Annotated in this window: 49 protein-coding genes (1 of these 49 running past the window's edge); 31 read left to right on the top strand and 18 right to left on the bottom strand. The window is 45.8% G+C overall.

The genetic code is table 11. The features are described from left to right. Positions 1-2,784: the 5' portion of a chromosome segregation protein SMC gene (smc, locus tag S2091_RS20005; protein ID WP_105533738.1), read on the bottom strand. The gene continues 750 nt to the left of window position 1, outside the view; only the first 2,784 of its 3,534 coding nucleotides appear in the window; its start codon is at positions 2,782-2,784; the stop codon falls past the left edge of the window. A 295-nt stretch (positions 2,785-3,079) separates the two neighbouring features. Between smc and S2091_RS20000 the strand changes: the two genes are divergently transcribed. From S2091_RS20000 to S2091_RS19965, 8 genes are all read left to right on the top strand, one after another. Next, positions 3,080-4,183: a hypothetical protein gene (locus tag S2091_RS20000; protein WP_105533737.1), complete on the top strand. Its 1,104-nt coding sequence runs from the start codon at positions 3,080-3,082 to the stop codon at positions 4,181-4,183. A 181-nt stretch (positions 4,184-4,364) separates the two neighbouring features. Continuing rightward, complete coding sequence (gene dapC / locus S2091_RS19995; protein ID WP_105533736.1) at positions 4,365-5,579, top strand: succinyldiaminopimelate transaminase; 1,215 nt, start codon at positions 4,365-4,367, stop codon at positions 5,577-5,579. Between the two features lie 62 nt (positions 5,580-5,641). Then, positions 5,642-6,478: a 2,3,4,5-tetrahydropyridine-2,6-dicarboxylate N-succinyltransferase gene (gene dapD / locus S2091_RS19990; RefSeq protein WP_105533735.1), complete on the top strand. Its 837-nt coding sequence runs from the start codon at positions 5,642-5,644 to the stop codon at positions 6,476-6,478. Between the two features lie 92 nt (positions 6,479-6,570). Further along, complete coding sequence (locus S2091_RS19985; protein WP_105533734.1) at positions 6,571-7,701, top strand: PilT/PilU family type 4a pilus ATPase; 1,131 nt, start codon at positions 6,571-6,573, stop codon at positions 7,699-7,701. Between the two features lie 3 nt (positions 7,702-7,704). After that, positions 7,705-8,076 carry an ArsC family reductase gene (locus S2091_RS19980; RefSeq protein ID WP_105533733.1) on the top strand — a complete coding sequence of 124 codons (372 nt, stop codon included), beginning with the start codon at positions 7,705-7,707 and terminating at the stop codon, positions 8,074-8,076. A gap of 67 nt (positions 8,077-8,143) precedes the next feature. Beyond that, positions 8,144-9,274 (top strand): succinyl-diaminopimelate desuccinylase, encoded by a 1,131-nt coding sequence (gene dapE / locus S2091_RS19975; protein ID WP_105533732.1) that lies wholly within the window; start codon positions 8,144-8,146, stop codon positions 9,272-9,274. Positions 9,275-9,442: 168 nt separating this feature from the next. After that, on the top strand, positions 9,443-10,342 hold the full coding sequence (prmB, locus tag S2091_RS19970) for a 50S ribosomal protein L3 N(5)-glutamine methyltransferase (RefSeq protein WP_105533731.1): 900 nt from the start codon (positions 9,443-9,445) through the stop codon (positions 10,340-10,342). A 64-nt stretch (positions 10,343-10,406) separates the two neighbouring features. Continuing rightward, the gene (locus S2091_RS19965; RefSeq protein WP_105533730.1) at positions 10,407-12,347 is read left to right on the top strand and encodes an ATP-binding cassette domain-containing protein; all 1,941 of its coding nucleotides are present in this window, start codon (positions 10,407-10,409) and stop codon (positions 12,345-12,347) included. Between the two features lie 56 nt (positions 12,348-12,403). Here S2091_RS19965 and S2091_RS19960 read toward each other — a convergent pair whose 3' ends face one another. Then, on the bottom strand, positions 12,404-12,613 hold the full coding sequence (locus S2091_RS19960; protein ID WP_133166944.1) for a hypothetical protein: 210 nt from the start codon (positions 12,611-12,613) through the stop codon (positions 12,404-12,406). 311 nt (positions 12,614-12,924) lie between these two features. On the opposite strand from S2091_RS19960, the gene ompR reads away from it, so the two are divergent. Together ompR and S2091_RS19950 are read left to right on the top strand one after the other, a co-directional pair. Beyond that, entirely contained in the window at positions 12,925-13,686 is a 762-nt protein-coding gene (gene ompR / locus S2091_RS19955; RefSeq protein ID WP_105533728.1) for an osmolarity response regulator transcription factor OmpR, read from the top strand. Beyond that, positions 13,686-15,023 (top strand): ATP-binding protein, encoded by a 1,338-nt coding sequence (locus S2091_RS19950; protein WP_105533727.1) that lies wholly within the window; start codon positions 13,686-13,688, stop codon positions 15,021-15,023. The genes ompR and S2091_RS19950 overlap by 1 nt, the downstream gene beginning before the upstream one ends. Positions 15,024-15,031: 8 nt before the next feature. Here S2091_RS19950 and S2091_RS19945 read toward each other — a convergent pair whose 3' ends face one another. The 8 genes from S2091_RS19945 to yaaA all read right to left on the bottom strand — a co-directional run bounded on the left by S2091_RS19945 (position 15,032) and on the right by yaaA (position 22,727). After that, a complete protein-coding gene (locus S2091_RS19945) occupies positions 15,032-16,960 on the bottom strand; it encodes a methyl-accepting chemotaxis protein (protein WP_105533726.1) in 1,929 nt (642 codons plus the stop codon). Positions 16,961-16,997: 37 nt separating this feature from the next. Continuing rightward, the gene (locus tag S2091_RS19940; protein WP_105533725.1) at positions 16,998-18,068 is read right to left on the bottom strand and encodes a porin; all 1,071 of its coding nucleotides are present in this window, start codon (positions 18,066-18,068) and stop codon (positions 16,998-17,000) included. Positions 18,069-18,382: 314 nt separating this feature from the next. Then, entirely contained in the window at positions 18,383-18,673 is a 291-nt protein-coding gene (locus S2091_RS19935) for a ferritin family protein (RefSeq protein ID WP_105533724.1), read from the bottom strand. Between the two features lie 43 nt (positions 18,674-18,716). Then, on the bottom strand, positions 18,717-19,640 hold the full coding sequence (locus S2091_RS19930; RefSeq protein WP_105533723.1) for a 23S rRNA (adenine(2030)-N(6))-methyltransferase RlmJ: 924 nt from the start codon (positions 19,638-19,640) through the stop codon (positions 18,717-18,719). 274 nt (positions 19,641-19,914) lie between these two features. Further along, positions 19,915-20,421: a GNAT family N-acetyltransferase gene (locus S2091_RS19925; RefSeq protein WP_105533722.1), complete on the bottom strand. Its 507-nt coding sequence runs from the start codon at positions 20,419-20,421 to the stop codon at positions 19,915-19,917. A 19-nt stretch (positions 20,422-20,440) separates the two neighbouring features. Beyond that, positions 20,441-20,821 (bottom strand): PilZ domain-containing protein, encoded by a 381-nt coding sequence (locus S2091_RS19920; protein ID WP_243405506.1) that lies wholly within the window; start codon positions 20,819-20,821, stop codon positions 20,441-20,443. A 64-nt stretch (positions 20,822-20,885) separates the two neighbouring features. Further along, on the bottom strand, positions 20,886-21,917 hold the full coding sequence (gene holB / locus S2091_RS19915) for a DNA polymerase III subunit delta' (protein WP_105533721.1): 1,032 nt from the start codon (positions 21,915-21,917) through the stop codon (positions 20,886-20,888). A 21-nt stretch (positions 21,918-21,938) separates the two neighbouring features. After that, a complete protein-coding gene (gene yaaA, locus S2091_RS19910; protein ID WP_105533720.1) occupies positions 21,939-22,727 on the bottom strand; it encodes a peroxide stress protein YaaA in 789 nt (262 codons plus the stop codon). A 58-nt stretch (positions 22,728-22,785) separates the two neighbouring features. Here yaaA and S2091_RS19905 point away from each other — a divergent pair, with 58 nt between their 5' ends. The 9 genes from S2091_RS19905 (at position 22,786) to S2091_RS19865 (ending at position 30,789) form a co-directional block, all read left to right on the top strand. Then, complete coding sequence (locus S2091_RS19905) at positions 22,786-23,241, top strand: PIN domain-containing protein (protein ID WP_105533719.1); 456 nt, start codon at positions 22,786-22,788, stop codon at positions 23,239-23,241. A gap of 188 nt (positions 23,242-23,429) precedes the next feature. Further along, positions 23,430-24,179 (top strand): protein phosphatase CheZ, encoded by a 750-nt coding sequence (locus tag S2091_RS19900; RefSeq protein WP_105533718.1) that lies wholly within the window; start codon positions 23,430-23,432, stop codon positions 24,177-24,179. 11 nt (positions 24,180-24,190) lie between these two features. Further along, a complete protein-coding gene (locus S2091_RS19895) occupies positions 24,191-26,026 on the top strand; it encodes a chemotaxis protein CheA (protein ID WP_243405505.1) in 1,836 nt (611 codons plus the stop codon). Positions 26,027-26,139: 113 nt separating this feature from the next. Further along, positions 26,140-27,597: a protein adenylyltransferase SelO gene (locus S2091_RS19890; RefSeq protein WP_105533716.1), complete on the top strand. Its 1,458-nt coding sequence runs from the start codon at positions 26,140-26,142 to the stop codon at positions 27,595-27,597. A 21-nt stretch (positions 27,598-27,618) separates the two neighbouring features. After that, positions 27,619-28,014 carry a peptide-methionine (R)-S-oxide reductase MsrB gene (msrB, locus tag S2091_RS19885; RefSeq protein ID WP_105533715.1) on the top strand — a complete coding sequence of 132 codons (396 nt, stop codon included), beginning with the start codon at positions 27,619-27,621 and terminating at the stop codon, positions 28,012-28,014. A gap of 23 nt (positions 28,015-28,037) precedes the next feature. Further along, the gene (locus S2091_RS19880; protein WP_105533714.1) at positions 28,038-28,676 is read left to right on the top strand and encodes a septation protein A; all 639 of its coding nucleotides are present in this window, start codon (positions 28,038-28,040) and stop codon (positions 28,674-28,676) included. Continuing rightward, on the top strand, positions 28,673-28,954 hold the full coding sequence (locus tag S2091_RS19875; RefSeq protein ID WP_105533713.1) for a BolA family protein: 282 nt from the start codon (positions 28,673-28,675) through the stop codon (positions 28,952-28,954). Before S2091_RS19880 ends, S2091_RS19875 begins: the two co-directional genes overlap by 4 nt. A gap of 49 nt (positions 28,955-29,003) precedes the next feature. Then, positions 29,004-29,786 (top strand): peptidylprolyl isomerase, encoded by a 783-nt coding sequence (locus tag S2091_RS19870; RefSeq protein WP_105533712.1) that lies wholly within the window; start codon positions 29,004-29,006, stop codon positions 29,784-29,786. Positions 29,787-30,096: 310 nt separating this feature from the next. Further along, the gene (locus tag S2091_RS19865) at positions 30,097-30,789 is read left to right on the top strand and encodes a hypothetical protein (protein WP_105533711.1); all 693 of its coding nucleotides are present in this window, start codon (positions 30,097-30,099) and stop codon (positions 30,787-30,789) included. Between the two features lie 73 nt (positions 30,790-30,862). On the opposite strand, the gene purL is transcribed toward S2091_RS19865, so the two are convergent. After that, positions 30,863-34,888: a phosphoribosylformylglycinamidine synthase gene (gene purL, locus S2091_RS19860; RefSeq protein ID WP_105533710.1), complete on the bottom strand. Its 4,026-nt coding sequence runs from the start codon at positions 34,886-34,888 to the stop codon at positions 30,863-30,865. Positions 34,889-35,274: 386 nt separating this feature from the next. On the opposite strand from purL, the gene S2091_RS19855 reads away from it, so the two are divergent. The 5 genes from S2091_RS19855 (at position 35,275) to S2091_RS19835 (ending at position 42,275) form a co-directional block, all read left to right on the top strand. Next, positions 35,275-38,595: an EAL domain-containing protein gene (locus S2091_RS19855; RefSeq protein WP_165795050.1), complete on the top strand. Its 3,321-nt coding sequence runs from the start codon at positions 35,275-35,277 to the stop codon at positions 38,593-38,595. A gap of 186 nt (positions 38,596-38,781) precedes the next feature. Beyond that, positions 38,782-40,089 carry a hypothetical protein gene (locus S2091_RS19850; protein WP_105533708.1) on the top strand — a complete coding sequence of 436 codons (1,308 nt, stop codon included), beginning with the start codon at positions 38,782-38,784 and terminating at the stop codon, positions 40,087-40,089. 14 nt (positions 40,090-40,103) lie between these two features. After that, positions 40,104-40,529: a type 2 periplasmic-binding domain-containing protein gene (locus tag S2091_RS19845; protein WP_105533707.1), complete on the top strand. Its 426-nt coding sequence runs from the start codon at positions 40,104-40,106 to the stop codon at positions 40,527-40,529. Positions 40,530-40,671: 142 nt separating this feature from the next. Further along, a complete protein-coding gene (locus S2091_RS19840; protein WP_105533706.1) occupies positions 40,672-41,757 on the top strand; it encodes a DUF3667 domain-containing protein in 1,086 nt (361 codons plus the stop codon). A gap of 263 nt (positions 41,758-42,020) precedes the next feature. After that, complete coding sequence (locus tag S2091_RS19835; protein WP_105533705.1) at positions 42,021-42,275, top strand: hypothetical protein; 255 nt, start codon at positions 42,021-42,023, stop codon at positions 42,273-42,275. A 66-nt stretch (positions 42,276-42,341) separates the two neighbouring features. Here S2091_RS19835 and fahA read toward each other — a convergent pair whose 3' ends face one another. Both fahA and hmgA read right to left on the bottom strand, forming a co-directional pair. Beyond that, positions 42,342-43,637: a fumarylacetoacetase gene (gene fahA, locus S2091_RS19830; protein WP_105533704.1), complete on the bottom strand. Its 1,296-nt coding sequence runs from the start codon at positions 43,635-43,637 to the stop codon at positions 42,342-42,344. Then, complete coding sequence (hmgA, locus tag S2091_RS19825; protein ID WP_105533703.1) at positions 43,637-44,932, bottom strand: homogentisate 1,2-dioxygenase; 1,296 nt, start codon at positions 44,930-44,932, stop codon at positions 43,637-43,639. The genes fahA and hmgA overlap by 1 nt, the downstream gene beginning before the upstream one ends. 126 nt (positions 44,933-45,058) lie before the next feature. Here hmgA and S2091_RS19820 point away from each other — a divergent pair, with 126 nt between their 5' ends. Beyond that, positions 45,059-45,964: a LysR family transcriptional regulator gene (locus S2091_RS19820; RefSeq protein ID WP_105533702.1), complete on the top strand. Its 906-nt coding sequence runs from the start codon at positions 45,059-45,061 to the stop codon at positions 45,962-45,964. A gap of 16 nt (positions 45,965-45,980) precedes the next feature. On the opposite strand, the gene S2091_RS19815 is transcribed toward S2091_RS19820, so the two are convergent. Both S2091_RS19815 and greB read right to left on the bottom strand, forming a co-directional pair. Next, on the bottom strand, positions 45,981-47,228 hold the full coding sequence (locus S2091_RS19815; RefSeq protein ID WP_105533701.1) for a DUF5009 domain-containing protein: 1,248 nt from the start codon (positions 47,226-47,228) through the stop codon (positions 45,981-45,983). Between the two features lie 164 nt (positions 47,229-47,392). Further along, positions 47,393-47,938 (bottom strand): transcription elongation factor GreB, encoded by a 546-nt coding sequence (gene greB / locus S2091_RS19810; protein ID WP_105533700.1) that lies wholly within the window; start codon positions 47,936-47,938, stop codon positions 47,393-47,395. Positions 47,939-48,071: 133 nt separating this feature from the next. Between greB and S2091_RS19805 the strand changes: the two genes are divergently transcribed. Both S2091_RS19805 and S2091_RS19800 read left to right on the top strand, forming a co-directional pair. Further along, positions 48,072-49,568 carry a PAS domain-containing sensor histidine kinase gene (locus tag S2091_RS19805; protein ID WP_243405504.1) on the top strand — a complete coding sequence of 499 codons (1,497 nt, stop codon included), beginning with the start codon at positions 48,072-48,074 and terminating at the stop codon, positions 49,566-49,568. A gap of 41 nt (positions 49,569-49,609) precedes the next feature. Continuing rightward, positions 49,610-50,260 (top strand): response regulator, encoded by a 651-nt coding sequence (locus tag S2091_RS19800; RefSeq protein WP_105533699.1) that lies wholly within the window; start codon positions 49,610-49,612, stop codon positions 50,258-50,260. A 24-nt stretch (positions 50,261-50,284) separates the two neighbouring features. Here the strand turns inward: S2091_RS19800 and S2091_RS19795 are convergent, their stop codons facing one another. Genes S2091_RS19795 through S2091_RS19785 form a run of 3 tightly spaced genes read right to left on the bottom strand, consistent with a single transcriptional unit; the run spans position 50,285 to position 52,105 of the window. Beyond that, positions 50,285-50,710 (bottom strand): GNAT family N-acetyltransferase, encoded by a 426-nt coding sequence (locus S2091_RS19795; RefSeq protein ID WP_207769758.1) that lies wholly within the window; start codon positions 50,708-50,710, stop codon positions 50,285-50,287. Positions 50,711-50,738: 28 nt separating this feature from the next. After that, positions 50,739-51,803, bottom strand: coding sequence for an NADP-dependent oxidoreductase (locus tag S2091_RS19790; protein WP_105533698.1), 1,065 nt, complete (start codon positions 51,801-51,803; stop codon positions 50,739-50,741). After that, positions 51,803-52,105: a Dabb family protein gene (locus S2091_RS19785; RefSeq protein ID WP_105533697.1), complete on the bottom strand. Its 303-nt coding sequence runs from the start codon at positions 52,103-52,105 to the stop codon at positions 51,803-51,805. Before S2091_RS19785 ends, S2091_RS19790 begins: the two co-directional genes overlap by 1 nt. Positions 52,106-52,528: 423 nt before the next feature. Between S2091_RS19785 and S2091_RS19780 the strand changes: the two genes are divergently transcribed. The 4 genes from S2091_RS19780 to S2091_RS19765 all read left to right on the top strand — a co-directional run bounded on the left by S2091_RS19780 (position 52,529) and on the right by S2091_RS19765 (position 57,495). After that, positions 52,529-53,029 carry a MarR family winged helix-turn-helix transcriptional regulator gene (locus tag S2091_RS19780; protein ID WP_105533696.1) on the top strand — a complete coding sequence of 167 codons (501 nt, stop codon included), beginning with the start codon at positions 52,529-52,531 and terminating at the stop codon, positions 53,027-53,029. A gap of 169 nt (positions 53,030-53,198) precedes the next feature. Further along, positions 53,199-54,620, top strand: a complete 1,422-nt coding sequence (locus S2091_RS19775; protein ID WP_105533695.1) for an efflux transporter outer membrane subunit — start codon at positions 53,199-53,201, stop codon at positions 54,618-54,620. Positions 54,621-54,670: 50 nt separating this feature from the next. Beyond that, the gene (locus tag S2091_RS19770) at positions 54,671-55,894 is read left to right on the top strand and encodes an HlyD/EmrA/EmrK family protein (protein ID WP_207769757.1); all 1,224 of its coding nucleotides are present in this window, start codon (positions 54,671-54,673) and stop codon (positions 55,892-55,894) included. A gap of 2 nt (positions 55,895-55,896) precedes the next feature. After that, complete coding sequence (locus S2091_RS19765; protein ID WP_105533694.1) at positions 55,897-57,495, top strand: DHA2 family efflux MFS transporter permease subunit; 1,599 nt, start codon at positions 55,897-55,899, stop codon at positions 57,493-57,495. The last annotated feature ends 176 nt before the right edge of the window (positions 57,496-57,671 follow it).

Raw genomic sequence — 57,671 nt, 5'->3', positions numbered from 1 at the left:
TTGTGTGTATTGCTCTTGATTTAAACGGGCAGCCTGTTCTTTTAATTGTAGCTCCATGATTTTGTCGCGCTGCGGCTGCATACTGCGTTCAGCCTGATTTTTGGCGTCTTCATGACTACGTAATTGCTGCGCAAGCTGGTCTAATTCGTGTCGCGCATCGGATAACGCTCGTTCTTGCGCGCTGCGTTTTTCCAGCAAGTCATGCAAACCGGCTTGCACCGATAAATCTTCCATGTTTTCGAGTTCCAGCATGCCTTGCTGCATCGACTCAAATACGCTGGCGGCTTGAGTACTAGCAGTAGCGATAGTGCGTTTCAGCTCTTCCACTTTTTGATGATGGGTGCGCTCAGCAAAAGTCGCTTGCTGTGCAGCCAGTTCCAGATCGCGTACTTTAGCGCGCGCCAAATTTAACTGCTGCTCTTGTTCCAATTGCGTGGTTTGCCATTCTTCAAATTGCTCTTGCTGCTGGGCCAAATCTATATCCAGCTCTTCAAATTTTTGTTCGGACTCCATTTTAAGCTGTTGCTGCTCTTGCTCTTGGGCGTTAATTTCAGCCAAGTCGGACTCAATTTGCACGCTACGCTGATTAAAGCGCGCTTGCACTTCCGATAATTTCATCACTTCAATTTGCAAGCTATGCACTTGCTGCGTCAAGCTTTGCACGCGTACCCGCAACTCTTGCAGGCGTTGCGTCGCTTGGGTGTAAGCAGCTTCAGCACGAATCGACGTGTTACGAGCTTGTTCGGCCAGCAGTTGCTGAACGCGAGTTTGTTTTTGCAGATGTTCAATTTCCTGAGCCCGCGCCAACATGCCGTCTTGTTCGGCATCCGAAGCGTAAAACCGCACACTTGAAGCGGTAATTAAATGCCCTTGTCTGGTCACAAAACAGCCACCAGCTGGTAATTTAGCGCGATTCATTAATGCTGTTGCAGCGTCTTCTGCAATATAGACATGTTGCAACCAGTCTTGCAGCACAGCGCGTAAATTCGCGTCGTTTAACTGCAAAAGCGAAATCAGGCTGGTGAAATTGGGATCAAAATTAGTCGCGGCCGGTATCGCTTGTGCAGAATAAAAGGCCAATTTGGCGGGTGGCGCATCGCCAAAGAAGGCTTTCGCCCAATCCAGATTAGACACCTCAAGCGCTTGAGTGCGTTCACGCAACACCGCTTCTAACGCCGTTTCCCAGCCATCTTTAATATGCAGTTTTTGCCATAAGCGCGGCAAATTGGTCAGCTCGTGTTTAGCTAGCCAAGGTTGCACTTTGCCTTCGCTTTGCACGCTGATTTGCAATTGCGTGAGTGCAGCCAAGCGCGCATCTAACTGGGCATTACTGGCGGATTCGCTTTGCACTTGTTGTTGCGCTGTGCGACGTGCGGTATCAAGCTCTGGATGTTGAATTTCCACTTCATCCAGTTGCATTTGCGCCTGCTCTAAATCAAAGCGCTTTTCTTCTAACTGGTCAGATAAATTAGTCAAATGCGTTTGATCGGGAAGCTGTAAGCCACCCTTCTCTTGCTGTAAACGTTCACGGCGTAACACCAGACCATTTAAGACATTATTGGCGTTGCGCTGATGTGCAGATTCCAGCTCAATTTGCTGCTGCATCTGCATAATTTTGGCGCGCCCATCGGCCGTTTTTTGTTGACCAGAGCGCCATGCGGCTTCTTGTGCCGGCAATTGCTGACCATGCTGTTCAGCTATTTGTTTAGCTTCTTCACTACGCGCAGCCAATTCTTCAATTTCAACAGCAGCTTCGTTCAATTCATTTTGCTGATCTTGCTCTTGGCGTTGCCACTGCTCACGTTGCACTTTTAATGTATTTAACTGCATTTGCAAACGGGTACGTGAATCAACCACAAACCGGATTTGCGCTTCCAAACTACCGATCTCAGAATTGGTTTGATACAAATGGCCCTGCGCCTGATGCATTTTGTCGCCAACGCTATAATGCGCCTGGCGCATTTGTTCCAGCTCTAATTCAACGTGACGTAATTGCGCGGTGTTTTGCTCTAAATCGGTTTGTGCTTGCTCAATATCGCGGAAGTACTTCTTTTGTTCAGTCGAAGCTTCTTTTTGTCTTAATAGCCAGAGTAATTTTTGCTTTTCTTCCTGGTCTGCCTGCAAAGTGCGGAATTTAGTCGCCACAGCGGCTTGTGCTTCTAATTTTTCCAGGTTGACATTCAGCTCACGCAAAATATCTTCAACGCGAACCAAGTTTTCATTGGTGCTGTGAATCCGGTTTTCAGTTTCACGCCGACGCTCTTTATAACGTGAGACACCCGCCGCTTCTTCCAGAAAAATCCTTAACTCTTCAGGGCGCGCTTCAATAATGCGCGAAATCATACCCTGACCAATAATCGCGTAAGCGCGTGGCCCTAAACCCGTACCGAGGAAAATGTCCTGAATATCACGACGTCTGACCGCCTGATTATTAATATAGTAAGTTGATGTGCCGTCACGCGTTAAAGTGCGTTTGACTGAAATTTCAGCATATTGGCCCCATTGCCCGGCGGCTTTTCCCAAACTATTATCAAAGACCAATTCAACCGAAGCACGGCCAGCTGGTTTGCGATGGGTTGAACCGTTAAAAATAACGTCTTGCATGGATTCGCCACGCAATTCAGATGCTTTGGATTCGCCTAAAACCCAACGCACGGCATCAATAATATTTGATTTGCCACATCCGTTAGGACCAACTACGCCAACTAATTGACCTGGCACCTGAAAATGAGAGAGTTCAACAAAGGATTTGAACCCGGATAATTTAATGGAGGTTAAGCGCACAATAAAGGAAATTAATGGAAGTTAAAGATGGGTTAAGTGCAAATAAAACTATCAATGAAGCCTACAAATCGTTACGACTTCAAAGCAGCGCATATAATAGCATCTCATTTTTAGTTACAGAATTTTTGTGCGCTGGAGTAATGTAATTTAGTTGAGGCAAATTACCACGGCAATACATACATTGTTACCGTCATTGCCAATACATAACTAATGCATAAACAGGCGACTTGGTTTATATTACGCACAAAATAATTAAAGCTCGATTTGAACTTTCTGCAAAATATTTAAGGTTTTCATGAAAAAATTAGCACTTATTGGCATGCTCGTTACTGCATTTACCCTAGCATCTTGCGGTGGCAGCAATTCCCCCCCAACGAATTTAGTTATTCCTGGAAGCCCGCAAAACTACTTATCCACCCCAACTTATGTGCAAGGCACAGACGAATATAACGCTTTCATGGCGATTAATGCGTTTCGCTTTAGCGTGGGCTTAGGTTATTGGCAGCAAAACGTTTATTTGGATCAAGCCGCGCAAAAACACATGGCTTACTCGACTGCGAATAGTGCGATCATAAGCAACCCCTATCAACAAGATATCGAAATTGTTGGCAACCCTAGTTATTTTGCCACCACACCAAGCGCACGCGCTATTGCGCTCGGCTACTACGTTATGCAAAACACCACTGCAGCACCAAATGGCACACCCTTCGCCGCTGTTGGTGAGTTGTATGCACTCGGCCCTGCTTCATCTCCTACCAGCACGGCCATTTTAAATTCCATGGTCAACACCATTTACCATCGCAGCGGTTTAATGGCGCAATCTACCCGAGAAATTGGCTTGGCACGCGACACTTCAGGCCCAGCTACCGCATTAACTCATTGGTGGATTAGTCATGGCCGACTAGATGGCGGACAATCGGTGGCATCAAATTACTTCGCGGTCTACCCGAACAATCAACTGACTAACGTTCCTTTGTCCATGACAATGGAAAGCCCTTCGGTTTATCCTGCTTATACAACGCCCGCTCAATTTAACGCCAACACGAGCTCACCAATCAGCGTCACTACCGCCATCATTACAAATTTAAATAATGCGGCATTCACGGTAACTGTTGCTGGCTCTAGTACACCATTAGCAGGGAAAACCTGGACTATGGCTAACGATCCGAACTTAAACACATCCAGCTATTCCGCGGCAACGGCAGCACTCACAACCCCGCCAGCACCGGTGCCAACCATTGCAGCGAATGAGGCTTTTTGGGTGGGTAATGCCCCGTTTTTACCAAACACGACCTACAACGTTACCTTTACCGGCTCAACTTACTTAATGCCATATGCAATTACCAACAACGTAAGCCAAACCTGGCAATTCACGACAGGAACAAGTACCGGTAATTAATTTAATTTGATCTATTTATGCAAATGCCAGGGTAATCCCTGGCATTTGTTTTTTTAAACTGGCAAATTATTCAGCACTAGTTCCTTTCGCTATGCACTCAGCACTACCATCAACTGTATAATGCAGCAGGTTTTTTATGCTCGCAGGTTAACTCTCATCGCTCACATCTCGCTGCTATCACGTGAATCAATTACTTAATCAACTTCAGCCTTATCCATTTGAAAAATTGAAGCAACTTTTTCACGGAATAACTCCGCCTAATCATTTAACGCCGATTAGCCTGGGAATTGGTGAGCCTAAACATGCGACGCCAGAATTAATCAACGCAGCACTTATTGAAAATTTAAGCGGCTTAGCCAGTTATCCTGGCACGCAAGGCTCAGAAGTGTTACGACAGGCTATTGCAGCGTGGATAAGCCGACGTTATCAAATTCCGGCTCTGAACCCAAACACCCAGATTTTGCCGGTAAATGGCTCAAGAGAAGCCCTATTCGCCTTTGCTCAGACCGTACTGGATACATCCAAAGGTACGGCGCCGCCATTGGTAATGTGCCCGAATCCGTTTTATCAAATTTATGAAGGCGCTGCTTATTTGGCCGGAGCAGAGCCTTACTTCGTTAATGCCGACGAAACCCGCAATTATTCGCCTGACTATGCCAGCGTGCCCGAGCATATCTGGGAACGTGTTCAATTATTGTTTGTCTGCTCACCTGGCAACCCAACTGGGGCCGTATTGAGCTTAGATGACTGGAAGCAGCTGTTTGAATTATCAGACCGCTATGGTTTCGTCATCGCTGCAGATGAATGCTATTCTGAAATTTATTTTGGTGATACAGCACCACTCGGCGCGCTAGAAGCGGCGCACCAACTTGGCCGCACAACTTTTCCGCGCTTAGTGAGTTTTTCGAGCCTGTCAAAACGCTCGAATGTGCCAGGTATGCGCTCAGGTTTTGTGGCAGGTGACGCCGATATAATTAAACTGTTTTTGTTGTATCGCACTTACCACGGTAGCGCGATGAGTCCAGTCATTCAGGCAGCTTCAGCGATTGCATGGACTGACGAACAACATGTTATTCAAAATCGCGCCTTATACAAAGCCAAATTTGCCCAAGTTACGCCACTATTACAGCAAGTTTTGGATGTTGAATTACCCGATGCGGGCTTTTATTTGTGGGCCCGGGTCGATAAATTAGTGTCAATATCAGACACCGCTTACGCACAGCAACTTTATGCCGAATATAATGTGACTGTATTACCTGGTAGCTTTTTAGCCCGTGAAGCACACGGCATTAATCCTGGGCAACAACGGATACGAATGGCGCTGGTTGCATCAGTAGATGAATGCTTAGAAGCAGCCCAGCGCATAGTTGCATTCACGAGGCAATTAGCTAAGTAAACTGCAGCTAATAAACAGCATAATTTCATAATTTCACTTTTTAAATCAGAGCAGAACTTACTATGACACAACAACTTCAGCAAATTATTGACCTCTCTTGGGAAGATCGCGCCAGTTTTACTCCTAAATCGGCTCCAACTGAATTGCGGCTAGCGGTTGCCGAAGTCATTGCCAAACTGGACAATGGCAGCTTGCGGGTTGCCGAGAAATTGACGGATGGTTCTGGTCAATGGCATGTCAACCAATGGGTTAAAAAAGCGGTATTGCTGTCGTTCCGCCTGGAAGATAATATTGTTATGCCATCCGGCGAACACATGCAGTTTTTTGATAAAGTACCTACTAAATTTGCCCATTACACGGCTGAAGATTTCGTTAAAGGCGGGTTCCGCGTGGTGCCCCCTGCGGTCGCGCGGCGCGGTAGTTTTATCGCAAAAAACGTGGTGCTGATGCCTTCTTACGTCAACATTGGCGCTTACGTTGATGAAGGCGCTATGGTTGATACTTGGGCAACTGTCGGCTCCTGCGCTCAAATCGGTAAAAACGTACATTTATCCGGCGGCGTAGGCATTGGCGGCGTGTTAGAGCCGATGCAAGCCAACCCAACCATTATTGAAGATAACTGCTTTATTGGTGCCCGCTCTGAAATTGTTGAAGGTGTGATCGTTGAAGAAAATTCAGTGATTTCCATGGGTGTCTACATTGGGCAATCAACCAAAATTTATGATCGTGCAACTGGCGAAGTGACTTATGGCCGAATTCCTTCCGGCTCCGTAGTTGTTTCCGGCAACTTGCCTAGCCCTGATGGCAAATACAGCCTGTATTGCGCGGTTATTGTAAAGCGCGTTGATGCACAAACTCGCTCAAAAACCAGTATTAATGAATTATTGCGTGGCGTTTAGTACTACTATCTTGAAATCAGCGTTTAGCCAAGCCACGAATAGGGCCTGGTTTTAAAAAAATAACAATCCAGCAAGAACGGGAAGGAAATATCATGGCAATGGAACGTCTGTTTGAGTTAATGAAGGAAAAGCAAGCATCTGATATGTTTTTTGCGATCAATTCACCAATTCATCTCAAAATTAACGGCAATTTACTTCCCATTAACAACCAGAAGATGGATCAAGCCAATATTATGGCCTTGCTGTCTGAAGTTGTATCCGCCGAGGATATGGATAAGCTGCATCGGGAAAATGAACTGAATTTGGGTATCGGCGCAACCGGTATCGGTCGTTTCCGTTTATCAGCTTTTAGGCAGCGTGGTTCTATTTCAGCGGTATTCCGTTTCGTTCCAGGTCACATTCCCGCATTAAGCGCACTTCGACTACCAGGTATTTTGGGTGAGTTGATTATGGAAAAACGCGGCCTGATTTTATTGGTCGGCTCAACCGGCTCCGGAAAATCTACCACCATTGCATCGATGCTGGATCATCGTAATACGCAAAGAACCGGGCATATTTTAACGATTGAAGATCCGATCGAATATTTGTTCCGCAGTAAAAAATCAATCGTCAACCAGCGTGAAATCGGCACCGATTCAGTCAGTTTAGAAGTCGCTTTGCGTAATTCTTTACGCCAGGCTCCCGACTGTATTCTGATTGGTGAAATTCGTGACGAAGCCACTATGGCATCGGCGATGTCGTATGCCCAATCCGGCCATTTAGTTTTAGCGACTTTGCATGCCAACAACAGTTATCAAGCGCTGAACCGTATTATTAGCTTTTTCCCTTCAGAACATCGCACCGCTTTATTGCTTGATTTATCATCTTCGATTCGTGCCGTGGTTTCACAGCGCTTAATTCGTGCAGTTGATGGTGGACGTTATCCTGCGGTAGAAGTTCTACTCAATACACGTTACGTCGCCGATTTGATTGCAGCTGGTGATATGTCTGAAATCAAGGAAGCCATTGATAAGAGTTTGTCGCCAGGCTCTCAAACCTTTGAACGCGCTTTAATGCAGTTGATTAATGACGGCTTAATCTCGCAAGAAGAAGGCTTGGCCAATGCTGATTCAGCCAATAATTTATTGTGGCTGTTAAATAATGAACAGGTTCCAGGAGCGGCCGAACCTGAACCGCCTAAGGTAGAAGAAGCATCGTTTACCGAATTCACTCTAAATATGTAAGCAATGAACGTAACTTTATATGGCATTCCAAATTGTGATCAAGTAAAAAAAGCCCGGACTTGGTTAAGCGAACATCAAGTCACTGTTGATTTTCATGATTTTAAAAAGGCTGGCGTCACGCCAGCCTTAATTAGCCCCTGGTTGAAGCAACTTGATTGGCAAATTTTGCTTAATCGAAGGGGCACCACATGGCGCAAATTGCCAGAGGCTGAACAACAAGCAGTAATTGATGCGGACAGTGCCGTGCAATGCATGGTGAACTCACCCTCGGTAATTAAAAGACCGGTCTTAGTTATTCAAACCGATATGCAAGTAGAGATTATGGTTGGCTTTTCTGAAGCCGAGTACCGCCGCTGGTTTACTACTCAAGCGTAATCCGTTTATTTCTATCTATTTTCATTCTATTCAGTAGCATTTATTTTCACCCCTTATTAAAGTATTTATGAGCAAGACATTAAAACTGACCGAGCAATTAATCTCACTAGAATCTGTAACGCCATCTGATCTCGGTTGCCAGCAACTGATGATAGATATGTTAACTCCGCTCGGTTTTGTTTGTGAATCTATTGAGTCCGGCAACGTCAGTAATCTTTGGGCTAGAAAAGGCACCACCCAACCCTTAATTGTTTTTGCAGGGCACACCGACGTGGTTCCTACTGGTCCATTAGGGAAGTGGGTGTCTGATCCCTTCGTCCCAACCATACGGCACGGAATGCTCTACGGCCGCGGCGCAGCTGACATGAAAAGCTCGATCGCCGCCATGTTGGTCGCGGCAGAAGAATTCATTCAACAGCACCCGGAACACCCAGGCTCTATCGGTTTTTTAATCACCAGTGACGAAGAAGGTCCGGCTACCGATGGTACTGTGGTGGTCTGCGATTTATTAAAACAGCGTGGCGAACAATTAGATTTTTGCGTAGTAGGTGAACCAACTTCATCACAGCATTTTGGTGACACCATTAAAAATGGTCGTCGTGGCTCGATGTCGGGCAAGTTAGTCATTCACGGTATTCAAGGCCACATCGCTTATCCACAACTAGCTCAAAACCCGATACACCGCTCTGCACCTGCCATCACTGAATTAACGCAGGAAGTTTGGGATCAGGCTAACGAATATTATTTACCGACGTCATTTCAAATTTCTAATATTCAGGCTGGCACGGGAGCATCAAACGTCATTCCAGGGCATCTGAATATCGATTTTAATTTCCGTTTTTCCACAGCGAGCACAGCACAAAGTTTACAAGAACGAGTGCATGCCATTCTGGATAAACATGACTTAAATTACGATTTGGAATGGACTATCGGCGGGCAACCATTTTTAACGCCTAAAGGTACTTTAAGCGATGCGCTGTCACGTGCGATTCTGTCTGAAACTGGCATACATACCGAGTTATCCACCACTGGCGGAACTTCTGACGGACGGTTTATTGCTCAAATTTGTCCGCAAGTGATTGAATTTGGCCCTATCAATGCCAGCATTCATAAAATTGATGAGCATATTGCGGTTAGTGAAATTGAACCGCTAAAAAACATTTATCGAAAAACATTGGAAAATATTTTACTGCAATAGGGCTTACGCAAAATTGTTCCAGCAAGACGCGCCGACGCTGACAGTACGAATAGTACGACAAGGAGGCGCAACGCCGCTGGGGCGGTTTTATGTAAGTCCCCTATAATTGTTCCTATTATTTACTACCATTATTAACTCCCAAGTGGAGCGTCTGCAAAGAATAAAGCCATGTCTAATCTGATTCTAACTAACCACCCTTTCACCACTGTGCGCGACGTGTTGCGTTACGCCGTAAGCCGCTTCAATGGCGCCAAGCTGTTTTTTGGCCACGGCAGCAGCAGCGCAATTGATGAAGCCGCCTACCTGATTTTACATACACTGCATTTGCCGCTCGATAATCTTGACACCTACCTGGATGCGCATTTGCTACCTGCTGAAATCGCAGGCATCTTAAAAGTAATCGAACGCCGCACCACTGACCGGGTTCCTGCCGCTTACATCACCAATGAAGCCTGGTTAGGTACTTACCAGTTTTATGTGGACGAACGAGTTATCGTGCCGCGCTCATTTATCGCTGAATTAATTCCATCTTATTTGTCACCGTGGGTAGCTAATCCAGACGACATTACCGATATTTTAGAATTATGCACCGGCTCAGGTTGTCTGCCGATTATGCTGGCAGATGCATTTCCAGAAGCCCATGTGGATACTGCCGACATTTCTACAGATGCGTTAGCAGTAGCGAAGCAAAATATAGCGACCTACGGCTTGCAAGACCGCATTACTTTGCGTGAATCCGACCTTTACACCAATGTCCCTAACAAGAAATATCAACTGATTATTTCTAATCCGCCATACGTAAACAGCGCATCCATGGACAAGCTGCCACAAGAGTATTTGCATGAACCGCAAATAGCGCTGGGTGGCGGCGAGGACGGCATGGATTTAGTCAGAACCATTATTGCCGGTGCAAAATCGCGTTTAACGCAGAATGGCATACTCATGGTTGAAATTGGCCACGAACGTGCTTTTGCCGAAGCTGCTTTTCCCGATTTAGAGTTTACCTGGGTGTCAACCTCTGCTGGTGATGACATGGTTTTTCTTCTTACCGCAGACCAGTTACCATAACCATACGCCCCGTTTTTTAATTAATTGAAGAGGGCTTTTAAAGCCTCTTCCGAATGCACAAACAATGATACGTTTTCAACAGCTCTTCCTCATGCGCGGCACTAAACCTCTTTTTGAGGGCGTCGATTTAACGCTTAATCCACGCGAAAAAATTGGTTTGATCGGCTCCAATGGCGCAGGCAAATCCAGTTTATTCGCCATGCTGCGCAATGAAATTCACTCAGATCAAGGTAGCCTGGATTTTCCAGCGCAATGGCAAGTAGCATATGTGGCGCAAGAAACGCCCGCATTAGAACGTTCCGCGATCGACTATGCAATCGATGGCGATACCCGTTTAAGAAAACTAGAAACCAAACTAGCTGAATTAGAAGAGCAGGAAGCCACCGATGAAAACGGTAACCTGATCGCCGAGGTCTACATTGCCCTGGCTGATGCGGATGCCTACACGGTGCAATCCCGTGCTGAACAATTATTGTTAGGCCTCGGTTTTACCATGGCGCAAATGACGCAATCAGTCGCCAGTTTTTCTGGTGGTTGGCGTATGCGTTTGAATCTGGCACAAGCACTGATGTGTCCGTCAGATTTATTGCTGCTCGATGAGCCAACCAACCATTTGGATTTAGATGCGATTATCTGGCTGGAAGAATGGTTGAAACGCTATGCCGGCACCTTGGTTATTATTTCACATGATCGCGATTTTCTTGATGGCGTAGTCAATGTCATCGTGCATATTGATGAACGCAAGTTAAAACGTTACGGCGGCAATTACTCCAGCTTCGAGCGTCAACGATTAGCGCAATTGGTGTTAGCTCAAGGCTTGATCGAGAAACAAAATCGGCAACGAGCACATTTAATTTCCTTTATCGACCGCTTCAAAGCTAAAGCCAGTAAGGCTAAACAAGCCCAAAGCCGGGTTAAAGCATTGGCACGAATGGATGAATTAGCCCCATTACGGGCCGCTGCAGAATTTTCTTTTGAGTTTAAAGAACCACTCAACGCACCAAATCCTTTATTGGTTTTGGAAGATGTCAGCGCGGGTTACCACTTGGATGAATATGATCTGAGCAAAACCAAAATTATCGTCGACAACATCAATTTTTCACTGCAAATTGGGCAGCGGATTGGGTTGTTAGGCGTCAATGGCGCTGGTAAATCAACCTTAATCAAAACCATTGCAGGTGAACTCAATCCTGTAAATGGCGTAGCGCATATCGGCAAAGGATTAACAATCGGTTACTTTGCTCAGCATCAGGTTGAAATGCTGCGCCATGACGAGTCACCGCTTTGGCATCTAATCAAAATCGCCCCGAATGTCCGCGAACAAGAATTACGTAACTTCTTGGGTAGCTTCAACTTCCCTGGGCAGATGGTTACCTCTCCGATCAAGCCATTCTCTGGCGGTGAAAAAGCGCGATTAGCTTTGGCGCTTATCGTTTGGCAACGCCCTAACCTGCTCCTGCTCGATGAACCAACCAACCATTTAGATTTGGAAACACGCGAAGCATTAACTGATGCGCTGGCGCAATTTGAAGGCACCGTCGTATTGGTATCGCATGACAGACATTTGTTACGCGCCACCACGGATCAATTTATTATTGTTGCAGATGGTGAGCTAAAACCATTTGATGGCGATTTAGATGATTACAAAGACTGGCTGTTACAGAATAAATTAGCTACTGCAGAAGCGGCAAAAAAGCATGTTGCAACGAGCGTTGCAGCTCAAGTTAGTCAGCCAACGATTGAAAATAAACCGGTAAAAATATCTTCACTCAATCCGACACAAAAGAAAGCGCTTGAGGCAAAAGTTAAACGCTTAGATGAAGAAATCGAAAAATTCAATCGTGAATTAACCGCTTTCGCCAGTAAATTAGAGGGTGGCGATATGTATGAAGAAAAGCGCAAAGAAGAATTGAAAGCACTACTCGCGTTGCAAGCCACTACGCAAAAAAATCTTGAACTGGCTGAAAGTGAATGGCTTAGTTTGAATGAGCAGTTAGAAGGATAAAGGTAAGGATAAAAACGGCACTGGCTAAAACAGTATTTTAGCCAGTGCCGTCTACACTAATTTCTTTTAGGATATTTATTTTCAGTTTCATTCACCTGACGTCGTAAAGCTTGTTTTTCCTCTTTAGATAACGGTTTTTTCTGATGTACTGGAGGAATAAATTGCGCATTTGGATTTTTGCTGGTGTTTTCATTGCTCGCTGAAAGATTTGCCCGACCCGCCATTTTTTCCGACTTGTGTAGCTGATGTTCGTTACGGTCAGTCATTTTATTTTCAGTTTGAAGCGCGCCATCTGCCCAGGCGCTGTATGACAGAACAGACAAAAAACAGCATAAAAGTGAGCGAAAACTGGTCATATAGTTCAAATTAGTAAAATACAATTAGTTAAAGAAGTATGAGTTCGAGGTAGAGCTGAATATGGGCAAACCTTAGAGTGGCCTCATACACAGTGCATAATATTAGATTGTAAGATGATGCATATAGGTGGATGATAGATTTTGCCGTAAAGTATGTAACAATTTGTGATCTTACCCTATTGAAATAAGCCAATTTTGACAAAATCCTCTAACATATCGCCATGAATACAGAACACTTACCAAATCAGACTTCAGGCCATACAAACCACCAAGCAAAAATTTTGGTGGTGGATGATGACATCCGCTTACGCGAACTATTACGGCGCTATTTAAGCGAACAAAATTTCAATGTAGTCACAGCTGAGCACGCAATTGCCATGAATAAATTATGGCAGCGCGAACGCTATGATTTATTGGTGCTGGACTTAATGCTGCCCGGTGAAGATGGCCTGTCTATTTGCCGACGCTTGCGCGGCATTGGCGATACCACACCGATCATCATGCTGACCGCTAAAGGTGAAGATATTGACCGCATTATCGGCTTGGAAATGGGTGCAGATGATTACTTGCCCAAGCCCTTTAATCCGCGTGAATTAGTAGCGCGAATTAATGCAGTGTTACGGCGTAAAGGAAGTGATGAAGCGCCGGGTGGCCCTTCTGAAACACCGCAATCATTTGAATTTGGCGGCTTTACGTTAGATCTTGGTACGCGAACCCTTAAAAAAGGTGACGAAAATATCCCTATTACCACTGGCGAATTTTCTGTCTTGAAAGTATTTGCACGTCATGCGCGTCAACCACTTTCAAGAGAAAAATTAATGGAATTGGCACGCGGTCGTGAATATGAAGTGTATGACCGCAGTTTAGACGTTCAAATCTCAAGATTACGTAAATTAATCGAGCCAGATCCGTCAAATCCGCTCTATATTCAAACCGTGTGGGGCCTGGGCTATGTGTTCATTCCTGAAGGTCAACCTCGTTAATGCATTTCTTTAGGGAGCAATTTGTCTGGCTTAAAAGCGGTTTGTTTTGGCGCACCTTTTTCTTTTTGACATTTGCCATCTTCATCAGCTTGGTCACCTGGTTTTCTTCTTTTCAGCTTAATGAAGAAAAACCACGTGCCCAGCAAATAGCCTCCCAACTACTGTCCGTCATTACCATCACCCGCGCGGCCTTAATTCATTCTGCGCCAGAAAAGCGCCAGGAATTATTATTCGACCTGGCCAGCGATGATGGCGTGCGCATCTATTCTCTGGAAGATTCAGACATTATCGAGCCGGCTCCGGCAGGTATTTTTATGCCCGCCTTACAGGAAATTGTGCGTGGTAAATTAGGGGCTGGAACAATATTTTCGCGCCGTGTAAATGGTATCGATGGGTTTTGGGTTAGTTTTCAAATTGATGAGGATGATTACTGGATAGTGCTTGATCGCGAGCGTTTTAATGACGTTTCTAATTTACGCTGGATTAGCTGGTCGGCGCTGATTTTGTTAATGTCGATTTTGGCGGCGATGATCATTACCCGTTTAATTAATCAACCTTTGTCGCGGCTAAGTCAGGCCGCACGTGCTATTACAGAAGGTCATTTTTTAAAACCATTGCCGGAAACAGGTATTGCCGAGATTCGCGACACCAATAAAAGTTTTAATCAAATGGCGCAAGAGTTGGCGCGTATTGAGACTGATCGCACCTTGATTTTAGCGGGTATTTCACACGATTTAAGGACACCTTTAGCGCGTCTGCAACTGGAAGTTGAACTGGCTCACTTACCCGAACAGGCTCGTTTGGGAATGCAATCGGACATTGTTCAAATGGATGCCATTATTGGCCAGTTTCTTGACTTTGCCAAACCGATGGATGCCACCTGTTTTTCTAATCTTGATCTCTCTCATTTATTGGAAACAGTGGTGCGCTCAGTGCAACGGCTTCCTGACATAAAAATCAAATACTTTATTGCGCCGAATATGAGCATTGGAGGCAACGGGATTGAGATTAGCCGCTTGATTAATAATTTAATTGAAAATGCGCGCCGTTACGGGAAAACCCCAGGAAAAAATTATGCTGAAATAATGCTGGTTTGCAAGCCTCAGGAACGCAATAAAATAATGCGTATTGTGCTGCAATTTTCAGATAATGGTGTAGGCATCCCTGAAGAGGATACCGAACGTCTATTACGCCCTTTTACTCGGGTTGACAGTGCCCGAAGTCAGGCCAATGGAGCAGGATTAGGTTTGGCAATTGTGCAGCGTATTGTTCAACAACACCGCGCCTCGATGCGCTTAATTAACCGCAAAGGTTTATTAATTGAGGTGTGCTTTTAGCTTTTACTTCACCGCTCGCTCAGCCTTGGCGGAGAACCGTGCCTAACGTCACGCACTACCTCCAGTGAAGATTCATCGAGCTTAAAGACGCTGACGATTTTAGCTAAACTATCTGCCTGATCTTGTAATGATTTTGAAGCAGCCGCCGCCTGCTCTACCAATGCAGCATTCTGCTGGGTTGTATTATCCATGTCGGTGATGGCTAAATTGACCTGCTCAATTCCGGCACTTTGCTCCTGGCTGGCTGCTGCGATTTCAGCCATGATGGCGACGACCTGCTTTACGGAAGTCACGATCTGATTCATCGTCGCTCCTGCTTCATCAACCAACTTGCTCCCTACATCTACTTTTCCCACCGAATCATCAATCAGGCTTTTAATCTCTTTCGCGGCAGCGGCTGAACGTTGCGCCAAGTTACGTACTTCAGATGCGACCACCGCAAAACCACGCCCTTGCTCACCGGCACGGGCGGCTTCCACCGCTGCATTTAATGCCAGAATATTGGTTTGAAATGCAATACCATCAATGACACCAATAATGTCAACAATCTTGCGTGAGCTATCTTTAATCGAGCCCATGGTTTGAATTACTTGCCCGACCACTTCTCCACCTTTGATGGCGACTCCGGAGGCAGAAACGACTAACTGATTCGCCTGTCTCGCATTGTCCGCATTTTGCTTTACTGTCGACGTCAATTGCTCCATTGCAGAAGCGGTTTCTTCCAGGCTGGATGCCTGTGCCTCTGTGCGATTAGATAAATCCAAATTGCCGGCAGAAATTTCACTGGACGCCAAAGCTATAGTCTCGGTACTCACCCGCACCGCACTAATCGTTTTGTTCAACGACGCAACAAACCGGTTGAATGCATTAGCCAGTGCGCCAATTTCATCTTCAGATTCAACGCGCATGCTACGACTGAGATCACCATCCCCGTCAGCGATTTCACCCAACATTCCAGCCGCACGTGCAACAGGTGCTGCAATTGCCCGGCTAACCATGAAGATCATGAATAACCCAATGCTGCCGCCGACCAATCCAGCCACCATCGCTGAAATAAAGGCGGTCTTCATTACATTTCCAAGCACTTCTGACTCGGGCACTTCGGCAATCACATATAGGTTAAGCTCAGGTACAAAAGAGGATGCCACTATTTGCTTGCCAGCTTGTGATGAGTAAATGCTACTGGTAAATTTTTCGCCGCTAAGTAACTTACTGCTTAGCTCCTGATTAAATCCTGGCAAATCCTTGAGGAAATGATTGCCGTCGACTAGCGCAGGATCGCGATGTATCAGCATGCTGCCATTAGCACGTACTAAATACACGAAGCCGGATTTTCCAACGTGATAGGAGCGTATCGTGTTTGCTAGTGTATCCACAGACAAACCCAGACCGGACACACCGTGCTTACCTTGCGCATCAAAGCGCGTATCAACAAACAACATATAAGAGCCTGAAGCAACATCTTTGTCGATATTCAACGTGTACGGTTTTCCGCTGGCAAGGAAACTGTAAAACCATTGATTAACATCACTCGATTTATCGAGCGTACGATTCAGGCCCGCTTCGGTGAAATATTTTCCCGTACCCTCGGATATCCAAAATACCGTAGCAGCATGGGATTGCTCCTTCAGCTTTGTTGCATAACGCTTCCATCCTGCTAACCCGTCATCCCCTAATCCAGCTACTTCCCAATCAAGTAAGTAGGTATTATTGGCAATACTCGATGAGATCGCCATTGGTTCTCCGATTTGTCTGAGGATGTCATTACGTATTTCCCCCACTACGGCGGGCAACTCTTGGGTGGTTACGCGTTCACGAATACCCTCGCCGGTCATGATGATGGAGAGCGCAGAAGAAATTATCAGAAACAGCAACAAACAAAAAGCCATGCTGAGCAGAAGTTTTTTTTGTATGGATAAGCGCTGCCAGATATTCATGGGGGTATTCCAAAAAAATTGCGTGAACCATCAAACATCAAAACCGTTTACGAATACCTATTCCTACGCTGCTGAGTGTATAAGCATATGCAGTTGCCTGGTCGTTCATATAAGCCATGTAAATGTCGGTCGATTTGGATAAATTGTAGTCATAGCCGACGGAGAAAGTCTTGTGATCGATAGCTCCACCGGTTTTGGCATAGGAGGCCAGCACGTTGCCTTGCCCCATGGCGATGCTGGTACCAAGTTGAAAGGTGTCCAAAGTTAAGGATGCCAAACCAGTTTGCGTGGTATCTGTATTTTGATATTGAAAAAACAGTTTAACCGGAGCAAAGTCATAAGAAGCGCCAAGCTGCGCAATTTTTTGTGTTGTACCCGCTGGATAACCACCACCAAGTGTATAGGTGTTATTACTAGTGCCGGACACGGTAGAATTTTCATAAGCGACAGTCGCCGCGAAAGGGCCATTAAAGTACAGCAGATTACCGCTAAACGATCCGGCCACGCCGCTTTCGCCAGACAATGAATACAGCAGTTTTGCGCTTAGTCCGCTAAAATTCGGGGTCGAATAACTGATTGCATTGGAATATCCCGAGTCTGCGCTAATGACATTCCCGGCTGAAAAAGCGTAATAGGTATGCTGGATAATAGGGCTATAACTGAAGGAGTCGGCAAACGGATTAAACAACAATGTGGACAGATAAAGAGGGCTGATTTGCCGTCCCAACGTCACGCCACCAAAGTCACCCGACAAACTGACATTAGCATCACGAGAAAAAAGCGGATCGCCATCAAAACGTCCATCGCTCCCCATACCTGGCCGAAAGAATGTGCCCAGCGTAAAGCTTGCTTTCATGCCGCCGCCCAAATCTTCATTACCGGCAAATTGCAAATAAGAAGATTGCATTCCGCCATTCGGACCGGGAGACAAACCATTAATGCTGGTTGTATGCTGCCCGGTAGATGCTGAGGTCTGCGAGTTGACTTCCGCATCAACCAACCCAGACACCGTTACATTGGTTTGTGCCATCGCTGGAATGAGAAAACAAACAGTGTTAATTAAAATAAATATGGGTTTGCGCCAAAAAGCACTGCTGCATCTGTTCATCGCTAGTCCTTGTTGTCATTCGCCTTATTGACTGTAATTGAAATCAAAACTCAGCCCAATCCCCTGCCGCAACCTCCGTCATCATTGCCTTGGTTGAGGAGGCTCATATTATTGTTGCTTTTCATCTTAGTTCACGGATTTACGCAATGCTAGGTATTTGATTAACTGAAGAATGCACGATTGGTGCAGGTTTGGAATGGTTAGCGGTGCTAAACGGACAGATGCCCATCGATGGGAAGTAATGGAAAAACAGCCAGATGGGCGATGGCTGTTTTAAATTAATGCGTTATGCAGTGCGTTATGCAACTACCAAATTACTCTTCTTCTACAATCGGCCCTGCTTTAAATAGCGTAGCACGTAGTGCATGGTCAAATTGTGGGTCGTGGCGACGCATCCACTCCAGCAACATGGCAATATTTGTTTTCTCGATTTCGCGCGATGCAGCCAAAATCGAGATGAGCGAAGAATCCGTACAGGCATCAATGCGCTGATTACACCGATCAAGTTCAGCCAGTTTTTCTGAAACAGACATAATTGCGCGGTGCATATCCATCGTGGGCGCCGTCAATTTTTTAGACTCTTCCATATAATCATCTGACGTCATCTTGGCTCCTGATTAAATTAGATTTCGCTAAACCATTAAACCATTATGCCGTTTTTGGACGTACTGGTTTGCGTCCGATTGGCGCTGCGCCTTGACCACTTTCCAGAGTGAATTTTGCAGCGCTGTCATTACCTAGTGTTTTAACCAAATACGGCATCACTTCTTTTAACATCGCTTCCATAGTCCAAGGCGGGTTAATGATAAACATGCCGCTGCTATGCAAGCCAAAACCATCCGGCATCGCCTGGCTGATCGACAACGTTACACTCAACCAACTATCAACCGGTAACTGCGACAATTTTCTGGCAAATTCACGCGACTCCTGGCGTTGCAATACCGGATACCACACAGCATAAGTTCCAGCTGAAAAGCGTTGCAGAGAATCGGCCAAGGTGTCTTTTACGCGCTTATAGTCACGTTTATCTTCATATGGCGGGTCAATTAACACCAAAGCACGGCGCTGTTGTGGTGGCAATAGCGCTTTTAAGCCTTCGAAACCGTCACCGGCCATTACCATCACACGTTTGCCACGGGCTTTTTGCCCTTGTTCAGCTTGATGCAATTCACGTTTGCGCATATTTTCATGCAAAATTTTGATATCACTTGGATGCAATTCAAATAAACGCAAACGATCTTCCAGACGCATCACATGTTCAGCGCAATACGGCGAGCCCGGGTAGTAGCGCAACTTGCCACTTGGGTTAAGTTCTTTGATTAAATCGACATACTCAACCAACGCAGCAGGCAAATCTTTTTTCTCCCAGAGCTTGGCGATACCATTTTCATACTCGGCATTTTTAGCAGCGTAACCGGTATCCAGCGCGTACAAACCGGCACCGGCGTGCGTGTCGATATAAGTAAATGGAGCGTCTTTTTGCCCCATGTAATTCAGCAACTGGATGGTAATGAAATGCTTTAAAACATCAGCATGGTTGCCGGCGTGAAATGCGTGGCGGTAACTTAACATAGGAATCTTTTTCAATAAAATTGTGACGGCTTGCTTGAATCGCCGCAATTTTTAAGCCGAATGGGCTTAAAAAGGTGGTTATGAGTAATGCGGCGTGGTGTTGCCGTACAGGATAACGCGCATTATAGCGGATAGGCAGACTAGATAGAGCTTCAATTAGCAGAGGGGAACTACGGGAACATGACTGAAAAGAGCGCTGAAAGCGGATTATTTTCATTATTTAAGCACTTTTCCATCTACTTCCCTGTTTTTTGAAAAATTAAACTTATTCCATTCAGGCAACACGCTTCCCTAAAATGATCAAATCGCGTTCAATACCATCCAAATTGGCTACTTTGGGTAATTCAGCCCACTTTTGAAAGCCAAATTTTTCAAACAACCGCAAACTGGGCGTGTTATGACCAAAAATAAAACCCAACAAAGTATGCACACCGACCAATGGAGCATGGGCTTCGGCCAGTTTTAAACAATACGTACCCCAACCTTTACCGCGCGCATCTGGATGTAAATAGATGGAAAGTTCGGCCGTACCCGCATAAGCAGCCCGCCCGTAAAAGTTTGAAAAAGACAGCCAGCCTAAAATCTGCTTGCCCTGCCCATGATCCAGCTCCAACACCCACAATGGCCGTTTTTCAGGCGAGTGTTCATCAAACCATGCCTGCCGAGAAGCAACACTCACTTCTTCGACATCGGCAGTAACTTGACGCGACGCGACCGTCGAATTATAAATCGCGACAATATCGGCTAAATCTTGCTGAACGGCGATTCGGTGCAGTGGCATAGTCAACCAAACTTAAAATTTAAAGAGTATGGGTAATCCGTGTGGAGCGCAGCGCTGAACCGAGCAATTCTTCGATCCGTTGCTTAATCCGGGTTCCACTATCGTCGCCGGGGAAATGCACACCAATCCCTTGTGACTTATTGTTGCCAGCGGTAGACGGCGTAACCCAAGCGACTTTGCCGGCAATCGGGTATTTATTCGGGTCATCCAACAAAGTCAGAATCAGGTAAATCTCATCACCTAAATTGTAGTTTTTGTTGGTTGGAACAAATATGCCACCCTGTTTTAAAAATGGCATATAGGCAGAATAAAGCGCGGCTTTTTCTTTAATGACCAACGAAAGTACCGATGGGCGCACGGCAGCTGTCATTGCTGGCGCATCATTAGGAATATCTGCCATTTCATTCTTTCTAGGGAGCATTCCCTGTCTAAAGTTTAATTATTTACTTGTGTTTAAGCTGAGCTTAGCTGCGTTTTTTACACAAAGCTATGTAGTCCAGCAACATTTCTTCGATCAGCAATTTAGCGGATAGCGGGTGTTCAGCTACCGCACGCCTTTGCATGTTGCTATAAAGCAATGTTAATAATGCAGGTATCGTTATGCTTAATGCTAGCACATCAATTTCTTTATAGTAACGCGGATAATAACGGATTTTGCCAGTTAATTTATAGGAAAAAACATCATATAACCAGCGTTGCATCCAAGAAAGGAGCAAAGGGATGGAAGTTTTTTGCAATTTGTCGGCAATTTTTAACGCGCCATCCAAATCTGGACGTTGCAATTGCAGTAAAAATTCATGCTGCTGTTCATGCGATTCCGATTGCGATGCAGCATAAGCCGCCAATGGTGCGCCGCCCTGCTCTGCTAAAAATTGATCGGGATGCTTAATCTCCTGCTGCAATAACCAACTCATGGCCTGCTCACTACTCGGCAGTGTCAACGCAAATTGGCGGCAACGAGAAACCATGGTTGGAAGCAAAGAATCGACGTTGCAGGTCACTAATATAAAAACCGTGTTCGGGCCCGGCTCTTCTAATGATTTAAGTAAAGCATTCGCTGCGGCAACATTCATCGCGTCAGCAGGATAAATGACGATAACCCGCCGACCTTGTCGATGAGTAGAAAGTGTCATGAAATCGGACAGGCTACGCACCTGATTAATGACAATCTCTTTCGACGGTGCTTTGGTAGCTTTACTGGTCTTGGCAGTATCTTCGCCATCAGATTCAACGGCATCTTCTAATATTTCTGGCCGCAAACGGCGAAAATCGGGGTGACTGTATTGGCCGAACCAGCCGCAAGAAATGCAGGTGCCGCAAGCTTGCCCATCGGGCTCGGGCGATTCGCACAGTAATGACTGGGCCAACCATTCGGCAAACTGGGTTTTACCGATGCCTTCCGGACCGTGCAATAAAATCGCATGCGGCCAGCGGCCTTGCATCTGCTGCAATTGTGCCCAAGCTTGATGTTGCCATGGATAAAGTGATCTACTCATAAATTTAAACCGAATTTTTCATTAGGACGCAGCCAGGCGACGGCGAAACATCCAGCGCTGCTGATCCGAGTTGTCCGCATCATACGCATAACCGTCCAGATCAAACTGTTTTAACTGTTCTGGATTGGTAATTTGATGTTGGGCACAATAACGCGCCATCAAACCCCGCGCACGCTTTGCATAAAAAGAAATAATCTTATAACGATCATTTTTCCAATCTTGGAACACCGGCGTAATCACTTCCGCTTTTAACGCTGGCAAACGTACCGATTTAAAGTATTCATCGGAAGCCAAATTAATCACTACTTGTTCTTTATGCTCACTTAACACCGCACGTAAATTATCAGCAATCGTGTCACCCCAGAAAGCGTATAAATTCGCTCCTTTGGGATTCGTTAAGCGCGTGCCCATTTCTAGGCGGTAAGCTTGCAATAAATCAAAAGGACGCAGTACGCCGTAGATTCCAGATAAAATGCGGGTATGTTTTTGTACGTAATTAAGTTGCTTTAAGTTAAGTGAATACGCATCTAACCCTTCGTAAACATCCCCGTTAAACGCAAAAATGGCTGCTTTGCCTTGCTCCAGGCTTGGAGACTTAACCCAGGCGGCATAACGCTCTTTGTTTAATTGCGCTAATGACTCAGATATACCCATTAACTGCATCAACTCCAGCGAATTTTGCTTTTTAAGCAGTGAAATTAATCGTGCAGCTTGCGGCATAAACGTCGGCAAACTCAGTTGAATAGCATCAGAATGCGGAATTGGCGTGTTGTAGTCGAGAGATTTTGCTGGCGATAAGGCAATTAACATAGTTTTAAAATTTTTGATTCAATGAAAAACAAATAGAAAAGAAACTGGAAAGTGACACATGATACCTAAACCACCTGAAAGCCGCCTAGTTTTAGTGTTAGACACCAATGTTTGCCTGGATTTATTCGTCTTTCACGACCCACGCTGGGCATCATTGCTTGCGGGTTTGCAAAACGGCACATTAACCGCCATCACAAAAAACAGTTGCCGTGATGAATGGCTAACAGTATTGCACTACAAACAATTACCGATTACCGATGAAACACGCCCCGCCATCAGCGCGGCTTTTGATCAGCTAATTCGTTGTACCAATCCAGATTTGTCGTCTACTATAAAACTACCAATTTGCAGCGATCCGGATGACCAGCAATTTATGGAATTGGCCAGAGATGCGCATGCAACCCACCTGATTACAAAAGATAAAGCCTTACTGAAATGCGCTAAAAAAGTCGCGCAATTAGGTTTATTTCAGATTTTATCGCCCGAAAAATTTCTAGGCTCAGTGGAGTTTTAAGTTATTTTTATTTCTCTGATGAATTTATAGTTGTTTTTATCAATCGATGACATATGCTGATAAGTGTAAATTATCCCCAATAATTATTTCCACAAGACAATAAATAATGATTTAAGCCTGGCTAAAACTCGATTTAAACTTTGTATTCTGAGGCGGAGTCTGCGCCCAATAATGGAGATCAAGGGACTATGAACGACTCTGACGAAGATCTGGAAGCACTGTTTGAAGAGATGGCCTCTCAACCGGCGGCCGCCGCTCAATCAACGCCAGCGGTAGCAACCCAAGCAACTTCAACTACGCAAACCTCTTCAAATTCAGAAGAGGCCGAGGTAGATTCAAACGCCAACAAACCAATTTTTGAGCGTTTGGGCGGCGTAGTTCGCGTACTACATGACTCGATGCGGGAATTGGGCTATGACCGCTCACTAGCTGAAGTCACCTCGCAAATAACCGACGCCCACGGGCGACTTGAATACATCGCCACACTCACCGAGCAAGCTGCCAATAAAGTCTTAAATGCGACCGATGAAGGTATGCCGGCACAGGACGAACTAGCCAAAAAAGCCAAAGACATTGATGAACGCTGGACTAGCTTATTCAAAGGTCAAATGAGCATAGAGGCATTCAAAACATTAGCCAGTGATTCACAGAAATTTGCCAAAGATGCCATTGCCTCAACTGAAGCTGAAAAAGCGCGGTTGCTGAGTATTATGATGTCGCAGGATTTCCAGGATTTAACTGGGCAATTAATCAAAAAAGTGGTCACCATTACCAGCGCAGTAGAGCATGAGCTGGCTCAAATTTTGATTGATAATGCACCGGCGATGTCAGCAATATTGAAAGATAAACCGGTTGAATTGATGGAGGGCCCGTCGGTACCTGCTTCCGCGATGGAGCAGGACGACGTAGATAATCTACTTGATAGTCTGGGCTTCTAATGGATGATGACATGCTCAAAGAGTTCGTTGTCGAGGCATTGGACCTCGCAACGAATGTGGAAGAACACTTGCTCTCCCTGGAGCGCAACCCGGATGACATGCAAACCTTAAACGCGGTTTTCAGGTCATTCCACACCATTAAAGGTGGCGCTGGCTTCATGAATTTGACCGCAATGGTAGAGGCTTGCCATTTGACAGAGAATTTATTTGATGCATTAAGAACCGGTAAAGCGCCAGTGACCTTAATCGCCATTGAAGCGGCGTTAGAGGCCAGCGGTTTTGTGGCCGACCAACTTAAAGCACTTCACAACGGCACCGCTCCGGATCAGTTATCACTGATGCCGCATGCCCTAGAAGTAATACTGACCAATGCCATTGAAGGTAAAGGGCCACCGGCTGCAATAGCCGCAGTACCTGTTCCGACACCAGTTACGCCCGTCGTTCAGGCAACGCAAATCGATGCAGATGGTATTGACTGGGACGCACTTTATCAGGCGGTTGTACCAGCGGGTACCAGTGCAGCCTCAACTGCAGCCTCATCGGCTATCTCACCGACTGCCGCCGCAGCAGCTGCAACAATAGCCGCCGCACAAATACCACTACATAGTGCTGTTCCGATTGCTAAAGTCAGCTCAGCGGAAGTTAAGCAAAATTTAGCGCCGCCAAAAGAAGAAAGTATTCGGATTGATGCGGTAAAACTCGATGTACTGCTGGAGGTTGCCGGCGAATCTGTACAGGCAGCAAATCAGGCGGGCGTATTGCTCGAAAAACTGGCGCAATTTAAATTTGACGACAGCGCCACCGTATTAATGACCGCACTGACAGAAACGCTGTCACGCGCTTCACGCTATTCAACGGAATTGCAGCGCGCTTCGTTAGCAACCCGGATGCAACCGGTCGGCCGCCTATTTCAAAAATTTCCCCGCTTGGTGAGAGAACTCGCCAAAGATCTTGAGAAAGACGTTGATCTCAGTATTTCCGGTGCAGAAACTGAAGTTGACCGAGTTGTGGTGGATAGCCTGTACGATCCGCTGGTACACATGCTACGCAACTCCCTGGATCATGGAATTGAAACGCGTGAAGAACGCGCCCTGACTAAAAAACCTGCGAAATCGGTGATCGCACTTAAGGCATGGCAAGAAGCTAGCAGCGTCATGATCGAAGTCACCGATGATGGAAAAGGCATGGATGCAAACCGGTTGCGCACCATCGCCATTTCAAAAGGTTTAATTGGTGAAAATGATGCACGTAGCCATGAAGAAGCTTATCAATTAGTGTTTTTACCCGGCTTTTCCACCAAAGAAGTTGCGTCCAGCGTATCCGGGCGTGGGGTCGGGATGGACGTAGTGAAAACGGCAGTTGAAAAACATCGCGGCGATATTCGTATCACCTCCAACCTCGGTACCGGCACCAGCTTTTTAATCCGCTTACCGATTGAACTCTCCATTGTTCCAACCATGTTGGTCAGAACATCCAGTGCTTCTTTAGCCTTGCCAATGGCAGTAGTGCAACGTGTGGTTGAATTACCGGAAATCTATGAAACGGTCGGCGGCTCGGCAGTGCTGCGCGATCAAGGCACCCCGCTTCCAGTCCGATCCTTAGCCAGCATACTTGGCTATGAGCCTTGCACTGAGCGGGTCGGCATCGTCATTGCAGCAGACAATCCTTACATATTGGCGCTTGAATCGGTTGATGGCACATCAGACTTGGTCATTAAACCGCTTACTTGTATCAGTACGCCGGGAATTACCGGTACCGCCCGTTCAGCAGAAGGCGAATTGGTTTTAGTCATTGGCTTAGGATTCTTGCTACAAGGCTGCGAAGCATTGGGTGCCGTGACGGTATAAATTAAAGTACATGACATCCTGGATTTTTTCTTTATCCGTGTTTGCATTTATAGTTTGTGCTTATAATTAGCGTGTTTTCAATTCAATAGCGCCGTATTTTAGTCGCGCACCGCATGTCTACACTTTTTAATGAACTGGTATTTACCGACTCTTTCGGTGCGTTAGGCACTGAATTTTCTACTCCGCAGCCGCCCACTCCCTTACCGGAACCGTATTTAATTGCGACTAGTCCATCCAGTTTAGCTTTGTGCGGAATTTCACCCGAGCAAGCAAAAACTAGCGAATTTATACATCTATTTACTGGTAACCAATTACCAGCCAGTTCCCAACCGCGTGCCGCCGTCTATTCCGGTCACCAATTTGGTCAGTGGGCCGGACAATTGGGCGATGGCCGAGCGATTTTATTAGGTGAATTAGCCGGGCTTGAAGTGCAATTAAAAGGCGCTGGGGCAACACCTTATTCACGCATGGGCGATGGCCGAGCCGTGCTACGTTCTTCGATACGCGAATTTTTATGCTCTGAGGCAATGGTTGGCTTAGGAGTTCCAACCACGCGCGCTTTATGCATTACCGGTTCACCGATGTTAGTCATGCGAGAACAGCCTGAAAGCACGGCCGTAGTAACCCGGATTGCGGCTAGCTTTGTTCGCTTTGGTTCCTTTGAACATTGGTTTTATCGTGATGACGTCACTTCGTTAAAAAACCTTGCCGATTTCGTTATCCAGCGCTATTACTCCGAGTTGTCCGGCCTGGAAAATCCGTATGCAGCACTGCTACGCAAAGTCACCAAGCGCACTGCTCATCTGATGGCGCATTGGCAAACCGTCGGTTTCATGCACGGCGTGATGAACACCGACAATATGTCGATATTGGGGTTAACCCTCGACTACGGCCCATTCGGCTTCATGGAAGCCTTTAATCCTCAGCATATTTGCAACCATAGCGACAATCAAGGCCGCTATTCATACGCGATGCAGCCGCAAATCGGCGAATGGAATTGTTATGCGCTGGGGCAAGCCTTATTACCCTTAATTGGTTCGGTTGACGAAACCAAAGCTGCTTTAGCTGACTTTGGACTGGAATATCAAAGCAAGTTAGCCGCGTTGTGGCAGGCCAAACTGGGATTAACTTGCAGCATGGAAGAAGATGATGCCTTAATTAGCGCCATGTTAAGCATGATGAAAATCAATCAACTGGACTTCACCATTTTCTTCCGCCGCTTAAGCGACTGCTACTTAAATGACGCCAGCATGGATGACCAGTTACGCGATTTATGTGTTGATCGCGACGCTCTTGATCAATGGCTCAGTCAATATCGGCTGCGGCTAACAAAAGAAGCCAGTGTTGATGCAGTTCGCCAACAGGTAATGCGACGTCATAATCCTAAATTTATCTTGCGTAACTATTTAGCGCAACAAGCAATCGAAGCTGCGCAACGCAATGATTTTTCTGAAATTGAAAAATTACGCCAAATTTTAGCTAACCCGTTCGACGAACAGCCTGAGCATGAATTGTATGCAGCCCTCCCGCCAGATTGGGGTCGGGCACTCTCTGTTAGTTGTTCTTCATAGATATAATCAAGGAAACTCAAGATGAAAAAAGTCATTAAATCCGAAGCCGAATGGCGCGCCGAATTAAGCCCCATTGAATTCCAGGTGAGTCGCCAGGCAGATACCGAACGTGCGTTTACGGGGAAATTCTGGGATCATCATGTGCCGGGAATTTATACCTGCGTATGCTGTCAAACGCCGTTATTTTCTTCCGACGCCAAATTTGATTCGGGCTGCGGCTGGCCAAGTTATTTCACTGCGCTAAATCCTGACCATGTCAGGGAAATTGTCGATAAATCACACGGCATGACACGCACTGAAATTGTGTGTAATATTTGCGACGCGCATTTAGGCCATGTTTTCCCCGACGGACCACCGCCAACAGGACTACGTTATTGCATTAATTCCGCTTCGTTACGCTTTGATCCAACCCCTTAATTCGCTCACTTGTATCAGTCATTATGAAAATTTTATTTGATCTATTCCCCGTAATTTTATTTTTTGTCATGTTCAAATGGGGTGAAGGTCATGCCAGTGCCGCTCAATCGTTTTTGCAGACTTATTTTGGCAACCTGATTTCTGGCGGCGTCCCCAGCCAAGCGCTAGCCCCGATTATCCTGGCTACTGCTGTCACCATTGTTGCCACCGTGCTGCAAATTGCTTATTTATTAGTACGCCGCAAAAAAGTAGACGGTATGTTGTGGATTTCCTTTTTGATCGTCAGTGTTTTTGGTGGTTTAACCATTTATTTTCACAATGAAACCTTCATTAAATGGAAACCTACCATGTTGTATTGGAGTTATGCAGTTGCGCTAATTGTCAGTCAATTTGCCTTGCATAAAAATTTAACCCGTACTTTTTTGAGCAAACTTGAAGATGATCTGGTTATTCCAGAAACGGTATGGAGTAAGCTAAATTACGTTTGGATCGCCTTTTTCATCGCTATGGGTGGCTTGAATTTGTTGATTGCGTATAATTTCTCTACGGATATCTGGGTAAATTTTAAACTATTTGGCAGTATGGGTTTCATGTTCGTATTTCTGCTGCTGCAAATTATATTTCTGTCCAGATACAGCAAACCTTCTGAGGAAAGCTTATGAACAACTTATCGGCAAGTAGAATTGCTAAAATTGAACAACGTTTAGCCGTTTTAAACCCAATTTCGTGCCAGATAGAAGACGATTCTGCTTTACACGCTGGACATGCCGGTGCGGCCTCGGGTGCGGGGCATTTTAGAGTAACCATTTCATCTGAAAAATTTAATGGTATAAAGTCTATCCAACGGCACCGACTGGTGTATGATGCCGTTGGCGATTTGATGCAAACAGATATACATGCTTTAGTAATCACTGCTTTAGCGCCTTCGGAAGTACCTTAATTTTTTCTATTTTCAAGCTTTATTTTTAAAACATATTTAGGGATACATAATGACTTTTAAACCTGCTCATTTATTGCTCGTATTACTAGCCTTCGCAACTGCACCTGTCATGGCACAAAATGTGGCTGTAGTAAATGGCACGGCCATTCCTTCGTCACGCGTTGAAGAAATGGTAAAACAAATTACTTCACAAGCTAATGCGCCTCAAGACTCTCCAGACTTGCGTCTCAAAATCAAAGATGAATTAATCACTCGTGAAATTCTGATTCAAGCTGCTGACAAATTAGGCCTGGCTAAAACTACTGAAGTAAAAGCACAGTTGGAAATTGCCCGTCAATCGATCATGATCCGTGCTTTAGTTAACGATTTCGTGAAGAAAAACCCAATTACTGATGCTGAAATCAGCGCTGAATACGAAAAAATTAAAGTACAAGCTGGCGACAAGGAATACCACGTTCGTCATATTTTAGTAGCGACTGCAGATGAAGCAAAAGCAATCATTGCTAAATTAAAAGCTGGTTCAACTTTTGACGAATTAGCAAAACAATCTAAAGATACCGGTTCTGCAAATAACGGTGGTGATTTGGATTGGGCTACTCCAGCAGCGTTCGTTAAACCATTCTCAGATGCAATGGTTGGCCTGCAAAAAGGTCAAATGACTGAAACTCCGGTACAAACTCAATACGGTTTCCATGTGATTAAAGTTGACGACACTCGTCCAGCTAAAATCCCAACATTGGATGAGCTGAAAAAGCAAATCGTTGAAGGTTTAGAGCAAAAGAAATTGCAAGCTTACCAAGAAGAACTGCATAAAAAAGCAGTGATCAAGTAAGCACGTAGTTTAGCTTCAGCAATAAAAAAGGCATCTGCATAGATGCCTTTTTTTCATTCTTATTTTCAATGCTGCTCGCGCAGTGCCTAATGACAAGTACAAACAGACCGACTTTTGCCTCGCTTATTCTGGCATTGAATTACTACTTACCGACTAAACTAAACCCATTCATCGTTGCCTGAAATTTTTTACAAAAGGATACTTCAATTATCCTCAATAAAAAAAATTTTATGTCGTAACTAATAGGAAGCGCGGCATTGTTACTTGCATGCACATAAAATGCCGCTAATATGGTTTGTATGGAGGTTATATGTCTATTTCTGCTCTCGGCAACAATCAACAAATTGCATATGCGCAATTTTTCTCCGGCCAGTCAGTCAATAATCAAAACTCTGGGGGAAATAGCACAGCGCCAGCCAATAACCAAGGCAATGGCAACAGCTTTTTTAGCGCTATTAGCAATGCATTAGCGCAACTTGGGGTAGGTACGGCCAGCTCAGCCAGCACTAGCAGCGCTGCGGCTGCGGCGACGTCCACAAATAGTGCATCAACTAGCCCCTCAGCCACTACTAGCGAAACGCCTCAACAAGCATTGTCCGCATTTGTACAGAACTTGTTTGCAGCGATACAAGCGCAAGTCAGTGGACAATCCAGCTCAGGAAGTGCGTCAGGATCAACAACTGGCGTAACGGGCCACCATCATCACCATGGCGGCGGCGAAGGTAAATTGGAAAGTGGTATTCAAGATTTAATACAGCAACTGGGCGCATCATCGTCAAGCTCTAGCGCATCTAGCAGCAGTACTGGAGCTGGTGGAACCGGCACCAGTTCCAGCAACTCAGCCAACTCCACATTAGCGGCACTGCAAACTAGTTTTAATAACTTATTATCGACCGATGGAATTTCCAGCACGGGTACGTCGCTCTCTGGCTTTTTACAGTCATTATCACAAAACCTACAAGGCTCTACCACTTCTGGAAATGTGGTTAGCACCCACGTTTAAGCTCAATTAAGCAATAAAAAAGGCGCATCACCTGGTGCGCCTTTTTGTTATGCATTAACGCATGTGCGTAACGTTAGCCCACCCACTTACGTGCATTACGGAACATACGCATCCAAGGGGAATCTTCGCCCCAACCTGCTGGGTGCCAAGAATGTATTGCGCTACGGAATACTCGCTCCGGATGCGGCATGATGGCTGTAAAACGGCCATCTAATGTCGTCACAGCAGCAATCCCTTGCGGCGAACCGTTAGGATTGTACGGATACGTTTCAGTTGCGTGTCCCAGATTGTCAACAAAACGCAAACCGACGATTGCTTCTTGCAGATTGCCAGTGGTAGAGAAATCGGCAAAACCTTCACCATGTGAAACCACGATTGGGGCTTGTGTTCCAGCCATACCTGCCATAAAGATAGATGGGCTGTCAGTGACTTCCGCCATCACAAAACGACCTTCAAATTGCTCGGATTTATTCCGGGTAAATTTAGGCCAGGCATGTGCGCCAGGAATAATGGATTTTAAGTTGGAGAGCATTTGGCAACCGTTGCAAATACCTAAGCCAAAAGTATCTTTACGCTGGAAAAATTCCGAGAATTGCTCTGCCAATTGCGCGTTAAACAGAATCGTTTTAGCCCAGCCTTCACCAGCACCCAGTACGTCACCGTACGAGAAACCACCAACCGCAATAATCCCGGCAAAATCAGCCAATTTGGCACGTCCGGCAATCAAGTCACTCATGTGCACATCCACAGCGGTAAAGCCTGATTTGTGCATGACATACGCTGTTTCCACATGTGAATTTACGCCTTGCTCACGCAGAATCGCTACTCGTGGACGCGCTCCTGTGGCAATGAACGGTGCGGCAATATCTTGCTGCGGGTCAAAGCTTAACTTCGGCTGCATACCAGGATCACTTGCATCAGCAAGACGTGCATATTCCGCATCAGCACAAGCTGGATTATCACGCAAGCGAGCTAATTGCCAGCTGGTTTTACTCCAGATTTGGTGCAATTCTGAACGACTTTGTTTAAAAATCTCTTTAGCGTCACGAGTAATTAAAATATCAGCACTCGTGTTTGGCTTACCGATAATATGGCTGCAAGCACCTAAATTAAAGCTGCGCAAGACATCCATAACGGCTGATTTTTGATCGGCACGAACCTGAATTACCGCACCCAATTCTTCATTAAACAAAGCGCGTAATGTTTGTTCGTTGCGACGTTCCGCAATTTGACCAGCCCAGTTTTTAGCTTCGCCTGAATCGGCAGCGTGCCCGATATCCATCGCTAAAATATCAACGTTGATATCTAAGCCCATGCGGCTGGCAAACGACATTTCACACAAGGTGGTAAATAAACCGCCGTCGGAACGGTCATGGTAAGCCAGAATTTTTTGTTCGCGGTTCAATTGTTGAATCGCGTTAAACATGCCTTTTAAATCTTCTGCGCTATCCACGTCAGGCACATCATTACCCAACTGCTGGATAACTTGCGCGCAGGCAGATGCTGCCAAACGATTTTTGCCACGACCTAAATCAATCAGTATCAAGACCGTGTCGCCAGCGTCGCGATTTAATTGCGGCGTTAAATTAGCGCGGATATCTGTGACCGGTGCAAAACCGGAAACGATTAATGAAACCGGAGAAGTCACCGACTTTGCAGTACCTTCATCGCTCCATGTGGTACGCATTGACAGCGAATCTTTGCCGACCGGAATCGATAAACCTAAGGCAGGACACAACTCCAGACCAACCGCTTTCACTGTCGCAAACAAAGCTGCATCTTGACCTGGTTGGCCGCAAGCAGCCATCCAGTTAGCTGATAATTTAATGTCGGAAAGTGACGCTATTGAGGCTGCCGCCATATTGGTAATAGTTTCACCAACTGCCATACGTCCAGAAGCTGCCGCATTCACAACAGCCAACGGCGTACGCTCACCCATCGCCATTGCTTCGCCTAAATAGCCTTCAAAACTCATCGCCGTTACCGCACAATCAGCAACCGGTACTTGCCAAGGGCCGACCATTTGGTCACGCACCGACATCGCGCCTACGCTACGGTCACCAATGGTAATCAAAAATGATTTATCGCCAACAGTAGGCAAACTCAATACTTTATGCGCTACATCGGCTAAGGCGATACCGGTTAAATCTAAGGCAGGAAACTGGTTAGCCACGGTTGTTACATCGCGCAGCATTTTAGGTGGTTTACCTAGCAATACATCCATCGGCATATCAACCGGTGAATTATCATGCAGCGGATCGATCACTTTTAACTGACGTTCTTCGGTGGCGGTACCAACCACGGCAAACAGACAGCGCTCACGTTCGCAATAGTATTTAAACAGTTCTAAATGTTCTGGCGCAATCGCTAATACATAGCGCTCTTGCGATTCATTACTCCAGATTTCTTTTGGTGCCATGCCGGATTCTTCCAGCGGAATTTGGCGCAGATCAAAAATCGCACCGCGTTTGGCGTCATTGGTGATTTCTGGGAAGGCATTAGATAAACCACCCGCGCCGACGTCATGGATAGACAAAATAATATTGTCTGAGCCCATAGCCCAACAAGCGTTAATCACTTCTTGCGCACGGCGTTCCATTTCAGGATTACCGCGCTGTACCGAATCAAAATCTAAATCCGCTGTGTTGGCACCGGTCGCCATTGATGAAGCGGCACTGCCGCCCATGCCAATGCGCATTCCCGGGCCGCCCAGTTGAATTAATAAACTACCGACCGGCAAGGCGTTTTTAAAGGTATGCAGATCAGAAATGCTGCCCATACCGCCAGCGATCATGATCGGCTTGTGGTAACCGGACACCTGCCCTGCCACGTTTTGTTCGTAGGTGCGGAAGTAGCCGCCTAAAATCGGGCGACCGAATTCATTATTAAAGGAAGCGCCGCCGATTGGGCCTTCCAGCATAATTTGCAATGGGCTGGCGATACGGTCTGGTTTGCCGTACTGGTTACCGGCTTTACCGTTGTTGGCCACACCTTTGACTACATCCGCATCATTTTCCCAAGCTTGCAGATTGCCAGGCACGCACAAGTTCGATACCGTAAACCCAGTTAAACCTGCTTTAGGCTTTGAACCGCGTCCTGTAGCGCCTTCATCGCGAATTTCACCGCCGGCGCCAGTTGATGCGCCTGGGAATGGGGAAATTGCAGTTGGGTGGTTATGCGTTTCCACCTTCATTAAGGTGTGGACTAATTCATCGCTGGCCTGATAGACATTGCCTGTTGCGGCACCGCGTGCGTAGAAACGCGAAACGGTGGCGCCTTCGATGATGGAGGAATTATCGCTATACGCCACAATCGTGCCGCGCGGCGCTAGCTTGTGGGTATTTTTAATCATCGCAAACAAGGACGTATCTTGCGTTACGCCGTCGATAATCCAGTCCGCGTTGAAGATTTTATGGCGGCAATGTTCGCTATTAGCTTGCGCAAACATCATCAGCTCAACGTCGGTCGGGTTACGTTTTGCGCTGGTAAAGGCATTGAACAGATAGGCGATTTCATCTTCGGATAAAGCCAAACCTAATTCAACGTTAGCGTGATTTAAAGCCGCTGCACCGCCCGTTAAAATATCAATAAACGCTAACGGTTGCGCAGTTAACTCTTGGAATAAGCCACTTGCATCGGTTTCATTGCGCAACACGATTTCAGTCATGCGGTCATGCAACAAGGCGGCCACTTTCGGCAGCATCGTCTCGGACAGGTTTTTTACGCCGCCCAGTAAGCCGGTTTTAACTTGTACATGGAAACTAATCCCACGTTCGATGCGCTTGATTTGCGCCATGCCGCAGTTGTGCGCAATTTCAGTGGCTTTACTGGCCCACGGTGAAATCGTACCAAAGCGTGGAATAACGACGAATAAATCGCCCGATTTATCGCATTCAGGATTTCCAACGTACGCCTCACCATAGGTCAACAACGCAGATAAGCGCGCTTTGTCGTCCTCAGCCAGCGCAGTAGTGCTGTCAATAAAATGAGTGTAGCGCCCGGTGACCGCAATAATCGACGGTTCTATTGCTTGCAAACGGGAAAGGAGACCTTGAGTACGGAACGAAGACAGGGCGTTAGAGCCTGGCAGAATCAACATAGCGAGTGAGGAGTGGCGTAGAAACGGGTAAGCGTATCTACTGGGTTGCACGAAGACCGAGATTATACCGCGATGCAGCACGGACATAAACCACTTCAATGTAAACAATCGCTTGATTTTTGACCTTCTCCGTAACGTGGGCACGATTTTATGCTCACGCGTTACCGCCAATTAAGAATATTCTTGAATAAAATTCAATTAATTATTTTATTAATAACCATCATCGGTAGGCAAAGTTACCCACGCTATGATTTCAACACAGGCAGCAGTGTGAATACCGACGTTAAAACTTGCTTGCGGGTCAAAAGAATATATAGTGAAAAGAGCCTTGCTGCGTGATGTAAATACGCAATCAATTCTTACTCATGACCATAAAGCAGGGACACATGCAGCTTCCTGATCATCGATTCAGCACGCACCGCTTAACGCTTTTTGCACTCTATGCAGGAGCGTTATTGTCCTTTGCCGCCCTGCTTCCGGAACTGATTAGCTATGCAACTAACACGACACCACAGGACAGCAATTACACGACCTTTGCGCTGGGATCAATTACCTTGCTGCTATTTGCAATGGCGTATTTGTACCGGAGCGGCCACAATTTCGCCATCAACATCGCCATTATTGCAATGGCGTTATCGATTCCCTTCGTTTTTGATCCGCATGCATTCTTATATTCCTCGGTGCCGCAAGGGATTTGGCTACCCTTTATTTTTGCGCTGGCCGTCAGTCAGTTTCGGGTCGCCCTAATTACACTGGCAATTTCCTTCACATGTGCTTTTGTCAGTTACCCAAGTGCATTTAGGTCACCTCGCGCCATCGTTGAATCAGTCATTATTTTTTTACTATTAATGATTGGTAAATTAGTAGTGCACCGACTAATGAAGGCTGCCATTGATGCACAAAATCAAATTAACGCATCGAAAATCGAGGTCAACGACAATGAAAACACGGCCAACTTTATTTTAGATTGCATCCTGAATGGATTTGAATACGGTCAGCTAGTTTATGAAAACGGCGAACCTGTCGATTTTATCTACATTAAAGTGAATGAGACCTTTGAAACTTTAACTGGGTTGAAAAATGTTATCGGTAAAAAACTCAGTGAAGTCATGCCAGGGAATACAAAAAACAACGACGAACGCCTGGCCGTCTATGGGCGGGTTGCGGCTACTGGAATGCCGGTGCGCGTTGAAACCTATTTTCCGCAATTGGAAAAATGGATGCAATTATCCGTATCCAGCCCAAAGGCAGAGCATTTTGTTGCGATTTATGACGTAATTGCCGAACCCAGCATGATGGGAAAAAAGGTGACCATCTCCACAGAGCAGCAGCAAGCGTTTATACAAGACGCGCCGGTTAGCATTGCCATGGTGGATCTGGATATGAATTACATCGCCTATAGCCAAAAATGGTTAAAAGAAAATGGTCGCGGCTATAAAGATCTTACCGGACGTAACCACTACGAGATTAATCCGGACATGCCGCCTGAATGGAAAAAGCTGCATCAACAGGCGTTCGCCGGCGTCGCTATTAATAATGTCGAATTTATGTGGCAGCAAAATGATGGGACGCAGCGCTGGCTATATTGTTCGGCGCAACCATGGAAGTATGAAAGCGGCGAAATTGGCGGCCTGATCATTTTCCGCGAAGACATTACTGGCCGCAAGATAGCCGAGTCAGACTTACGTTCAGTACTGGAAGAGTCTGGCGACGCGATCTGGATAAGCAATTCTAAAGGAAACTTTATTTACGCCAACCCTACTGCCGCCAGACTAACCGGCCACAGCGAAATAGAACTCAGTCAATTACGGCTAACTGACATGATTCATGAAGAACGTGAAGATGAATTATTGGAGTACCTGGCATTAACCCAAAACGCCAAATTCACTCGTCGCGAATGGTTGATTAACCACAAAAATGGATCAACCGTGTCTGTAGAATTAACGACCGGGCATCTGCCCGGCGGAAGAATGATTGCCTTCGGCCGTGATTTAACTGAAAAAATGAAGACCGAGACGGAACGCTTCAAACTATTCCAGGCAGTAGAGCAAAGCCCGGGTTGCATCATGATCACTAATCTGAATGCGGATATTGAATATGTCAATGCCGCTTTTTTGAAACGTACCGGTTATAGCCGTAAAGAGATTATCGGAAAAAATCCACGCCTAATAAAATCAGGAAAAACTCCGCCACAAACTTTTGTCGAGCTTTGGAAAACGATTAAACAAGGCGAAACATGGCAAGGTGAAATTGCCAATGTTAGCAAAAATGGCCAGGAATTTATTCAATTCACCACCATCTCACCAATCCGCCAATCGAATGGGAGCATCTGCAACTACATCGCGATTAGCGAAGACATTACCGGACGCAAAAAAGGCGAAGAACGTATATTTGAACTTGCTTATTTTGATCAGCTCACCGGCCTTCCCAATCGCACGCTCTTATTAGACAGGCTCAACCAGGTTATCGCCATTTCCTACCGCAGCGGCGTGTACGGTGCCTTGTTGTTTATTGATCTGGATCATTTTAAAAATATCAACGATACCTTAGGCCATCAAAAAGGCGATCTGGTATTAAAACAAGTGGCCGAATGTTTAATGCAACGTATTCGTGAAGGCGATACGGTGGCACGTTTTGGTGGCGATGAATTTGTCGTGCTATTGGCTGGCTTGGGCACCGACGACGATATTGCCGCCAACAAAGCCAAGACTGCCGCGTTAAAACTGCTCGATGCACTTAATCAAACCTATCAGCTTGGCGATGTCGTTCATCACAGTACCGCCAGCATCGGCGTGGCCATGTTTAATGGCCAGCTTTCCACAACGGACGAGCTATTAAAGCAAGCCGATCTTGCCATGTATAAGTCGAAGAAAGCCGGTAGAAACACCATCCGGTTCTTTGACCCAAGCCTGGAATCTGCCATGAAACAGCAGGCAACGCTAGAAGAAGATTTACGGATTGCATTACAAGACAAACAATTTATTCTGCACTACCAAGGACAATTTACCAGTGAATCCAAGCTCACCGGAGCCGAAGTATTAGTGCGCTGGAAACACCCTGAACAGGGCATGATGTCGCCAGCGTTATTTATTCCCTTTGCAGAAGAAAGCGGACTCATTTTACCGATAGGAAACTGGGTGCTTGAAACGGCCTGCAATCAATTAGCGGCATGGGGAAAACTCCCCAATATGAGAAAACTGGTGCTGGCCGTCAATGTCAGTGCGCTGCAATTCAGGCAACCGGACTTTATTGAAACGGTACTTGCGATCATCGAGCGTTCTGGCGCTAACCCTCATCGCTTAAAACTCGAATTAACGGAAAGCATGCTGGTAGAAAATGTCGACGATATTATTCAAAAAATGCTGACATTAAAAGCGCACGGGCTGGGTTTTTCGCTTGATGACTTCGGCACTGGTTATTCATCTCTGTCCTTCCTCAAGCGTTTGCCACTCGATCAGTTAAAGATTGATCAATCATTTATTCGTGACGTACATAGCGACCCAAACGGCGCAGCCATTGCGAAGACCATCGTTTCATTAGGTAAGAGTTTGGGGCTCAATGTGATCGCGGAAGGTGTTGAAACTAGCGAGCAACGTGAATTTTTAGCCAATGCCGGATGCTTCGCTTATCAGGGCTATCTGTTTAGCCGCCCTCTTGCCATTCAAGATTTTGAAGAGCTGGCAATGGGCGCACTAATCGAAGGCTGAACCATTTTATTTATTTCCCATAAGCACGAAATTCAAATAATTCAAGCTGAATATGAGGCCTGTTGCTTTATTGGCGTATTGTTTTTTATTTCTAAAATAAACTTGTTGTTGCAAACTTTATTTCATAAAGTAAAAAAACTGTTCAGTGCGCGTCTCAACTTGGTTCGTTTACACAGGGGATAAAAGATGTATAAAAAATATTCAACGGTCGCAATTTGGCTCTTGGCAACGGGATTTATTAGCGCAGCTTGTGCCGATAATGTCACGCCACCTGACACAATGACGATGCCAAAACAATCGATATTTTCATTTTCCAGTTTCGGAACGATAGGGGTAGTGCAAACCAATACCGATAATGGGATTTATACTACCGGCACAGAAAAAAATGGTGCGACCACATCGTCCGATTTTGGTCCTGACACCAAACTGGGTGGACAGCTCGATGCCAAATTTAACGACTACTTATCAGCCACAGTACAACTATTTTCAAAACAAAATGCGGTCGGTAGTTATAACCCGGATGTTGAATGGGCGTTTGGCAAACTGAAAATGGGTAACGGATTTAGTCTGCGCCTGGGGCGTATCGGTGCCCCATTTTTTATGTCTAGCGACTTTCGCAATGTTGGCTACACTAACATAACGGTACGTACGCCAGTAGATGTGTATGCCCTAGTCCCGGTGCGCTCATTTGACGGTGGCGATATTCTGTACGAAACATCACTTGGCAACACCACCTTAAACGGGCAATTTTGGATGGGAAGATCATCCGTACTGGAGGGTGAAAATGCTTCTGGCGATGAGCAAATTTTGCTGCACAACATCGCCGGGATAAACTTTTCTGCTGAAAACGGACCATTTACAGTGCGCTTTGGGACGATGAAAACCAGATTAGGCACCAGTGGCACGGGGCTAAACGGTTTTAATGGCTTGCTGGGAGAGTTAAATCAGGCATCGGGATTATTACCTGCACTAAGTTCTTTAGGTACCATTGCGAATGATTTGGCGATTGACAATAAATTTGCCACCTTCACCGATTTGGGCATAATCTTTGATAGCGGAAACTGGATTGCCAGCAGTGAAGTAGTAAAACGGAAAACCGAAAGCACTTACATTTCGACAGTAACTGCATGGTACGCAACACTGGGTTATCGGATCCAAAAATTTACGCCCTATCTCAGCTTTTCTGGTCGTAACGTCAACAGTGTCACCTCTGTTTCAGCGCCTGCCATCACTCCATTGCTGCCGGCTGTAGATCAACAAGCGGTACTCGCATTAGTTGGTGGAGCAAATTCACTTCTGATCAGTACCAATGAAAAAACTGGCGCGCTTGGGGTTCGTTGGGATGCCGGTAAAAACTATGACATCAAGGCGGAATATCAACAAATTCAAGTGCCAGCAGGTTCAGCGGGTATATTCAGTAAAGTTACTGGGGGAAGTTACACCACGGATACACATGTGAGTGTCTTTAGTCTTTGCCTTGATTTCGTATTTTAAAGGGAGCACAAAAAATGAACAATCTCATCAAAGCGATGTTTTTTTGTGCTGCACTCATCTGCATGCAATCTGCATTTTGCCAAATTGCGGTGGTCGTTGGCGCAAAAAGTGATATTTCCACTCTGACGACGGATCAGGTTTCGTCGGTTTTTCTGGGAAAATCCGATAAATTCCCAAATGGAAATACTGCACTACCGCTAGATCAGGCCAGTGGCAGTGCGATTCGCGGCACGTTCTACGATAAAGTCACCGGGAAAAGTGAGGCGCAAGTTAAATCAGCGTGGTCACGACTGGTTTTCTCAGGCAAAGGCACACCACCTAAAGAAGTAAGTAGTTCAGCCGAAGTCAAAAAACTGGTTTCATCCAATCCGAATACCATCGGCTATATTGAAAAAAGCGCGGTTGATTCTTCAGTCAAAGTGGTACTGACCTCCGAATAAAGTCACGCTACTACTGCCATGATGTGTTTTTGTAGGGGTGCCTCTTGTGGGTACCCCTATTGTTATTTGGGGTCAGTCAGCCCGCCCTACTTTTTAATTTACGACATCCTGCTTGAATCGCCACGGATCTTGCGGCACAATCATGCAAACTTTCCCAGGGGCAAATGCAATGAATGCAGTAAGTAAGGTGACTAATGTCTTGCGATTTAAAAAAGCGGGGCCAAAACACCATTCCGCAGCGCATGCAAATACCCAATGCGGTAACTGCAGCACCAAAATAAACGGTAACTTTTGCCATGTTTGCGGGCAATCTGCTCATGTGCACCATTCATTACTGCATCTCATCGAAGAAATGGTGCATGGTTTGTGGCATTTCGACGCTAAAGGATGGCGCACTATCCCAATGCTATTTGCTTTTCCCGGTGAACTTACCCGACGTTATATTGATGGTCAGCGCGTGCGGTTTATTTCACCCTTGGCGTTATTCTTGTTTACGGTATTTTTTATGTTTTTCATGTTTTCGTTAACCGGAAGCCACAATCAGGATAAAGAAGATTCCGTAGTTAAATTTGCATCTACTTCGATAGAGCAAGGTCTGGGTAAAGATTTAGAGCTTGCTACAACCAATGTCGATAAGGCTCAAGCCAATTTGCTTGCGGCGCAAAAAAACGGGGGCGATGTTTCTGGCAGTCAGCACGCACTGGATGAGGCTATAGAAAAACAAAAAGTGCGACAAAAAGACGTAGGCCAAACTAATGAATTCACTGACCATCTCGTTCTGGGAGGTATGGATTTAAAAGAGCAACAATGGGTTAAAAAAACAATTAAACACGCCATAGATAATCCAGAAATAGTCGCGTATAAAATGAAAAATAACGCGTATAAATTTGCGCTGTTACTCGTACCTATTTCATTGCCGTTTTTATGGCTAATGTTTTTTTGGCGCAAAGGCATCACCATGTTCGACCATGCCGTTTTTTCGTTTTACTCGCTGTCTTTCATGGCGTTGTGGGTATCAATGATGAACGCGTTAATCGCATTTCATGTGACCAGTGCAGCGCTCATCGTATTGGCATTCCTGCCGCCGATTCATATGTATCGGCAGTTAAAAAGTACTTACCAGTTAAGCCATCTTTCTACCTTGTGGCGCACCGTGTTTTTATCCTTTATAGCTTGCATCTTGCTCACCATATTCATGCTTTTTGTTGCCGCAGTTAGCGCTACTTAAGTCGAAATTTTTATACTATTAAAAACGTCATTTTAGTGTTCAAGAAACCCATTGAATACGTTAAAAATTCAATGGGATAGAGGCCGTATATAAAAAACTGCGATTTTTTTACTGTCTTTTACTTAAATAGACGGTAAAAACAACGCATTGGTTGTCAACCGATAATTTACCTTCTACATTGATGTGGGTACGGTTGCAGATAAAAATCCCTCACCGTACGTTGTTTCAAATCAATCTTTCACACCACACACGAAGGAATTCAAATGAAAAAATCACTACTTGTTGCAGCGGCTGTATTGACCATCGTTGTCGGCGGCGCCATTGCCAAAGAAGTTAAAGATTGGCACGACATTCATGATGCACATGAACATACGATGCAGGCAATTCATGAAATGGAACGCGCACGCGCAGCAAATCACTATGATATGGCGGGACACGGCGCTAAAGCCGAAGAGTTACTTCGTCAGGCCGAGCATGAAATTCATGAGTCGATCGAAGCAGCTAAAGGCGAAAAATAAGAGTTTTAGTGGGGTTGCAGGCATTTCAGCCAGCAACCCCAATCTCGCAATATCAACCTATAAGACTTAAACTGCCAACGCCGGCAAAATCTTACCGCGACACAAGCCAAAACCAACCCGGTAATTAGCGCCCTGCGCCCAGCCGCGTATCGTCAGCTCGTCACCATCCTGAATAAATTGACGGGTACTACCATCGGTCAATGCCAACGGATTAGCGCCGTTCCAGGTCAACTCCAGCAAACTACCAAATGAATCAGGCGTTGCACCGCTGATGGTGCCAGAGCCCATTAAATCGCCGATGCGGGTATTGCAGCCGGAAGCTGTGTGATGCGTCAGTTGCTGCGCCATACTCCAATACATATCTTTAAAGTTGGTGCGGCAAATGGTCGTGGCTTGCTGGCTTTGCTCTGGTGTGAGCTGCACTTCCAATTGGATATCTACGCCGTACTTTACTTCCGGCTTATGCTGCAAATAGCTAAGCGGTTGCGGTTCTTGCGCGGGCGTTGCCACTCTAAAAGGTGCCAAGGCTTCCATCGTGACCACCCAAGGTGAAATCGTGCTCGCGAAGGTTTTTGAATTGAATGGGCCTAGCGGTACGTATTCCCAGGTTTGGATATCGCGCGCGCTCCAGTCATTTAACAACACCATGCCAAAAATATGCTGCTCGGCATTTTCACAACGAATCGGTTCACCTAAGGCATTGCCACGACCGATGATAAAGCCGGTTTCCAGTTCAATATCGAGCTTTTTGCAAGGTCCAAATTCAGGACGTTCTTGAGTCGGCGCTTTAGTTTGGCCATTCGGGCGACGAATTGGCGTATCGCTGACAATTACCGAAGAAGCGCGGCCGTTGTAACCGATCGGGATTTCCAGCCAATTCGGCAGCAGCGCATTTTTAGGATCACGGAACATGCTGCCGACATTGGTTGCGTGTTCTTTCGACGAATAGAAATCGGTATAACCGCCGATTTCTACTGGCAACAGCATTTGTGCAGCGCTTTGGGCAACTAATGCCTGACTACGCAAAGCCGCGTTGTCGCGCAAAGTAGCATTATCTGCGCGTAATAAATCACTGACTTGAGCGCGTACTGAGCTCCAGACAGCCGCACCTAAATTGATGAAAAGGTTCAAGCTAGCAGCATTAAATACATCGCCAGCTACGTTAATTAAGCCAGCTTGTTGCAGCACCGCCAAATCCAGGATCGCATCACCAATTGCTACGCCAACATGCGCTTGTGCTTGACTGGCCGTGGTGAAAACACCAAATGGCAAATTTTGAATCGGGAAATCTTGATCCGGCTGATTCGCCGCAGCGACCCAACTGGTTAATGATGGATTGTGAGTAGCATTAAGAGTGTTCATTATTGTTTTTCCGGTGTGAAGTGTTTTGCCAAACCCTGCCAGCAGCTAGCGTAATTGGCCTGACGTTGCGGTGCTTCCATAGCAAAGCGGGTTGGGCGCAGAATTGTACGTGTTTCAAACATAAACGCCATCGTATCGGCGATTTTATGCGGTTTGGAGGTATCCGAGACCGAGGCTTTTTCAAACGTTTGCTCATCCGGTCCATGACCCGACATGCAGTTATGCAAGCTGGAGCCGCCGGGCACAAAGCCTTCTGCTTTGGCGTCGTAAGCACCGTGAATCAAACCCATAAATTCAGCCGCAATATTACGATGAAACCAAGGTGGGCGGAAGGTGTTTTCAGCCGCTAACCAGCGCGGTGGGAAGATCACAAAATCGATCGTATCCACGCCGGGCGTATCGCTCTGGGCTTGCAATACCAAAAAGATCGATGGATCTGGATGGTCGTAACTGATCGAACCGATGGTGTTAAAGCGGCGCAAATCGTATTTGCACGGCGCATAGTTGCCATGCCAGGCCACGACATCTAGCGGCGAATGGCCAATGTTGGCTTGCCATAAGTTACCGCTAAATTTAGCGATTAATTCAAACTCGCCTTCTTTATCTTCATACGCCGCAACCGGAACTTCAAAGTCACGCGGATTAGCCAAACCGTTCGAGCCGATCACACCTAAATCGGGCAAGCGCAATGCGCCGCCAAAGTTTTCGCAAACATAGCCGCGTGCCAAACCGTCCGGCAGACTGACCTGAAAACGAATCCCGCGCGGAATAATGGCAATTTCTTGCGGCTCAACTTCTAAATTACCCAGTTCAGTTTTAATTAATAGGCGGCCCTGTTGCGGCACGATTAAAAATTCCCCGTCGGCAGAATAAAAAAACCGCTTCGTCATGTCTTGGTTTGCCACGTATAAATGAATCGCACAACCGCTTTGCGCGTCGGGCGAACCTGTTCCCGCCATCGTCGCCAAACCCGCAATGAAATCAGTCGGCTCTGACGGCAGTGGCAACGGATTCCAGCGTAACTGATTCGGCGTTGCCGGCACTTGGGTAAAGTCGCTGACGATTAAGCCGTTATCCATTTGCTTAAATTCTTGATGCACCGCCGCCGGGCGCATCCGATACAACCAGGAACGGCGATTATGGCTACGCGGCGCAGTAAATGCCGTGCCGGAAATTTGTTCCGCATACAAACCATAGGCAACCCGTTGCGGTGAATTTTGCCCCTGTGGCAACGCTCCGGGCAACGCTTCCGTGGCAAATTCATTGCCAAAACCAGTTTGATATTTCAAGCTCATTTCAACGCTCCACACATGTTTAAATTCGTTAAATTCATTTTATGCAGCAACTTTAGTGCAATTCCCCTTGTTTTACGATATAAATACAAAAATACAGTCCATTGATTTCATGAATAATAGGCAAACATGCTTGATCCGCGCAATATTGACTTGAATCTTCTGGTGGTTTTTAACGAAATTTTTCAAGAACAACAAATTTCTTCCGTCGCCAAACGATTAAATCTATCCCAGCCAGCGGTCAGTAACGCTCTGGCCCGCTTACGCAGGACTTTTGACGACCAATTATTTGTGCGCACCAAGGAAGGTATGCAACCCACGCCATTTGCAGAGCAATTGGCGGAACCGATACGTTTGGCGTTAAATGGTTTGACCGAAGCGATGAACGTGCATGAAAAGTTTGACGCGGCCAACAGTAATCGTCATTTCAACATTGCACTAACCGATGTGGCCGAGTTGTATTTCATGCCCAAACTGATCAATCATTGCACGCTGTTAGCGCCGCAAGTCAGAATCAGCACGGAGCGAACTGCAAGGTTGGATTTAATGGCGGAAATGGGTGCAGGAAAAATTGATGTGGCGATCGGAGCATTTAATGAAGTATCCGAAGCCTTATATCAGCGCCGTTTATTCAAGCAGAATTACGTGGTCATGATGCGCGCGGAGCATCCGCTGGCTGGTGAAGCATTAAGCATCGAACGCTTTATGGCGGCGGAACATTTGATGGTCGCGTCCAACGAAAGTCCCTACGACAAGATTAACCAGGATTTAGAAAAAGCTGGCATTTTAGATCGGGTTAAATTTAGTGTGCCGCACTTTACCGCCGTCCCCTACATCATCAGTAACAGCGATTTATTGGTGACCGTACCGCAAAAACTGGCCGAAAGCACTGCCCTGCCCTTTAAGCTACATTATCAGCACCACCCGCTGAATCTACCCGATTTGCAAACCAATATTTTTTGGCACCGGCGCTATCATCAAGATCAGGGCAATCAATGGTTGCGCAGCTTGATTAGCGAGGTGTTTGCTGAGTGATTGGATGAATATGCCATTACAATTGCAAGCGCAAATTGAGCCTATTGAGGCCTTTGGCTGCCAGCATGATCAACAACGCATAACACGCTGACCACGCAATGCCGGCACTTCCTTTACGCAAAAAATCGGGCAGTGAAACAGAGCAAATCTGCATCAGTTGATAGACGACAAAAGGCAGTAGATACGTGAGTAATGGACTGTTTGCCGCCGGCTCCACAAAACGACACAAAAACCGGCCGACCGGTTGCTGCTTTACCTCAACTAGATAGTGCAACAACATAAACAGGGCTATGCAAATCGCTGCACTATACAAACACCAGCTTGGTGTAGCGGCGATTTTTGATATATGCCAATCAGGACGTAGCAGCGCAGCAAACAGAGCTAAACTGCCTGCCAATACGCTTGCTTGCACCCAGCGATTGGAGTTTTCCTCATGAGATTGAAAAAAGATTTGTGCTGTGATTACCCCGCACAACACAATCGAGGCATGGGCCGCATTCCCGCCCTGACTAAACAATACCGGCAACAACACCGAATGTTGCATGACAAACGAATGTCCGACACAGTAATACAGTACGCAGCTAATTAACATCAACACCAGCGGCAACTTTTCGCCGCCGCTCAGTTGAAAACACAGCGTAGCGATCAAATAGGCCCATCCGATTAACCCTAAAATTCCCCACCATTGCGGCGCCAAATACGCAGTGCCATCGCCCCCACGAAATACCAATGCCAGAGCCAGCAAGCCAATTACACCAAATAGTCGTAACGTCCAATCAAGCCGATTGGACTTAGTTAACCGGACATGCCAGACCAAAAATGCCGCAAAATAAAACAACAACGACCATAAGTTAATTGACAGTGGCATGGCGGCCTGATTGTACCCATCTTCAGCATTCACCATAAATACACCCAACACCAGCAAGCCTAATGTCCGCGCCAAAACATGGCGTTGTAACTGAATAAAATTATCGCCTTTAGCCCGACGGTGCGCGATCGCAAACGGAATCGACATACCGACGATAAATAAAAATGCGGGGAATACTACATCCACAAACGTCATGCCATCAATGGTGGCAGGCATGTGCTCCATCCAGGCCGGAACTCCCTTTACGCCCGCTAATTCATTCACAAAGATCATGATGAAAATAGTTAATCCGCGAAAAGCATCAATCGACCTAATTCGCTGTATGGATTTTGTTATTGCGCGCACTGGAGCGGCGACGGTGGCAATGGACGACTCTTCAAAATTAGCACTAAGCACGGCACACCTTAAATAGGAATTGAAAAAACCTTGCCACTTTAGTGTGAGAAAAAATGGCCGTCAATCGGTATTTAAGTGGTATTGAAAACTGCACGAAGAAGCGACGTTACTGCATGGCTCTAACGCACAACTGGTCTTATAGCAGGACTTGTCACTACAACTGTTTACGCTGGATAACTGACTTCAAGCAAAGTAATTTCCTCCAAACCGGCTGGCGTTTGCAGCACAATAGTGTCGCCTTCGTGCGCTTTATTCAGTGCCCTTGCTATCGGAGAAACCCAGCTAATTTTGCCGCGCAATGGGTCAAATTCATCCACGCCAACGATGGTCACTTCGTGTTCAACGCCTGCCTGTGTTTCATATTTAACTGTTGCGCCAAAAAAAACCTGGTCAGATCCGTGATGCACGCGCGGGTCAACCACTTCAGCCAAATCGATACGTTTAGTTAAAAACCGAATCCGGCGATCAATTTCACGCAAGCGCCGTTTGCCGTAAATATAATCGCCATTTTCAGAACGATCGCCATTGGACGCGGCCCAAGAAACAATTTTGACCATTTCCGGACGCGCCACATCCATTAACTGCAAAAATTCATCTTTCATCGCCAAATAACCCGGCATAGTGATGTAATTTTTAGCTCCGGGAGAGATTTGCAACAACGCGCTGGTTTGCTCCTCGTCGTCATCTTGGTTGCTTTGATTATTATTCATTACAGCATTTCCTTTTTATTCTCACGATGCTATCGTATTACGTTGTAAAAGTTGCTCTGCACCTATAAAGCTTTAGAGTAGTATGGTATTAATAGCTCAATATCACTTTAGTTCACAACTATAGCGAGATGCGATGACCATGAACCAGTGCGGCTTACTTAATAAAGTTATCGAGGGTTGTTTCAATGAAATTTACCTCATTGATGCGGCGAACTCAACTTATCTGGAAGTCAGCCAAATAGCGCAAGATAAGTTGGGGTACGCATTCGAAGAACTTCAGCATATGCGACCCTGGCAATTAGCACGCGACTTTACCCAATTAGAGTGGCAACAGCAACTTGAACCGTTATTTACGCCGGGGCAACAACAAAAAATATCCATTAGCACCTACCATACCTGTAAAAATGGCACCCAATATCCGGTATTGCTAAATATTATGCGCGACACATCGGAAGGTCGCGATCTACTTATCGTGGTAGGCAAAGATATGAGCATTCAACAACGCGCCATTACGGCAAGTGCCGAGAGTGACGAACGCTGCGCCGCCATTGTGGCCAATTTACCCGGTGTGGTGCTGCAATTATTATTGAATATTGACGGCACTACCCGCTATATGTTTTTAAGTGCCAACTGTGAAAGCACGCTCGGCGTTATGCCGGAAATACTTTATATTTCACCGTCTAAATTCATCGAAATAATTTTACCCGAAGACCGAGCATCGTATCTCACCAGCATGCATGAGTCAGCGCAAACGCAAAACCACTGGAACTGGGAAGGACGGATTTGGGTTGAGCAATGGAGCGATATTAAATGGATTTATTTACGCGCTGTGCCACGCATGCTGGAAGATTTGAGTGTAATTTGGGAAGCGATCATTACCAACATCACTGCACGTAAATTAATTGACGTTGAAATTCATCTTTATCGACAGCGTTTAACTGAGTTGTCTGCACATATTGAACGGATTAAAGAACAGGAACGGATGCGGATTGCACGTGAGATTCACGATGAAATGGGCGGTAATTTAGTTGCCGTTAAAATGATCTTACATACGCTGGAAAACCGCCTCCCTGCTGACCAGCCGTGGCTGACCGAAAAAACGCACTACGTAGATACCTTAATCGATCGCACCATTGAAGCTGGGCACAGAATAGCGCGCGACTTACGGCCTAGCGTTTTAGACTTAGGCTTAATTCCGGCGCTGGATTGGCAAATTAAAGAATTTGAAAAGCAATATGGCATCCGCTGTTCTTTCTCAACCAATAAATCCGATATTTCACTAACACCAGAACATGCTACTGCCATATTTAGAATGATTCAGGAAGCGCTAACCAATATCGCCAAGCATGCCAACGCAACCTATGCCAGCCTGGCTATTATTTATACCCGCACTAGCATTAGTTTGACAATTGCCGATAATGGCTGTGGCCTTGAAACCGACCATGACAGTAAACCAAATTCGTTTGGCTTATTAGGAATGGCAGAACGCTGCAAAGAAATTGGCGGTACGATTTTGGTGGACTCCCAACCAAATAATGGCTGTGTGATCGCCATCAAAATCCCGTTAATAGGGCAAACTAGAAACCCGCAATTCGAAGAACCAATGAATGATCAGCTGTCGCTGCTATAAGTAATCCAACTAACTTAAAATCTGCACAAACTAAGGTACACATGTTGAAAGACAATGCCATTATTGAAGTTATTATTGCTGATGATCACGCTATCGTTAGAGAAGGTTTAAAGCAAATTTTAGCTGACACCAAAGACATTATTGTGCGCGGCGAGGCAGAATGTGGTCTCACGACCATTAAAATGTGCCGGGAACACGAATTCGATGTGCTGCTATTAGATATCTCTATGCCAGATAAAAGCGGCATTGAAGTATTAAAGCAGATTAAAAAAGAGCATCCCAACATTGCTGTCGTCATGCTCTCCATGCACCCCGAAGATCAGTATGCGATACGTTCACTGAAAGCTGGCGCATCTGGTTACCTGAACAAGCAAAGTGCCCCCAAAGAACTGGTCACCGCGATTCGTCAGGTCGCCTCCGGGTTGAAGTACATCAACGCCTCGGTTGCGCAAGAACTGGCAAATCATATCGACGAAGAACATCAGGTCACGCTGCATGAAACGCTATCTGATCGTGAATACCAAACACTGACCTTGATCGCATCAGGAAAAGCCGTTAGTGATATTGCTAAAGAGTTGTCGCTATCGGTTAAAACGATTAGCGAATATCGCTCGCGAGTATTATTTAAAATGAAATTAAAAAATAACGCTGAACTGACTCACTATGCGATTAAAAATCAGTTGATTGATTAGTGAGTGCAGATATATCGATGCTGGCTACTTAAAATGAAATTCCATATCAATATGATTAATACCAGCTTCCATATACTCTTCCCCAACGACTTTAAAACCAAAACGTTCGTAAAAACCTTCCGCCTGGCGTTGCGCGCTTAACACCACGCGTTTATCGCCACGCTCTTGTGCCTCACAGATCAGGCACATCAAAATTTGCCCGCCAACGCCCTGCCCGCGCGCCGTCGCCAGCACGGCCATGCGCCCTATATGTCCATCAGGCAGTAATCTGCCCGTGCCGACTGCCGCACCAGTTTCATCGGTAGCGACAGCGTGGATGCATTGCTCGTCCATCGTGTCCCATTCCAGCTCAATCGGAACTTGTTGTTCAATGACGAAAACGTTCATCCGCACATGTCGCGCGGCTTCTTTTTGTACAGCCCAGTTGTTTATAGTGATATTGATAGTCATGATGTTAGATTCTTCCCTTTAGTTCGGTTTAGCTTAGTTTAACTAATTGCTTACCCAAATTTTGACCGCTTAATAAACCAATAAACGCATCCGGCGCAGCTGCTAAGCCTTGCGCTATCGTTTCATGGTATTTCAACTGTCCGCTCGCTACCAATGCAGCCAGTTCAGTCAACGCTTGCGGCCACACATCCATATGTTCAGTGACAATAAAGCCCTGCAACATTGCGCGCATGGTTAATAATTTATTTGCGTGTTTTAGCGGTTGTGAAGCACTGTTATACCCGGCAATCATGCCGCATAAAGCAATTTTGGCATAAGGATTTAAGCACGCCAGACTTGCGTCAAAAACACTGGAACCGACGTTTTCAAACAATAAATCAATGCCATCTGGAGCTGCGGCTCTTAAGCAATCCAACAATTCGGCTTCTGTTTGATTTGCCTTGTAATCGACACAGGCATCAAACCCAAGCTGATCAACCACATAGCTACATTTTTTTTCACCGCCAGCAATCCCAACCACCCGGCAACCGATTAATTTTGCCAATTGCCCGACCACGCTACCGACTGCGCCGCTGGCCGCCGACACTACTAAAGTTTGCCCTGCTTGTGCTTGTAAAATCCGGTTCACGCCATACCAGGCGGTCACACCCGGCATACCAACTACGCCCAGATAAACGGATAAAGGTAATCTTGCCGCATCAACCTGACGTAATAAATTGCCTTGCGTCACACCCATTTCAGCCCAACCCAAGTGCCCGACAACAGAATCACCAACGCTAAATTCAGCATGTCGCGAGGCAACTACAACGCCCGCGGTAGCACCGAGCATGGTGTGATCTAACTCTTGCGGTGCAGAATAACTTTTGGCCGTTGACATGCGCCCGCGCATATAAGGGTCTAAGGATAAATAGTGATTTCTCACCAAAACTTCGCCAGCAGCCAGATCTGAGGAGATAAGTTGCGGCAATGTTTCCATCCTAAAATTCTCAGGCGAAACGCGTCCTTTTGGTCGCGCTGCCAAGACTATGCGTTGAAAGGTTTTTAGCGTTGTTACAGTATTTACTGCGGTATTGGTCAGGTCAGCAATCTTCATTAAACTTCATAGTCCATACATTGACGCTCTAACCGTACAGAGCCGATAAAAGGTTTGATCGCTTGGTGTGTTGGATGCTCTTGATATGCATCCAATGCAGCTTTATCAGTAAATTCGGTATACAACAGCACATCGTAAGTTGCCTCCAATTCGGGGCTGGCGATAGCAACTTCCAGTGTCAGCATACCCGGCACCAAATTTGCACAAGTTGCTAATTGTTCTTTGATTTTAATTGCGTTAGTTGCCTTGCTTGCGCATTCAGCATGCTCTTTTAATTTCCACATAACGATATGTTTGATCATGATTTATTCTTTATTTTTTGGAGCTGGCATTTTAACTCACTAGTAAGATAGCGGTAATTCACTCTCTTGCCAAGTTGCAAAAAAAGACGCGGCAACCCTCCTCGACTAGCTCGTATCATCCCAATTAATTGTATTGATTTTTCATTTCAAAATACTCCTGCATACGAATTAATTGATCAAGCAATCAGCAAACAATTGATTTTAAGCAATAATGCGCCATCCACACTTAACTAGTTTGACGCATCATAACCCATTGAATATATTAACTATTTACAGAAAATAATAGGGCAAATAAAAGGCCAATTATTTTCATTATTTTAGTTTATTTCAGCAATCAATTACCGAAACAAAACAAACTGCCTTGACAATAGCTGCCTATGCAGCTATATTTCAGTTCTAAGAAATTTCAGATTGAAGTCAAGCATGTCCAACACGAATACATCAAACTCAAACTCCCCAGAACACACAGGACTGATTGAGTTTTATAAACCGCCTGATTACAAGCCAGAAGAAACGGTTGGCTTCATGGTGCGCTGTTTACATATGTCATTACTCAAGATGATCGATATTGAAATGCAGCAGCACGATTTAACGGCCATGCAATGGCGGCCATTACTATATATTTCCACGGGTAAAGTTGTTACTGCTGCAGCGCTGGCTAAAGAAACAAATATGGATACCGGTGCGACTACGCGCATGTTAGATCGCTTGCAACTAAAAGGCTTGCTGCTTAGGAAACGCTGCGACCAAGATCGGCGCGTAGTGCATTTGGCACTGACTGAAGAAGGCGAGCGTATTTGCCAAAAAATACCGACAGGATTGTGTAAAGTAATGAATCACCATTTAAAAGGGTTCAATCAAGCCGAGTTGGATACCTTAAAAGGTTTTCTTGAACGCATGCTGTTGAATGGATTAACACCTTAATCTGCATAAACTAAAAATAATTTTTTCATTGTCTAACCAATTCATACAATTTTTTATTTTTCCATACGTCAATACTAATGATCTCCTCATTTTTACTACCTCATTGCCTGGCTCTTCACCGTCTACGCAATAACAACCTAGTTGTCTCTCCGATTAATATGGACTTCGCATGAAATCATCTCTCTTTTTACGCATATCACCTCTAGTTGCGGCGTTGGCATTAGCAGGTTGTGTAAGCTATTCAGGTATTACGCCCCACTCTACTGCTGCCTCAAACACAGATTTATCGCTAAGTTCAGCCACTATTCAATGGCCAAGTGAGCAATGGTGGAATGTCTATAACGACGCCGTTTTATCGGATTTAATTACGCAGGCATTAGCTAAAAATCCGAGCATTAAATTAGCGCAGGCACGCCTGGAGCGCGTTGCCGCAATGGCACAAGCCGTTGATGCGGGAACGTTGCCGGAAGTGGGCGTGGGCTTGAGCATGACGCCGGAACATTTCACTGAAAATGGACTCTATCCGCCACCGTTTGCTGGAAATATCTATTCCACCAATCTGCTGATGGTGAATGCCAAATATGAATTCGACTTTTGGGGCAAAAACCGCGCAGCGTTAGATTCAGCCTTAAGCACCGAAAAAGCAGCTAAAGCAGAACTGCAATCGGCACATTTATTAATCGCTGCCAGCGTAGCAAAAAGCTATTTTTCATTAGCACATTTTTCAGAACAGAAAAAAGTGCTGGAAATGACATTGGCACAGCGCGAAGAACTACTGAACGTTAGCCAGCAACGCTTGGCCGCGGGCTTAGACACTCAGCAGGAATTACATATCTCCAAAGAAGGCTTGCCTGCGATTCGTGCTGAAATCATTAAGTTGGACGAGCAAATTAGCTTATCACGTAACGCTTTGGCCGCATTAATTGGCAAAGGCCCGGAAGCAACACTGCAAGTCGTCGCCAGTTTTCCTACTGACATCAATATGAATATGCCTGATTCAATTCCAGCTAATTTAATTGGTCGCCGCGCAGATATTTCTGCTGCACGTGCCCGCGTTGACGCCGCGAATAAACAAATAGCAGTAGCTAAAACCGAGTTTTATCCCAACATCAATCTGACCGCATTCGCCGGGTTTAGCAGTTTAGGCTTTAGCCACTGGCTAGACGGTAGCAGCCGCGATTATGGCGTTGGACCTGCAATCAGCTTGCCGATCTTTGATGGTGGCCGTTTGCGTGCCAATTTATCGAGCAAAGATGCCGAGTACGACATCGCACTGGAAAGCTATAACCAAACCTTGATTGAAGCGGTGCATGATATTGCCGACCAAATTAGCTCTTTGCGTTCATTGGCTCAACAACAAAAGCAGCAAGCCGAATTACAACATAACGCGGAATCAGTCTACGAACTTGCTCAGCAGCGTGAAAAAGCTGGCTTGGTGAGCAAAGTAACAGTGCTGAATGCACAAACTGCGGTACTGACACAACAGAGCGCGGCAATAGATTTGAAAGCACGTGCACTCGATTTAACGGTTAATTTAAATCGTGCATTAGGTGGTGGTTTTAATGACCAAACTACCGCGTCGACTTTCTAACTAATCACCCAAAAATACACAAACACGCAACAAAGATACTAGGGAAACATATGACTACCGAAACAGAACAACTCATGCCTGCTAAAGCACAACGTAAAACAGCACTATTGGCTATCACTGGCGTTGTTGGTATAGCTGCCATCGCTTACGGCGTATATTGGTACATCAACAATGGTAAACATGAAACCACTGACAATGCCTACGTACAAGGTAATGTCGTGCAGATTACGCCGCAAATTGCCGGTACAGTCAGCGCAATTGGCGCACAAGATACGGATTTTGTACGCGCCGGTCAAAGTGTCGTTCAACTCGATGGCGCTGACGCACAAGTCGCGTTAGATCAAGCCCGTGCACAATTAGCCCAAACGGTACGTGAAGTACGCACCATCTATGCCAACAATTCCACATTGAGTGCCAATGTCAGTTTGCGTGAAGCTGAAATTACCCGCACCAATAGCGAACTGGCGCGCGCCAAAGATGATTTAGCACGTCGTCAGGCAGTTGCAAGTATTGGCGCTGTTTCCAATGAAGAACTGCAACACGCCAAAGCCAATCTGGTTGCCGCTCAAAGTGCTCAAACTGCCGCTGCTGCCGGTGTGTTGTCAGCCAATGAGCAGTTAAGCTCGAATAAAACCCTGACCGAGGGTGTGAGTGTCGAACATCATCCGAATGTGATGCGTGCAGCTGCTAAATTCCGCGAAGCTTATATCAACGCACAACGTACTAATTTGCTTTCACCAGTTACCGGTTATGTCGCTCGCCGCAGTGTTCAATTAGGCCAACGGATTCAGGCTGGCACGCCGTTGATGGCAGTTATCCCAATGGATCAATTATGGGTCGACGCCAACTTTAAAGAAGTTCAATTACGCAAAATGCGTATCGGCCAACCTGTGACATTAATTTCAGATGTCTACGGTAAAAGCGTTACTTATCATGGCTCGATTGAAGGTTTGGGCGTAGGAACCGGCGCAGCGTTTGCATTACTGCCAGCGCAAAATGCGACAGGTAACTGGATTAAAGTTGTTCAGCGTGTTCCTGTGCGAATTAAATTAGATGCCAAAGAATTGGCAGATCACCCATTGCGTATCGGCTTGTCGATGGAAGTAGAAGTTGAAATTACCGACCAGTCTGGTAAAGCATTAGCTGACACAGCAAACAACGAGAAAAAAGCCGAAGTGATTACCACCGATAACACGGTAGTTGATGCTGAAATCAAAAAAATCATTGCAAGCAATTTGGGCGAAAAATCTGCTAAGGCTGATAAAGCTAACTAATCATGTCTAAAACAGTCAACGGCAACGCAGCGGGTTCTAAACCTGCTCCGCCGCGCCATATTGAACATCCACCACTAACTGGGGCAACCCTGTTGTGGGGCACGTTAGCACTGGCATTAGCCACGTTTATGATTGTGCTGGATTCATCGATTGCTAACGTGTCGATTCCAGCAATCTCTGGTGATTTGGGCGTAAGCCCAACACAAGGTACTTGGGTTATTACTTCGTTTGCCGTAGCAAACGCGATTTCTATCCCGCTAACCGGCTGGCTTACCCAGCGCTTTGGGCAAGTGCGTTTATTCGTTATCAGTATTCTGTTATTTGTGCTGGCTTCCTGGCTATGCGGCTTTGCACCGAATATTGAATCATTAATCGCTTTCCGCGTATTGCAAGGTGCCGTATCCGGGCCAATTATTCCGCTTTCGCAAGCCTTGTTGTTGTCTAGTTACCCCAAAGCCAAAGCCGGTATGGCATTGGCTTTATGGGCGATGACAACGTTGGTGGCACCAGTAATGGGACCATTATTGGGCGGCTGGATTACCGATCATATTTCGTGGTCGTGGATTTTTTATATCAACATTCCAGTTGGATTTATTGCATCGTCCATTACTTGGAGTTTATATAAAGAACGTGACTCGATCATTCACAAACTGCCGATTGATAAAGTAGGTTTATTTCTACTCATCGTCTGGGTTGGTGCAATGCAGATCATGATGGATAAAGGTAAAGAATTAGACTGGTTTGCTTCTAACCAGATTATTGCCTTGGCTGTTACCGCAGTGGTTGGATTCGCCTTCTTTATTGCTTGGGAATTGACTGATGACCACCCTGTCGTTGACTTGACTTTATTTGCGCGCCGTAATTTTTGGACTGGCACTATTGCACTGTCATTAGCCTATGGCGTATTTTTTGGCAATGTGGTGTTACTGCCGTTATGGTTGCAACAGTATATGGGCTATACCGCTACGCAAGCAGGTATCGTGTTAGCTCCGGTTGGGGTGATGGCGATTTTATTGTCTCCGATGGTTGGTAAAAGTATCGGCAAAGTTGATCCACGGATTCTGGCAACCATTTCGTTCCTGGTTTTTGCGCTAGTGCTCTGGATGCGTTCACGCTTTAATACCAATGCGGATTTAACGACGATTCTTATCCCGACAGTAGTACAAGGCGTTGCTATGGCGTTTTTCTTTATTCCATTGGTGTCGTTAACTTTATCAGGATTAACTCCGGATAAAATCCCAGCCGCATCGGGCTTATCTAACTTTGCCCGTATTACGGCGGGTGCTTTTGGTACCTCCATCGCAACCACGTTGTGGGAAAATCGTGCAGCAATGCATCATGCGCATTTAACTGAAAAACTGAACCTGGCCAGCATTCCTATGACACAAACAGTGTCCGGTTTACAGGCATCCGGTTTCAGCTCAGAGCAGGCTATGGCAGTAATTAACCGCAGCATAGATCAGCAGGCTTATATGATGTCGGCAAATGATATTTTCTTCGCCTCATCGATGATCTTTTTCGTTCTGATTGGCGTGGTTTGGCTGGCTAGACCCGTTAAATCTAGCGGTGGCAGTGCTGCTGACGCTAGTGGTGCGCATTAACTAGTGAGTAATAAGTTAGTAATGAGTTAGTTAAGCTCAAACAAACTAAGTTAATGTAATGGACGCCTCCCGCCCACAACGGCATCGCAATGTGCCAAAGTAGAGTTTCAACACACTACTTAAGTGAGGGGAAGCGTCATGGAAAATATTACTGCAATTGGACTGGATTTGGCAAA

This window comes from Solimicrobium silvestre, from assembly GCF_002976435.1.
GTDB lineage: Bacteria > Pseudomonadota > Gammaproteobacteria > Burkholderiales > Burkholderiaceae_D > Solimicrobium > Solimicrobium silvestre.
The sequence above is the reverse complement of the archived record's forward strand: the minus strand, read 5'-3'. Positions and strand labels throughout refer to the sequence as shown.

Bases quoted from the DNA above. Each gene is read 5' to 3' on its own strand.
- S2091_RS20000 (WP_105533737.1), top strand. From the start codon at position 3,080: ATGAAAAAATTAGCACTTATTGGCATGCTCGTTACTGCATTTACCCTA.
- dapD (WP_105533735.1), top strand. From the start codon at position 5,642: ATGACACAACAACTTCAGCAAATTATTGACCTCTCTTGGGAAGATCGC.
- S2091_RS19985 (WP_105533734.1), top strand. From the start codon at position 6,571: ATGGCAATGGAACGTCTGTTTGAGTTAATGAAGGAAAAGCAAGCATCT.
- S2091_RS19980 (WP_105533733.1), top strand. From the start codon at position 7,705: ATGAACGTAACTTTATATGGCATTCCAAATTGTGATCAAGTAAAAAAA.
- dapE (WP_105533732.1), top strand. From the start codon at position 8,144: ATGAGCAAGACATTAAAACTGACCGAGCAATTAATCTCACTAGAATCT.
- prmB (WP_105533731.1), top strand. From the start codon at position 9,443: ATGTCTAATCTGATTCTAACTAACCACCCTTTCACCACTGTGCGCGAC.
- S2091_RS19965 (WP_105533730.1), top strand. From the start codon at position 10,407: ATGATACGTTTTCAACAGCTCTTCCTCATGCGCGGCACTAAACCTCTT.
- S2091_RS19960 (WP_133166944.1), bottom strand. From the start codon at position 12,613: ATGACTGACCGTAACGAACATCAGCTACACAAGTCGGAAAAAATGGCG.
- ompR (WP_105533728.1), top strand. From the start codon at position 12,925: ATGAATACAGAACACTTACCAAATCAGACTTCAGGCCATACAAACCAC.
- S2091_RS19950 (WP_105533727.1), top strand. From the start codon at position 13,686: ATGCATTTCTTTAGGGAGCAATTTGTCTGGCTTAAAAGCGGTTTGTTT.
- S2091_RS19945 (WP_105533726.1), bottom strand. From the start codon at position 16,960: ATGAATATCTGGCAGCGCTTATCCATACAAAAAAAACTTCTGCTCAGC.
- S2091_RS19940 (WP_105533725.1), bottom strand. From the start codon at position 18,068: ATGAACAGATGCAGCAGTGCTTTTTGGCGCAAACCCATATTTATTTTA.
- S2091_RS19935 (WP_105533724.1), bottom strand. From the start codon at position 18,673: ATGACGTCAGATGATTATATGGAAGAGTCTAAAAAATTGACGGCGCCC.
- S2091_RS19930 (WP_105533723.1), bottom strand. From the start codon at position 19,640: ATGTTAAGTTACCGCCACGCATTTCACGCCGGCAACCATGCTGATGTT.
- S2091_RS19925 (WP_105533722.1), bottom strand. From the start codon at position 20,421: ATGCCACTGCACCGAATCGCCGTTCAGCAAGATTTAGCCGATATTGTC.
- S2091_RS19920 (WP_243405506.1), bottom strand. From the start codon at position 20,821: ATGGCAGATATTCCTAATGATGCGCCAGCAATGACAGCTGCCGTGCGC.
- holB (WP_105533721.1), bottom strand. From the start codon at position 21,917: ATGAGTAGATCACTTTATCCATGGCAACATCAAGCTTGGGCACAATTG.
- yaaA (WP_105533720.1), bottom strand. From the start codon at position 22,727: ATGTTAATTGCCTTATCGCCAGCAAAATCTCTCGACTACAACACGCCA.
- S2091_RS19905 (WP_105533719.1), top strand. From the start codon at position 22,786: ATGATACCTAAACCACCTGAAAGCCGCCTAGTTTTAGTGTTAGACACC.
- S2091_RS19900 (WP_105533718.1), top strand. From the start codon at position 23,430: ATGAACGACTCTGACGAAGATCTGGAAGCACTGTTTGAAGAGATGGCC.
- S2091_RS19895 (WP_243405505.1), top strand. From the start codon at position 24,191: ATGCTCAAAGAGTTCGTTGTCGAGGCATTGGACCTCGCAACGAATGTG.
- S2091_RS19890 (WP_105533716.1), top strand. From the start codon at position 26,140: ATGTCTACACTTTTTAATGAACTGGTATTTACCGACTCTTTCGGTGCG.
- msrB (WP_105533715.1), top strand. From the start codon at position 27,619: ATGAAAAAAGTCATTAAATCCGAAGCCGAATGGCGCGCCGAATTAAGC.
- S2091_RS19880 (WP_105533714.1), top strand. From the start codon at position 28,038: ATGAAAATTTTATTTGATCTATTCCCCGTAATTTTATTTTTTGTCATG.
- S2091_RS19875 (WP_105533713.1), top strand. From the start codon at position 28,673: ATGAACAACTTATCGGCAAGTAGAATTGCTAAAATTGAACAACGTTTA.
- S2091_RS19870 (WP_105533712.1), top strand. From the start codon at position 29,004: ATGACTTTTAAACCTGCTCATTTATTGCTCGTATTACTAGCCTTCGCA.
- S2091_RS19865 (WP_105533711.1), top strand. From the start codon at position 30,097: ATGTCTATTTCTGCTCTCGGCAACAATCAACAAATTGCATATGCGCAA.
- purL (WP_105533710.1), bottom strand. From the start codon at position 34,888: ATGTTGATTCTGCCAGGCTCTAACGCCCTGTCTTCGTTCCGTACTCAA.
- S2091_RS19855 (WP_165795050.1), top strand. From the start codon at position 35,275: ATGCAGCTTCCTGATCATCGATTCAGCACGCACCGCTTAACGCTTTTT.
- S2091_RS19850 (WP_105533708.1), top strand. From the start codon at position 38,782: ATGTATAAAAAATATTCAACGGTCGCAATTTGGCTCTTGGCAACGGGA.
- S2091_RS19845 (WP_105533707.1), top strand. From the start codon at position 40,104: ATGAACAATCTCATCAAAGCGATGTTTTTTTGTGCTGCACTCATCTGC.
- S2091_RS19840 (WP_105533706.1), top strand. From the start codon at position 40,672: ATGCAAACTTTCCCAGGGGCAAATGCAATGAATGCAGTAAGTAAGGTG.
- S2091_RS19835 (WP_105533705.1), top strand. From the start codon at position 42,021: ATGAAAAAATCACTACTTGTTGCAGCGGCTGTATTGACCATCGTTGTC.
- fahA (WP_105533704.1), bottom strand. From the start codon at position 43,637: ATGAACACTCTTAATGCTACTCACAATCCATCATTAACCAGTTGGGTC.
- hmgA (WP_105533703.1), bottom strand. From the start codon at position 44,932: ATGAGCTTGAAATATCAAACTGGTTTTGGCAATGAATTTGCCACGGAA.
- S2091_RS19820 (WP_105533702.1), top strand. From the start codon at position 45,059: ATGCTTGATCCGCGCAATATTGACTTGAATCTTCTGGTGGTTTTTAAC.
- greB (WP_105533700.1), bottom strand. From the start codon at position 47,938: ATGAATAATAATCAAAGCAACCAAGATGACGACGAGGAGCAAACCAGC.
- S2091_RS19805 (WP_243405504.1), top strand. From the start codon at position 48,072: ATGACCATGAACCAGTGCGGCTTACTTAATAAAGTTATCGAGGGTTGT.
- S2091_RS19800 (WP_105533699.1), top strand. From the start codon at position 49,610: ATGTTGAAAGACAATGCCATTATTGAAGTTATTATTGCTGATGATCAC.
- S2091_RS19795 (WP_207769758.1), bottom strand. From the start codon at position 50,710: ATGACTATCAATATCACTATAAACAACTGGGCTGTACAAAAAGAAGCC.
- S2091_RS19790 (WP_105533698.1), bottom strand. From the start codon at position 51,803: ATGAAGATTGCTGACCTGACCAATACCGCAGTAAATACTGTAACAACG.
- S2091_RS19785 (WP_105533697.1), bottom strand. From the start codon at position 52,105: ATGATCAAACATATCGTTATGTGGAAATTAAAAGAGCATGCTGAATGC.
- S2091_RS19780 (WP_105533696.1), top strand. From the start codon at position 52,529: ATGTCCAACACGAATACATCAAACTCAAACTCCCCAGAACACACAGGA.
- S2091_RS19775 (WP_105533695.1), top strand. From the start codon at position 53,199: ATGAAATCATCTCTCTTTTTACGCATATCACCTCTAGTTGCGGCGTTG.
- S2091_RS19770 (WP_207769757.1), top strand. From the start codon at position 54,671: ATGACTACCGAAACAGAACAACTCATGCCTGCTAAAGCACAACGTAAA.
- S2091_RS19765 (WP_105533694.1), top strand. From the start codon at position 55,897: ATGTCTAAAACAGTCAACGGCAACGCAGCGGGTTCTAAACCTGCTCCG.